The 55,823-nt window shown below is 65.2% G+C and carries 55 protein-coding genes and 1 tRNA gene (2 of these 56 cut by a window edge); 20 read left to right on the forward strand and 36 right to left on the reverse strand.

Annotation, left to right across the window (positions count from 1 at the left end; translation table 11 throughout):
* A protein-coding gene (locus EBMC1_RS17695; RefSeq protein WP_003039590.1) for a protein kinase domain-containing protein crosses the window boundary here: on the reverse strand, nucleotides 1-898 show its beginning. It extends 1,823 nt beyond the left edge of the window; the window shows 898 of its 2,721 coding nt (coding positions 1-898); its start codon is at nucleotides 896-898; the stop codon falls past the left edge of the window.
* Nucleotides 899-1,073: 175 nt separating this feature from the next.
* Here EBMC1_RS17695 and EBMC1_RS17700 point away from each other — a divergent pair, with 175 nt between their 5' ends.
* Genes EBMC1_RS17700 through EBMC1_RS01650 form a run of 5 tightly spaced genes read left to right on the forward strand, consistent with a single transcriptional unit; the run spans nucleotide 1,074 to nucleotide 4,752 of the window.
* A complete protein-coding gene (locus EBMC1_RS17700; RefSeq protein WP_003039592.1) occupies nucleotides 1,074-1,826 on the forward strand; it encodes a hypothetical protein in 753 nt (250 codons plus the stop codon).
* Nucleotides 1,827-1,830: 4 nt separating this feature from the next.
* Entirely contained in the window at nucleotides 1,831-2,748 is a 918-nt protein-coding gene (locus EBMC1_RS01635; RefSeq protein WP_003039593.1) for a hypothetical protein, read from the forward strand.
* Nucleotides 2,748-3,479 (forward strand): hypothetical protein, encoded by a 732-nt coding sequence (locus EBMC1_RS01640; protein WP_003039595.1) that lies wholly within the window; start codon nucleotides 2,748-2,750, stop codon nucleotides 3,477-3,479. Before EBMC1_RS01635 ends, EBMC1_RS01640 begins: the two co-directional genes overlap by 1 nt.
* Nucleotides 3,476-3,988 (forward strand): hypothetical protein, encoded by a 513-nt coding sequence (locus EBMC1_RS01645; protein WP_003039597.1) that lies wholly within the window; start codon nucleotides 3,476-3,478, stop codon nucleotides 3,986-3,988. The genes EBMC1_RS01640 and EBMC1_RS01645 overlap by 4 nt, the downstream gene beginning before the upstream one ends.
* 5 nt (nucleotides 3,989-3,993) lie before the next feature.
* Nucleotides 3,994-4,752 carry a hypothetical protein gene (locus EBMC1_RS01650; RefSeq protein ID WP_003039598.1) on the forward strand — a complete coding sequence of 253 codons (759 nt, stop codon included), beginning with the start codon at nucleotides 3,994-3,996 and terminating at the stop codon, nucleotides 4,750-4,752.
* A 70-nt stretch (nucleotides 4,753-4,822) separates the two neighbouring features.
* On the opposite strand, the gene EBMC1_RS01655 is transcribed toward EBMC1_RS01650, so the two are convergent.
* Nucleotides 4,823-6,535 carry a YadA-like family protein gene (locus EBMC1_RS01655; RefSeq protein ID WP_040589124.1) on the reverse strand — a complete coding sequence of 571 codons (1,713 nt, stop codon included), beginning with the start codon at nucleotides 6,533-6,535 and terminating at the stop codon, nucleotides 4,823-4,825.
* Between EBMC1_RS01655 and EBMC1_RS01660 the strand changes: the two genes are divergently transcribed.
* Both EBMC1_RS01660 and EBMC1_RS01665 read left to right on the forward strand, forming a co-directional pair.
* A complete protein-coding gene (locus EBMC1_RS01660; RefSeq protein WP_003039602.1) occupies nucleotides 6,534-6,755 on the forward strand; it encodes a hypothetical protein in 222 nt (73 codons plus the stop codon). The genes EBMC1_RS01655 and EBMC1_RS01660 overlap by 2 nt on opposite strands.
* A gap of 25 nt (nucleotides 6,756-6,780) precedes the next feature.
* Nucleotides 6,781-7,347: an ECF-type sigma factor gene (locus tag EBMC1_RS01665; protein WP_003039603.1), complete on the forward strand. Its 567-nt coding sequence runs from the start codon at nucleotides 6,781-6,783 to the stop codon at nucleotides 7,345-7,347.
* Here the strand turns inward: EBMC1_RS01665 and EBMC1_RS01670 are convergent.
* From EBMC1_RS01670 to EBMC1_RS01685, 4 genes are all read right to left on the reverse strand, one after another.
* A complete protein-coding gene (locus EBMC1_RS01670; protein ID WP_003039605.1) occupies nucleotides 7,344-9,776 on the reverse strand; it encodes a serine/threonine-protein kinase in 2,433 nt (810 codons plus the stop codon). The two genes, EBMC1_RS01665 and EBMC1_RS01670, sit on opposite strands and share 4 nt — an antisense overlap.
* A gap of 63 nt (nucleotides 9,777-9,839) precedes the next feature.
* Complete coding sequence (locus EBMC1_RS01675) at nucleotides 9,840-10,406, reverse strand: hypothetical protein (RefSeq protein ID WP_003039607.1); 567 nt, start codon at nucleotides 10,404-10,406, stop codon at nucleotides 9,840-9,842.
* A 28-nt stretch (nucleotides 10,407-10,434) separates the two neighbouring features.
* Nucleotides 10,435-11,289 carry a hypothetical protein gene (locus tag EBMC1_RS01680; RefSeq protein WP_003039608.1) on the reverse strand — a complete coding sequence of 285 codons (855 nt, stop codon included), beginning with the start codon at nucleotides 11,287-11,289 and terminating at the stop codon, nucleotides 10,435-10,437.
* Nucleotides 11,286-12,323 (reverse strand): hypothetical protein, encoded by a 1,038-nt coding sequence (locus EBMC1_RS01685; protein ID WP_040589126.1) that lies wholly within the window; start codon nucleotides 12,321-12,323, stop codon nucleotides 11,286-11,288. The genes EBMC1_RS01680 and EBMC1_RS01685 overlap by 4 nt, the downstream gene beginning before the upstream one ends.
* A 570-nt stretch (nucleotides 12,324-12,893) precedes the next feature.
* Between EBMC1_RS01685 and EBMC1_RS01690 the strand changes: the two genes are divergently transcribed.
* Nucleotides 12,894-13,493: a mechanosensitive ion channel domain-containing protein gene (locus EBMC1_RS01690; RefSeq protein WP_003039612.1), complete on the forward strand. Its 600-nt coding sequence runs from the start codon at nucleotides 12,894-12,896 to the stop codon at nucleotides 13,491-13,493.
* 165 nt (nucleotides 13,494-13,658) lie between these two features.
* Entirely contained in the window at nucleotides 13,659-17,009 is a 3,351-nt protein-coding gene (locus EBMC1_RS01695; protein WP_003039614.1) for a hybrid sensor histidine kinase/response regulator, read from the forward strand.
* Here the strand turns inward: EBMC1_RS01695 and EBMC1_RS01700 are convergent.
* Nucleotides 16,983-17,612 (reverse strand): response regulator transcription factor, encoded by a 630-nt coding sequence (locus EBMC1_RS01700; RefSeq protein WP_003039617.1) that lies wholly within the window; start codon nucleotides 17,610-17,612, stop codon nucleotides 16,983-16,985. The genes EBMC1_RS01695 and EBMC1_RS01700 overlap by 27 nt on opposite strands.
* Nucleotides 17,609-19,558: an acetate--CoA ligase gene (gene acs, locus EBMC1_RS01705; protein ID WP_003039619.1), complete on the reverse strand. Its 1,950-nt coding sequence runs from the start codon at nucleotides 19,556-19,558 to the stop codon at nucleotides 17,609-17,611. The genes EBMC1_RS01700 and acs overlap by 4 nt, the downstream gene beginning before the upstream one ends.
* Nucleotides 19,559-19,734: 176 nt before the next feature.
* On the opposite strand from acs, the gene EBMC1_RS01710 reads away from it, so the two are divergent.
* From EBMC1_RS01710 to EBMC1_RS01730, 5 genes are all read left to right on the forward strand, one after another.
* Nucleotides 19,735-21,144, forward strand: coding sequence for a DcaP family trimeric outer membrane transporter (locus EBMC1_RS01710; RefSeq protein ID WP_051066293.1), 1,410 nt, complete (start codon nucleotides 19,735-19,737; stop codon nucleotides 21,142-21,144).
* Nucleotides 21,145-21,170: 26 nt separating this feature from the next.
* Nucleotides 21,171-22,838, forward strand: coding sequence for an MFS transporter (locus EBMC1_RS01715; RefSeq protein WP_003039624.1), 1,668 nt, complete (start codon nucleotides 21,171-21,173; stop codon nucleotides 22,836-22,838).
* Nucleotides 22,839-22,992: 154 nt separating this feature from the next.
* Nucleotides 22,993-23,502 carry a GNAT family N-acetyltransferase gene (locus EBMC1_RS01720; protein ID WP_003039626.1) on the forward strand — a complete coding sequence of 170 codons (510 nt, stop codon included), beginning with the start codon at nucleotides 22,993-22,995 and terminating at the stop codon, nucleotides 23,500-23,502.
* Nucleotides 23,503-23,512: 10 nt separating this feature from the next.
* Complete coding sequence (locus EBMC1_RS01725) at nucleotides 23,513-25,396, forward strand: AMP-binding protein (protein ID WP_003039629.1); 1,884 nt, start codon at nucleotides 23,513-23,515, stop codon at nucleotides 25,394-25,396.
* A gap of 165 nt (nucleotides 25,397-25,561) precedes the next feature.
* Nucleotides 25,562-25,637 (forward strand) — tRNA-Thr (locus EBMC1_RS01730).
* A gap of 200 nt (nucleotides 25,638-25,837) precedes the next feature.
* Here EBMC1_RS01730 and EBMC1_RS01735 read toward each other — a convergent pair.
* The 5 genes from EBMC1_RS01735 to EBMC1_RS01755 form a co-directional block, all read right to left on the reverse strand.
* The gene (locus EBMC1_RS01735) at nucleotides 25,838-26,668 is read right to left on the reverse strand and encodes a 23S rRNA (adenine(2030)-N(6))-methyltransferase RlmJ (protein ID WP_003039632.1); all 831 of its coding nucleotides are present in this window, start codon (nucleotides 26,666-26,668) and stop codon (nucleotides 25,838-25,840) included.
* Between the two features lie 357 nt (nucleotides 26,669-27,025).
* Nucleotides 27,026-27,223, reverse strand: coding sequence for a hypothetical protein (locus EBMC1_RS01740; protein WP_003039635.1), 198 nt, complete (start codon nucleotides 27,221-27,223; stop codon nucleotides 27,026-27,028).
* Nucleotides 27,220-27,795 (reverse strand): Fic/DOC family protein, encoded by a 576-nt coding sequence (locus tag EBMC1_RS01745; RefSeq protein ID WP_003039637.1) that lies wholly within the window; start codon nucleotides 27,793-27,795, stop codon nucleotides 27,220-27,222. Before EBMC1_RS01745 ends, EBMC1_RS01740 begins: the two co-directional genes overlap by 4 nt.
* Nucleotides 27,795-28,004: a hypothetical protein gene (locus EBMC1_RS01750; protein WP_003039640.1), complete on the reverse strand. Its 210-nt coding sequence runs from the start codon at nucleotides 28,002-28,004 to the stop codon at nucleotides 27,795-27,797. Before EBMC1_RS01750 ends, EBMC1_RS01745 begins: the two co-directional genes overlap by 1 nt.
* Before the next feature lie 38 nt (nucleotides 28,005-28,042).
* Complete coding sequence (locus tag EBMC1_RS01755) at nucleotides 28,043-28,249, reverse strand: hypothetical protein (RefSeq protein ID WP_003039642.1); 207 nt, start codon at nucleotides 28,247-28,249, stop codon at nucleotides 28,043-28,045.
* A gap of 81 nt (nucleotides 28,250-28,330) precedes the next feature.
* On the opposite strand from EBMC1_RS01755, the gene EBMC1_RS01760 reads away from it, so the two are divergent.
* Genes EBMC1_RS01760 through EBMC1_RS01775 form a run of 5 tightly spaced genes read left to right on the forward strand, consistent with a single transcriptional unit; the run spans nucleotide 28,331 to nucleotide 31,617 of the window.
* Nucleotides 28,331-28,609, forward strand: coding sequence for a multiubiquitin domain-containing protein (locus EBMC1_RS01760; protein ID WP_003039645.1), 279 nt, complete (start codon nucleotides 28,331-28,333; stop codon nucleotides 28,607-28,609).
* Between the two features lie 11 nt (nucleotides 28,610-28,620).
* The gene (locus tag EBMC1_RS01765) at nucleotides 28,621-29,010 is read left to right on the forward strand and encodes an E2/UBC family protein (protein ID WP_081611119.1); all 390 of its coding nucleotides are present in this window, start codon (nucleotides 28,621-28,623) and stop codon (nucleotides 29,008-29,010) included.
* The gene (locus EBMC1_RS01770; RefSeq protein WP_081611120.1) at nucleotides 29,007-30,392 is read left to right on the forward strand and encodes a ThiF family adenylyltransferase; all 1,386 of its coding nucleotides are present in this window, start codon (nucleotides 29,007-29,009) and stop codon (nucleotides 30,390-30,392) included. The genes EBMC1_RS01765 and EBMC1_RS01770 overlap by 4 nt, the downstream gene beginning before the upstream one ends.
* A complete protein-coding gene (locus EBMC1_RS18270; RefSeq protein WP_156000885.1) occupies nucleotides 30,389-30,724 on the forward strand; it encodes a DUF6527 family protein in 336 nt (111 codons plus the stop codon). The genes EBMC1_RS01770 and EBMC1_RS18270 overlap by 4 nt, the downstream gene beginning before the upstream one ends.
* Nucleotides 30,721-31,617, forward strand: a complete 897-nt coding sequence (locus tag EBMC1_RS01775) for an SDH family Clp fold serine proteinase (protein WP_003039654.1) — start codon at nucleotides 30,721-30,723, stop codon at nucleotides 31,615-31,617. The genes EBMC1_RS18270 and EBMC1_RS01775 overlap by 4 nt, the downstream gene beginning before the upstream one ends.
* 134 nt (nucleotides 31,618-31,751) lie before the next feature.
* Here the strand turns inward: EBMC1_RS01775 and EBMC1_RS01780 are convergent, their stop codons facing one another.
* The 13 genes from EBMC1_RS01780 to EBMC1_RS01840 all read right to left on the reverse strand — a co-directional run bounded on the left by EBMC1_RS01780 (nucleotide 31,752) and on the right by EBMC1_RS01840 (nucleotide 43,777).
* A complete protein-coding gene (locus EBMC1_RS01780; protein WP_081611121.1) occupies nucleotides 31,752-31,985 on the reverse strand; it encodes a helix-turn-helix domain-containing protein in 234 nt (77 codons plus the stop codon).
* Complete coding sequence (locus EBMC1_RS01785; protein WP_003039657.1) at nucleotides 31,982-32,197, reverse strand: DUF2274 domain-containing protein; 216 nt, start codon at nucleotides 32,195-32,197, stop codon at nucleotides 31,982-31,984. Before EBMC1_RS01785 ends, EBMC1_RS01780 begins: the two co-directional genes overlap by 4 nt.
* Before the next feature lies 1 nt (nucleotide 32,198).
* Complete coding sequence (locus EBMC1_RS01790) at nucleotides 32,199-33,395, reverse strand: TrbI/VirB10 family protein (protein WP_003039660.1); 1,197 nt, start codon at nucleotides 33,393-33,395, stop codon at nucleotides 32,199-32,201.
* Nucleotides 33,392-34,336 carry a P-type conjugative transfer protein TrbG gene (gene trbG, locus EBMC1_RS01795; RefSeq protein WP_003039663.1) on the reverse strand — a complete coding sequence of 315 codons (945 nt, stop codon included), beginning with the start codon at nucleotides 34,334-34,336 and terminating at the stop codon, nucleotides 33,392-33,394. The genes EBMC1_RS01790 and trbG overlap by 4 nt, the downstream gene beginning before the upstream one ends.
* The gene (gene trbF, locus EBMC1_RS01800) at nucleotides 34,333-35,151 is read right to left on the reverse strand and encodes a conjugal transfer protein TrbF (protein ID WP_003039666.1); all 819 of its coding nucleotides are present in this window, start codon (nucleotides 35,149-35,151) and stop codon (nucleotides 34,333-34,335) included. Before trbF ends, trbG begins: the two co-directional genes overlap by 4 nt.
* Nucleotides 35,151-36,455, reverse strand: coding sequence for a P-type conjugative transfer protein TrbL (trbL, locus tag EBMC1_RS01805; protein WP_003039669.1), 1,305 nt, complete (start codon nucleotides 36,453-36,455; stop codon nucleotides 35,151-35,153). Before trbL ends, trbF begins: the two co-directional genes overlap by 1 nt.
* Before the next feature lie 120 nt (nucleotides 36,456-36,575).
* Nucleotides 36,576-37,334 (reverse strand): P-type conjugative transfer protein TrbJ, encoded by a 759-nt coding sequence (gene trbJ / locus EBMC1_RS01810; RefSeq protein WP_003039671.1) that lies wholly within the window; start codon nucleotides 37,332-37,334, stop codon nucleotides 36,576-36,578.
* A 19-nt stretch (nucleotides 37,335-37,353) separates the two neighbouring features.
* Nucleotides 37,354-39,774 (reverse strand): conjugal transfer protein TrbE, encoded by a 2,421-nt coding sequence (gene trbE, locus EBMC1_RS01815; protein WP_003039674.1) that lies wholly within the window; start codon nucleotides 39,772-39,774, stop codon nucleotides 37,354-37,356.
* Nucleotides 39,768-40,031 carry a VirB3 family type IV secretion system protein gene (locus EBMC1_RS01820; protein ID WP_003039677.1) on the reverse strand — a complete coding sequence of 88 codons (264 nt, stop codon included), beginning with the start codon at nucleotides 40,029-40,031 and terminating at the stop codon, nucleotides 39,768-39,770. Before EBMC1_RS01820 ends, trbE begins: the two co-directional genes overlap by 7 nt.
* Nucleotides 40,028-40,363, reverse strand: coding sequence for a TrbC/VirB2 family protein (locus tag EBMC1_RS01825; RefSeq protein WP_003039680.1), 336 nt, complete (start codon nucleotides 40,361-40,363; stop codon nucleotides 40,028-40,030). The genes EBMC1_RS01820 and EBMC1_RS01825 overlap by 4 nt, the downstream gene beginning before the upstream one ends.
* Nucleotides 40,360-41,352 carry a P-type conjugative transfer ATPase TrbB gene (trbB, locus tag EBMC1_RS01830; protein ID WP_003039683.1) on the reverse strand — a complete coding sequence of 331 codons (993 nt, stop codon included), beginning with the start codon at nucleotides 41,350-41,352 and terminating at the stop codon, nucleotides 40,360-40,362. Before trbB ends, EBMC1_RS01825 begins: the two co-directional genes overlap by 4 nt.
* A complete protein-coding gene (locus EBMC1_RS01835; RefSeq protein WP_003039687.1) occupies nucleotides 41,349-41,747 on the reverse strand; it encodes a hypothetical protein in 399 nt (132 codons plus the stop codon). Before EBMC1_RS01835 ends, trbB begins: the two co-directional genes overlap by 4 nt.
* A 2-nt stretch (nucleotides 41,748-41,749) precedes the next feature.
* Nucleotides 41,750-43,777 carry a conjugal transfer protein TraG gene (locus EBMC1_RS01840; protein WP_040589128.1) on the reverse strand — a complete coding sequence of 676 codons (2,028 nt, stop codon included), beginning with the start codon at nucleotides 43,775-43,777 and terminating at the stop codon, nucleotides 41,750-41,752.
* Between the two features lie 213 nt (nucleotides 43,778-43,990).
* On the opposite strand from EBMC1_RS01840, the gene EBMC1_RS01845 reads away from it, so the two are divergent.
* Nucleotides 43,991-45,574 (forward strand): hypothetical protein, encoded by a 1,584-nt coding sequence (locus EBMC1_RS01845; protein ID WP_003039693.1) that lies wholly within the window; start codon nucleotides 43,991-43,993, stop codon nucleotides 45,572-45,574.
* A gap of 102 nt (nucleotides 45,575-45,676) precedes the next feature.
* Here the strand turns inward: EBMC1_RS01845 and EBMC1_RS01850 are convergent, their stop codons facing one another.
* The 10 genes from EBMC1_RS01850 to rlxS form a co-directional block, all read right to left on the reverse strand.
* Entirely contained in the window at nucleotides 45,677-46,576 is a 900-nt protein-coding gene (locus EBMC1_RS01850; protein ID WP_003039696.1) for a putative phage abortive infection protein, read from the reverse strand.
* A complete protein-coding gene (locus tag EBMC1_RS01855) occupies nucleotides 46,573-47,442 on the reverse strand; it encodes an HNH endonuclease (protein WP_003039698.1) in 870 nt (289 codons plus the stop codon). Before EBMC1_RS01855 ends, EBMC1_RS01850 begins: the two co-directional genes overlap by 4 nt.
* On the reverse strand, nucleotides 47,432-49,045 hold the full coding sequence (locus tag EBMC1_RS01860; RefSeq protein WP_003039701.1) for an ATP-binding protein: 1,614 nt from the start codon (nucleotides 49,043-49,045) through the stop codon (nucleotides 47,432-47,434). Before EBMC1_RS01860 ends, EBMC1_RS01855 begins: the two co-directional genes overlap by 11 nt.
* A gap of 23 nt (nucleotides 49,046-49,068) precedes the next feature.
* Entirely contained in the window at nucleotides 49,069-49,488 is a 420-nt protein-coding gene (locus tag EBMC1_RS01865; protein ID WP_003039704.1) for an EcoRII N-terminal effector-binding domain-containing protein, read from the reverse strand.
* A gap of 1 nt (nucleotide 49,489) precedes the next feature.
* Nucleotides 49,490-51,373, reverse strand: a complete 1,884-nt coding sequence (locus EBMC1_RS01870) for a DEAD/DEAH box helicase (RefSeq protein ID WP_003039705.1) — start codon at nucleotides 51,371-51,373, stop codon at nucleotides 49,490-49,492.
* Nucleotides 51,370-51,702 carry a type II restriction endonuclease gene (locus tag EBMC1_RS18905; protein WP_269208154.1) on the reverse strand — a complete coding sequence of 111 codons (333 nt, stop codon included), beginning with the start codon at nucleotides 51,700-51,702 and terminating at the stop codon, nucleotides 51,370-51,372. The genes EBMC1_RS01870 and EBMC1_RS18905 overlap by 4 nt, the downstream gene beginning before the upstream one ends.
* Nucleotides 51,633-52,664, reverse strand: coding sequence for a type II restriction endonuclease (locus tag EBMC1_RS18735; protein WP_269208152.1), 1,032 nt, complete (start codon nucleotides 52,662-52,664; stop codon nucleotides 51,633-51,635). The genes EBMC1_RS18905 and EBMC1_RS18735 overlap by 70 nt, the downstream gene beginning before the upstream one ends.
* Complete coding sequence (locus tag EBMC1_RS01880) at nucleotides 52,651-53,115, reverse strand: very short patch repair endonuclease (RefSeq protein ID WP_003039708.1); 465 nt, start codon at nucleotides 53,113-53,115, stop codon at nucleotides 52,651-52,653. Before EBMC1_RS01880 ends, EBMC1_RS18735 begins: the two co-directional genes overlap by 14 nt.
* A complete protein-coding gene (dcm, locus tag EBMC1_RS01885) occupies nucleotides 53,108-54,343 on the reverse strand; it encodes a DNA (cytosine-5-)-methyltransferase (RefSeq protein WP_003039712.1) in 1,236 nt (411 codons plus the stop codon). Before dcm ends, EBMC1_RS01880 begins: the two co-directional genes overlap by 8 nt.
* A 128-nt stretch (nucleotides 54,344-54,471) precedes the next feature.
* Nucleotides 54,472-55,823 carry the 3' portion of a relaxase/mobilization nuclease RlxS gene (gene rlxS / locus EBMC1_RS01890; RefSeq protein ID WP_003039714.1) on the reverse strand. 613 nt of this gene lie beyond the right edge of the window, so the window shows 1,352 of its 1,965 coding nt (coding positions 614-1,965); its start codon lies off the right edge, out of view; it ends in the stop codon at nucleotides 54,472-54,474.

Genomic DNA, 55,823 nt, shown 5'->3' on the forward strand with positions numbered 1-55,823 from the left:
TAATCTGAAAGCTGGCGAGCACACTATCGTCGAGAAGGCGGCCGCTGCCGAAATCGGCCAACCGGATCGTTGCGCCGCCGTCCTCGGTCGCGATCAGGATATTCGCGGGCTTCAAATCCTTATGGAGGACGCCCAGATCGTGCATCCGCGCAACCGCGCGCGCGATCATCGCCGCGACCGCAATACGCGTCTCGACCGCAATCTCCGCCAGCCCGCCCCGCTCGGCCGCCCACGCCGTCAGGTCGCGGCCGCCATAGCTATATTCGAGGAAGAAGGGCGACGCGTCGAAATTCCATTCGAGCAGCGCGGGAAGCGGGGCCGATTTGCCGAGTCCGGCAAAGAGCAGGCGGGTCAGCGCCGCTTCGCGTTTCAGGCTGCGCAGCCGGTCGGGCGCGTCGGCGAATTTGAAGACGCGCGTCTCGCCGGTCTTGTCATGGCGCGCCAGCCAGACGTCTTCGGCGCCGCTGTCGCCGAGCGCTTCGACCAGCCGCCATTGCCGGCGGCCGGGGACCGCGTCGCCGGCCGCAAAAGCAAAGCGCGGCGCCAGCGGGGACTCGACGCTTTCGATCGCAACCGTCGCGGCGAGCTTGTATCCTACCCGCGGCACCGTCTCGACAATCTGCTCGTGCGTTTCGCCGAGCGCTTTGCGCAATTTCGATATGGCCGTGGTCAGCGACCCCTCGACCACGGTGACGCCCGGCCACACAGCATCGAAGATTTCATCCTTCGTCACGACCTCGCCCGCGCGCAGAAGCAGCTCGTGCAGCACTTCGAGCGGCTTGCCCTCAAGCGTTACGGCACGGCCATCGACGCGCAGCGTCCAGCTGGCTTCGTCGAACTCCGCCCCCGCGAACTTCCAGAGCCTGCGCCTCCGTCGGGAAGAGCTTGATTGCGTCATGGCGACCCCCTGTCCGGCCGACTTTAGAAATTCTTTAGAGCGGCTTCAAGACTTTGAGGATGCACCGGAATAGCCGTTCCATCACGCGAGGCATCCTTCGCAGGTGCTTCCGCTTTTCAAGCGTCCGGCGCGTGGTCCCACGGGATCGTCCGCCGACCTTTTTCGGGGGCGGTATATGAAGGGAAAGATACTCGGGTTCGATGAGGCGACCGGCAAGGGCGCGATATCGGCGGACGATGGCACGCGCCACAAATTCGATCGCGCCGATTGGCGCGGCGGCGACAAGCCACCGACGCCCGGGCTCGTCGTCGACTTCGAAAGCGAAAACGGTGGCGCGCGCGAAATCTATCCCGTCGGCGGTTCCGCGATGGCCGCGCTGGGCACGATCGGGGCCGACCTGGGCGCACTGACCGAGTCCGAACAAGGCGCGCGGATCGCCGCGTTAATGACCCGCTCGCTTGCGGTTCCGCTGGCGCTTCTCGTTCTCCTTGCCTGTTTCCTCTCCGCGCTCACCTCACCGGTCCAGAGCGCGACGCTGATCGGCCTTGGCAATGCGATGGACGATCTGGGCCGCGTTGCCGCGGCGCAGGAAATGCTCGGCGGCGGCAAATCGGGCTTCGACACCGTCCAGACGCTGCTCATCCTGCGCTTCGCCGCGCCGATCGCCGCGCTGTGGCTGATCTGGGCCGCATGGTCGGGCAAGTCCGAACGGCTGCCCATGCTGGTCACCGGCGCCGCATCGATCGTCGCGGCCCTGATGGTCGTCATGCTTCGTTCGGCGATCCTCTCGATGGTCCCCGATTTCGTCCGCGACCGGATGGCCGACGGGATCAGCCTCGGCATCGGCACATGGCTGCTGCTGCTCGCCGGCGCGGCCCTGATTGCTGCCGGACTCGGAAAATTGCGCAACCCGCTCGCAAAGGACTGACACGATGCCCCATGCCACGAAATTTCTGGTTGCCGCCGCCACTTTGTCGCTCGCTGGCTGCGGCGGCGGCGATCCCAAGCCGTCTGAAACGCGTGACCTGGCCGCGGGCGAAGGCCCTTCGGGTGCGATGACCTATTATGGCAAGAAGATCGAGGTCGATTGCGGTGGCACCATGATACCCCCGCGTCCCGAAGGAAGCGCGGTCGACGATCTGCGCGGACTCCGGCTCGGCATCCCGCTCGATACCGCAGTCCGCTTCGCCCAATGCCCGGACGGCAAGGAGGCGGACAGCATCCTCCTCGAAGGTGACGGTCCGCAACTGTCGCGCGATCAGGCCGGCCTCAAGATCCGCAGCTTCGTGCGCGTCGCCACGGGCCAGCACAAGGCGCGGTGGAGCTCGACCGACGTGCTGAACTATGACCCGCGCAACCGGCTGGAACAGGTCGATGCCGAATGGAGCCTCTATGCCGACGGTATGCCGGGGCAGGAGAAGCTCTATGCATTGTGGCTGACCCAGCCCTTCCAAAAGGGCGGCGAGCCGACGATCGCTTCGCAGCAGGCGGCGCTTGAACAGAAATATGGCAAACCGTCGCTCACTGGCGATCGCGGCGAGATGTTCTGGTTACGCGGCCCCGATGGCAAGCCGCTGCCCGAATTCGACCGCGAAAAGCTGCGCGAATGCAGCGCCGGCATATCGATCTACGGGACGCAGATGAACTGGCGCCCCGACTGCGGCCTGACCATCGTCGCGATGGTCGAGCCGGCCTATGGCAATCCGCAACTGGCGCAGGCCGTGCGCGTCGCGATGATCGATGCCGCCGCCTATTACGATTATGAGGTCAACCGCTTCCCGCAAGAGCGCGATGCCTATCGCGCGTCGCAAGCCGCCGATGCCGGCGCCAACCAAGGAGGCAAATTCTGATGCGCAGGATATTTCTGACATCGACCGCAGCGCTTTGCGTCGCGCTTACCGCAAGCGGATGTGGCGACAAGCAGGCCGCGGGCGGCACGGATGCAGGCACCGCGACTTCGGCTTCCAGCCAGCCGGTGACCGCTGCTGCCCAGCCCGCCCAACCTGCCGCCGCACCGCCGGCAAAATGCGACAGCTACACCGACGACCTCACCGATCGCGACTGGGCGATCATCTATTATGCGATGATCGGCCTTGCCCCACCGCGCGAAAAATGGGCGGACGAGGCATTGTCCGGCCTCGACCGGGGCCTCGGCGCCGAGGAAGCATGGAAGCGCGCGAACGCGCAGGTCGATACGCAGTGGAATGCGATCAAGGACGTCCGCTGCGTCACCCTGCGCACCCGCGCCGATCCGAAAGACTATGACCCCGGCCTCGGCGGCATCCCGCTAGGTGCCTTCGCGCCCGACGCCTTCTATCCCTTCCGCGACGGCGCGATGCAGATCGCGCTCAAGTTCCGCAACGCGGACAAGGCGCGCGTATGGAAAATGTCCGCCGACAAGGCTGCGGCGCTCAAGGCCGACAGCTGGCTCGGCAATCTCGGCCTCGTCATCCGGGCCCGCCTCGTCGCTTCGCGACCCAGCGGCAACGGCGGCACGATCGAGGCCGAGGTTGTCGGGTTCGATCTGGAGCCTTCCGAATATAGCCGGATCGCTCGCGAAACCGTGACGGTGCAGCCATGAGCCGCGGCCTTTGCATCGCCTTCGGCACGCTGCTGCTTATGGTTGCGGAACCGGCATCGGCGCAGCAATCGGGCGTTGCGGCGACGCTCGAAAGCGGCGGCCAGACGAGCGGCTGTGTCGAATGGAGTCACCAGACGATCGCCAAGCCGGGGCACAAGAGCCCCGACCAGAAACTCGTCTACTTCCGGTTCGTCAACAAATGCGGACGCGAAGTCAGCGTCGTGCTGGTCAGCCAGACCGATGGTTATGCGGGGCGCGTCAGCGATCACGGCAGTATCACGCTGGCGCCGGGGCAGTCCTATGGCGACGCAAAGACGATCCGTAACTATCTGTTTTTCGATCCGCCGAGCGATCATTTCCTCAACTTCTGGGTGTTCCAGTCGGACGGCCGCTACAACGCCGCTCTCATGCCGAACATGAGCCGCTGCATCCCCGGCTTCCAGCCCGTGCGCAACAGCAAGCGCCAATATCCCGCCTGCCCTCCCCATTTCCGCTATTCGCAGGGATGATCCTAATGCGCCCTCTTGCCGTCCTGACCCTCGCCGGCCTTTGCGCCATGCCGACCGCGGCCGCGCCGGCGACCGCGCAAACTGCATCGCCCGCCGCGACGCAGCGCGCCGACATCGAAACGCTGCAGCGCCTGTATAATGAACGCTTTGTCGCGACACCCTTTGCGGGATTATATCAGATCGATCGCCCCATCCCCTATTCGCCGCGCGAAACCGCGCCGATACTGGTGACGCGCGATGGCGAATACAGCTTCAACAACGGCAAGCTCGGCGCGCAGCACGGCGACACGGGGGCGCCGCTTTCGGGGTCCGAATGGGGCGCACTGGTGCTGCGCTGGCGCGACCAGATCCGCTATTCGGATCTGATCCAGCAGGGCGGAAACGGCCCGCTCCGCATGCTGCTGCTATCCGCCTATGACTGTCCCTTTTCGAAGAAGCTGGAGGCCGCCCTTGCCGCCGCCGGGACGCGCTATGCCATCATACCCAGCACGATCGGAACCGCGAACAAACCCTTCCTGCCCGACATCTGGTGCAGCCCCGATCGTGCCGCGACGTGGCGGCGCGCCATCAGCACCGGCGCCCTCCCGCCGCGGGCATCGCGAAGCTGTCGCTACGACCGTCGCTATTTCGAGACGTTGAGCGGCATGTTCGGGGGATCCAAGCCGACGGCGCTGTTCGCCGACGGCACGATCGTCGCGTCGCCCAACCCCGCCTTCGTGAAGCAAAAGCTGGCAACGCTGTCCCGCCAGGGCATCGCCTTTTAGGGTCGGGGCCCAGCGCAGACGAGGCGGCAGGAGGGCGCGCTTCGGACCGCCCCCTCCCGCCCGTGCCAAGCTAGAATTCGCCGGCGATACCGACGCGCGCCGCCGTATTGCGGCTCCCCGCATAGGACACGCCTGCCGTGAAGGCGAAGGGGTTGTCGGTACCGAACCGGTGCGCGATCGACGCGCCCACCGCCTGTTCGCCGCGGAAGGTGGCGAGGTTGAAGGTGTAGCTTGTCTTGCCCGGTTCCGACGGCATCGGCGCGGGGACAAGCGCAACCGCGGCGGCCGTTCCGCGCTGTGCGTCGCGGCGGTCGCGATCGGTGATCGCATAAAGATCGCTGATCTGCGCACTGTGCGTCGCGGCCAGCGACTGGAGCGCGGGAAGCGCGGTTCCGGCCATGCTTTCCAGCGACATCAGCCGATTGTCCTGCACATTGTTCACCGTCTGAATCGCCGCAATCTGGCTGTCCTGCACCATATTCTGCGACACGGCGGCATCGGCGGTGGTCTGTGCCGCCGCAGCGGCGGTCGCGACCGTCTGGACCTGACCGACATTTGCCGCATCGGTCGCCGCGGTGCCCGCGGCGACGTTCACGATACGCCGCTGAAAGCCCGCCGAGCCGACCGACACGGTGTTGGCTTCATCGGCGACCGAACTGGAGCCGATCGCAACCGAGTCTGCACCCGAGGCTTTCGCGTTCACGCCCAGTGCCGTCGCACCGAGGGCGGTGGTCTGACTGTTCACGCCCAAGGCGACCGAATAGCCGCCATTGGCGAAAGCCCCGGACCCCGTCGCCGTGTCACCCTCCTTGATTGCGCGCGCGCCATAGCCCGTGGCAGTCGAGAAATCGCCCCCGGCAGCCGCGCCCTGGCCGAAGGCGGCGCTTGCAAGGCCGCTGGCAAGGCTGTCGCGACCGACCGTCGTCGCATTTTGCCCGCCTGCCGCGGCGTTGGCACCGATCGCCACCGATGCCGGCGACGCGATCGTGTCACGACCGATGGCGATGCTGCCATCGGACAGCGCATTCGCATTGTTGCCGATGGCGATGGCCGACAAGCCAAAGGCGTTGGAGGCGTTGCCCAAGGCGACAGCGCCGTCGCCGATCGCCTGATTGTCGGCGCCGATCGCCACGGCGCCGGTCCCGGTCGCGACATTCGGATCGCCGATCGCGACGGCGCCGTTGCCGGTGGCAGTCTGTCCCTGTCCCAGCGCGACGGCGCCATTGCCGCTTGCGGTGCTGCCGTCGCTTTGCAGGCTGCTATCGCCGCTGGTGCCGCTGCGCACCGCAGAGTTGGCGATCGCGGTCAGCGCCGCGGCACCCATTGCGGTGTTCAATTGCCCCACATTGACGGCGTCGGACACCAGCGTCCCTGCCGCGACATTGGTGATCTGGCGCTGGAGGCCGGCGTTGCCGACCGATACGGTCGCGCCGCGGTCCGCGACCGATCCCCAGCCCAGCGCAACTGATTGGTCCGCGGTCGCGCTGCTGCCCGTGCCGATGGCGGTCGAGCGCGTTTCTTCGGCAGCGGCGATGAAGCCGACCGCCATCGCTTCGTTGGCCGTCGCCTTGGCCCCGCTTCCATAAGCGGTGGCGCCCGGCGCCGAAGCTTCGGCACCCAGCCCGCACTCGATCGTATTTTCGGGGTCGTCGGGCGTGCCGAGAATGCCGTCGGCCCCTGCGTTCTGAACGCACGGGACGGTCGCCTGTGCATAGGCGTTCGGCGCAGCGCCGACAGCAGCAAGGATCGCAAGGGGCGCGGTCGCGCCAATGAGGGTGATCATGCGTTTCATATCGATCTTTCCTTATGGATCGGCGCAATACCGATCGGTTTCCGGGCGACCCCTCGCGACGACCTTTGGTGGCGCCTTGTTTGCGGTCACCTCGTCGACGCCGCCGAACGCGGCGCCGCGGGTGCAGCATTTGGAAAGACGGGAAGGGTCGCCCGATCCGGACAGGCTTCGCCTCCGAAAAAGCGGAAATTATCTCGCCGACCGCAAATAAATCAGGCATCTAGGGTGCGTGCCACATGGCGCGTCATGCGGGGAGATGGGCGATCAACGAGGAACCGGGTCGTGCGGGCAGCATCGACGGCGACGCCGACGCGCTCATCGCCACGCTGTATGACGAACTCAAGATCATCGCGCGCCGCGAACATTATCGCGCGGGCGGCGGACAGACACTGCAAACGACGGCGCTGGTTTCGGAAGCCTATCTGAAACTGAGCAAACGCAACGACTGGGAAAGCGAACGCCACTTCCTCGGCTGCGCGGCGACCGCCATCCGCCACATCCTGATCGACGCCGCGCGCGCCCGCATGACGGCGAAGCGTGGCGCGGGCGACTATGCCTTTACCGAAAGCCTCGATTCGCTCGCCGCGGCGGCGCCCGAGGACGAGGATGTCGTGCGGCTGGGTGAGGCGTTGCAACGGCTGGCGCGCCTCGACCCCAATCTCGCGCAACTGATCGACTGCCGCTTCTTCGCCGGGATGACCGAAGAGGAGACCGCAAAGGTCCTGGGCGTCAGCGACCGGACGGTGCGCCGCTGGTGGCTCCAGGCGCGGGCCTGGGTGCACAAGGAAATGGACGCGGGCTAGGCTGCCAGACGCCGGCGCAATGCCGCGAAGGATTTGAGGTAGGATTCGCCCGGCGCACCGAGCGTCCGGAATATCTGTTCCGATGCGTCGGCCTCGCGCCGCGCCTCGGCGATCCGTCCCTGTTTCAGACGGATGATCGCCCGCGTCCGCGCCGCAATGCCCTGCGGCAGGCCGACCGGCCCCATGGCGGCGATCCGCGGCGCGGCTTCGCCAATCAGCGCTTCGGCCCGTTCGGTGTCGCCCGCCTCGGCCAGAGCTTCGGCAAGCCCCAGCGTGATGACGAGCGTCGGCACCGCATCGGGGCCAAGATTATCGATCGCCATCGGCCGCGCTTCGCCAAGAACATCGCGCGCTGCGGCAAATTTCCCCAGCGCCAGTTCGGCGCGCCCCAGTTGTAGCAGATCGACCGCCAACGCCGCCGATTTGCCGAACACCGCGCGGCGCCGGTCCGCGACGCCGCGGAACAGGCGCTCGGCCTCGGCCAGCCGGTCGAGCTTCATCAGCCGCACACCCTTCAATTGTTCGATCGCCAGCCCCTGTGTACTGCCCTGTTGCCCCGTCCGCGCCAGCGCCGCGTCGGCGGCGGCAAAGACCGCGGGCATCGCATCGAGCCGGTTCGCCTCGACCATATAGACAAGCAGGTTGTTGTAGCGGGTCAGCAGTTCGCGATGATCCTCGGCATAGACGCGGTCGGCGTCGGGCAGGCTCGATTGCAGCAGCCGGATGGCGGTGTCGTAATCGCCCTTGCGCCGGGCGAGCTGCGCCCGGCCGCTCATGCTTTCGAGCCGTTCCTTGCGGAAACGCGCCGGGTCGGCAGCAAAGACGGCATCGGCCGAATCGAGCAACGGCGCCATGTCGTCGGTCCGCCCCATTGCCGCGGCGGTCGAGGCGAGGCGAAGCTTGATCTCTGCGGTCGCAACCGGATCGCCCGCGCCGATCCCGCGCGCAAGCGCCTGACTGAGCAGCGCGTCGGCGCCCGCCGCGTCCTCCAGATTGACGTAAAGATCGGCGAGCGTCGTAATCAGCGTTGCCGATTTGGCGCTCCTGTCGACCGATGCGACGAGTTGCGCCGCCGTCTGATCGAGCATCTGCTTGACCGTCGCCTCTTCGCCGACCGCGCTGCTGGCGGTGTCGCGGAACATGACGGTCAGCATGCGGTTGATCGATTCCGATCGCCGCGCTTCCGCCAAGGCGACGTCGCGCTCGATCGCCGTCTGGCGCGCCTGCCACGCCGCCGCACCGCCGCCCGCCACGATGGCGAGGAGCGCGGCGGCTGCCGCTGCCGTCGCGACGCGGTGCCGGCGCAGGTAGCGCCCGATCGTATAGCCTGCCGAACCCGAGCGCGCGGCAACGGGGCGCAGGGCCATATGACTGCGGACATCGTCGACCAGATCCCCGACGCCGCGATAGCGATCCTGCGGCGCGCGGCGCATCGCCTTGAGCACGATCGCGTCAAGATCGCCCGCGACCTCGCGCCGCCCAAAGGTATAGCCCGGCGGCACGAGCGCGCTGGGCAGGGGCGGGTCGTCGTTCAGGATACGCCGGATCACCGACGGCAGCGCCGATCCCGGCTCGCGCCACGGGCTGCGACCGGTAAGCAGTTCGAACAACAAGACGCCCAGCGCATAGACGTCGGTGGCAACGGTCGGGGCGGCATTGCCGAGTTGTTCGGGCGCCGCATAATCGGGGGTCATCAGCGCGATCGTGGTTAGTGCCTCGCCCTCGCCTTCGACCTCCACAAAGCGCGCGATGCCGAAATCGAGCAGCCGCACACGGCCGTCGCCATCGACCAATATGTTCGACGGCTTGAGGTCGCGGTGGACGATCAGGTGGCCGTGCGCATAGGCCACCGCTTCGCAGACATCGCAGAACAGGCGCAATCGCGTCGCAAGATCGGCGTCATGGGTCCGGCACCACGCGTCGATCGGCTCGCCGGTCACATATTCCATCGCCATATAGGGCCGCCCGTCGGGGGTGACCCCGCCGTCGATCAGCCGCGCAATCCCCGGATGCTCGAGCCCGGCGAGCAGGCGGCGTTCGCGGTCGAACAACTCGCTGTGCGCAACCGATTCGGGACGTAGCAGCTTGATCGCCACCTGCTGGTCGAACATCCTGTCGCTGCGATGCGCGGCGTAGACCTCGCCCATCCCGCCGCGCCCGATCAGGCGGTCGATGGTGAAACCGCCGATGACGGCGCCTTCGGCAAGCGAGCTGTACGCGCGGCGCGGGGCGGTTTCGAACGACGACGGCGCCGCACCGTCCAATATCCCCGAATGGCGCGACGCGGCGAGCAACGACCGAAGCTGGCCGGCGATGAAGTCATCCTCCGCCGCCAGCCGACCGTCCTGCGCCGCCGGGTCGAGATCGATCAGTTCGGCGAACAGGGCCTGGATATGGCTCCATTCGGACCGGCTCGGCTGCCGCACCATATCGCCCCTCCCCTGGCGCATCATCGCGCCTCGGTGCGAACCAGCACCGCCGCGCGGTGGTCGTCAAGCACCAAGTTTGCGTGCGAGCGCCACGGCCTGTTCCCTGGACGCTTCGCTGGCCGGTACCGTGATGATCGCGAATTTATCCTCGCCGATGAAGACATTGAGCGATTTGGTCATCCCAGCCCAAAAGGCCGCCTTGCCGAGCCCGTCGATCGTCTCGACATGACCGCCGAAACCCTTGAGCGTCTGCTCCAGGCCATTGCGGGTCAGGTTGATCGATCCTTCGCTATTGTCGCCGATGGGCGACCAGCGCAGCATCAGGGTGGCCGAACCGCCATCGGCAAGCTGATAGCTGCATTCGGAGGTGACCGCGGTCGCGCCGTCGCTTTGGCTGACATTGCCGAGCCGGGTTTCGGTGACCGCCTGTCCAAGGATCGCCGACATCGCCGCCTTGTCGACTACGGCGCAGGCGTCGGCAGCATTCCAGTCGCGCGGCGGGGCCGTCCCGCTCTTCGCCGCGGCCGACGAAGCCATACCCGCACCACCGCCCTTGTCCGCCGCTTCGCCGCCACATCCTGCAAGCGTCAGCGACGCCGCGACGGCAGCCAGCATGATCGTTCTGCTCATCCCCAAATCCTTTCGTTCGCAAATGATGTCAGCGGCACGCGCCGGGGCGGTTCGCCCGCCGGTCCGCGCTCATATAGGTCGCATAGCCAAGGCGGTCCGACTCGGTGAGGCCGCGCGCAAAGCCGATCAGCTTGCCACCGTCGGGGGTCAGCCCGAAATAACCGCGCAGCCGCCGCGGCGCGCCGTCGGGGCCTGTCTCCACCATGTCGAGCGTCAACACCCGGCCGTCGATCCGGCCCGTGACGCGCCCCGCCTGATATTCGTAACAGCCGGTTACCGTATCGCCGTTCTGCGTCAGGTTGAGCGTGCCCCAGCCGCTCCATCCTTCATAGCGTCCGGTGACATCGGGCAGCGCCGCGGTGGCGGTGAGCTGGCGACCATAGCCGTGAAAGCCGGTGAAGCCGGTATAATCGTCCCCATAATTGCTCGCGATCGTCAGCCGCACCCAGCGGCCGACGGGGCGATGTTCGGGGTCGAAGCCGAAGCTCTGGCCATCCTTCTTCATCTTCAGATCAGCGGCCAGAATCGGCACGAAGCCGCTGCGCGCCGATGTGTCGGACAGTTCGACGCGGATCGCGCGCGGCGACTTTTCGTCGCGATTGAGGAAGGCGGTGTCAAAGGCGATGCGCGACAATTCGGTTCGCTCCGCCAGTTCGAGTACGAACACGGCCGGACGCCCCGCCTCGCCCGTCCAGTCGGTCGTCGCCGATCCATCGATCAGGTTGAGCGGGCTGCTGTCCATCGCCGTAAATTCGGCGTCGTCCGGAACCTGCACCAGCCGCGCCCCTTGCGAAAAGGCGAACAGGTCAGTCGCTGGACCTGTTTGCGCGGCAACGGGCGCGGCGAGCGCAATCGCGACAATTATTGTTCCAAGATATTTCATTTCTTCTGCTTCCTTTTCTTTGCGGTTTCGACGACCGCGCGCAGCAGCGGCGAAACGCCGCCGGCGACGGGCGCCTCGATGCCCACGGCGCCGGTCAGCGGGTCGACCCGGTCGCCGATCCGGCGCAGGCCTTCCTCCGCATCGACCGCTTCCGCGTCGCGTTTCTCACCCAGCAAATCGCCCCCCGCCGCAGCCGCGCCCAGATCGCCGAAGCGCCGCCGCGCCGCCGCCTGACCCACCGGGTCGCTGCCTGCCGACCAGCCTTCTTCTTCGGGGCGATCGGGGGCGCCCGCCTTGGCCGCGCCATCCGAATTGCCTTCAGGTGGCGCGTCGCGATTGCTCCGATCCGATCCGCCATTCTCGTTGGCATTGCTGTCGTTGCGGGCCGAGCGATCTTCGCCATCGGCTCCCGACTTGTCCTTCTGGCTGTTCGGGGCGTCGCGTCCGGAGTTGTTTGCCGGCGCCTCATTCCGGTTTCGATCGACCGACCTGTCCGATCCCGATCCCGCCGAGTTTCCGCGCGCAGGCAGGTTTCTTGCCGATCCGCCGGCGCTGTCGCGGCCGCCGCCTGCATTTCCGTTTTCGGCGGGACCACCGTTCGAGCGCCGGTTGCCGTTGCCATTGGCATTGTCGGACCGACCGCCGCTAGCGCCGCCGAACGAGTTGAGCGCGCCCTCGATCCCGGTGCTGCCCGAATTGCTACCGCCCTGCGCCGAGTTGCCACCGCTGCCGCCGTTGCTGTTGCCGCCCAGCCCCGCCACCGAATTGAGCAAACCGGCACTGGCCCCCAAATTGCCGTCGCCGGCAGAATTGAGGCCAACGCTGCCGGTGGGCCCGCCATTGCCATTATCGGGCATGACGACCGCACGATCATAGCCACGCTCGACATCGGCGGCCGACGCCGCGCCGGTGCCGCCAAGACGGGATTGGGGGGCGCCCGCGGCCCCGCTGCGCTGTCCGCCGGCGCCCCGCAAAGCCCGACCCGACCCGTTGCCCAAGGCCGCAGCGTCCCGGTCGCTGTCGCCTGCGTCCAAGTCCGCGGAAAACTCTGGCGTCTGCCCGATCCCCGCGCGCGCAGCACGATTGGAGCCTTGCAATATCGTAGTCGGCTGTGCCGCGACGGTGGGGACGCCACTTGCCCGGCGCGGCGCCGCCACCGGCCCGTTCGGAGAGCTCGCCTGCGCCGATTCATCTTCTGGTGGCTCGCTCGCTGCGGCGAATTGTGCGCGGCATTCGGGCGCCGAACCAAGCGCGGCAACCAATGCCAATGCGGTCCAATAACCCGGCCTTACCCAGTTCTGCATCGTCTTCCTCCCATCCCGTCCTCTTGTCGGACCGGCGGCACAAGGCATGCGCAGCGATCCGACAATCCGTTAGACGAGACGGCGATGCAAAAGCGGACACAGGCTGGCGAGATCGATGCCCGGCCCGCGCGCCCTTCCGCTGCCACGGGACGTTTCATCATCGGAAGCCCACGGGTTAGGCCCTTGCCGACGCGGCGATAAGGCGTAGGATTTGTCCGGTGGGTCAGGCTTGTCGACCTGCGGGGAGGATAGAATGACGACAGACAGCGGCATGGCCGCAATTCGCCGTGGCGCGCGAGCATGGGCGGGCTCGTGACGGCCGCGATCGGACCGCTTCTGCGCCTGTTCGACCCGGCCACGCTGTCGGGCGCACTGATCCTCGGCGTGATTTTCCTCTTTGCAGGGCTGATCGGCTCGGGGCTGGTGCGCCGCCTGCTCCGGGATGCGCTGGTTCACGACAAGTCCGAGCGTATCGACGAGATCACGCTGCAATTCCTCAGCCGGCTCGCAATCCTCGCGATATGGCTGATCCTCGCGACGCTTTTTGCGCATATCATCCCCGCCCTCAATCGCCTGAGTTCGGCGCTGCTCGCGGGTGTCGGGCTGATGTCGGTGATTATCGGCTTCGCCGCGCAACAGACGCTGGGCAATCTCGTCGCCGGGGTCAGCCTTGTCCTCTACAAGCCGTTCCGGCGCGGCGACCGGTTGCAAGTCGCGGCACCGACGAAGGATGAGTGCGACATCGGGACGGTCGAAGATATCTCGCTCGGCTTCACTCTGCTGAAGACCGACGACGGCCGCGAAATCATCATCGCCAACAGCACCATGGCGCAGCAGACGATGATCAAGCTGCCGCCGCGTCCCGCAACCGATGCGGCGACGCGCAGACACCAGCCTTAGGGCACGACATCGGGTGCCCCGAAAAGCGCCGCGTCCGCAATTGGCGAACCTTTCGACCGGTGCAGCGCCTCATCGGGATCGCCGCGCGACCTCGCCGACAATGGCGCTTGCTACGCCCACGCCCCGCTATACGATCCCGCGGATTGCCCGAGGCAGGAGCCGACGATGAGTTTGCAGTCCGCGGCGCTGCTGGCGCTGGCCATGATCCTGCTGTTGTTCGTCATTGCGGCGCTCGTCGAGACGCGCGGTGCGGCGCTCGCGCGGCGTCCCGCCCTGCGCCACCGTGCCTATACGCTGGCGCTCGGCGTCTATTGCACGAGTTGGACCTTCTATGGTGCGGTCGGCAGCGCGGTTCGCGACGGGTGGAGCTATTTGCCCATCTATGCGGCGCCGATGCTGCTGCTGCTCGCCGCGCCGCGCTTTCTGCGTCGTCTGTCGGAGGCGGTCCACGAGGAGCAAGCAACGACCGTATCGGACTTCATCGCTGCGCGCTTCGGCCACGATGTCGTCGTCGCGCGGCTGGTGACGGTGATCGCGCTGCTCGGCACCATTCCCTATATCGCGTTGCAGCTTCGCTCGATCGGCGCCGCGCTCAGCATCGTGTCGGGCGCCAATGTCGCGGCGCAGGCGATGCTGGTTGCGGCACCGCTGCTGGCGCTGTTCGCGATCCTGTTCGGCGCGCGGCGGTTCGAACTCGCGTGCCGCAGCGAAGGGCTGCTCTACGCGATCGGCCTTGAATCGGCGATCAAGCTGCTTGCGCTCGTTGCGGTCGCGGGCGTGGCGGTGGCCGTACTCGCCGCCACCCCGCCGCAACGCGTGATCGAGGGCTTTTCGGCGCTGCAATCGCGATTCGAGCCGCAAGGGCTGACGCTCAATGTCGCGATCATCTTCCTGATCGCGATGCCCGCCATCCTGTCCTTGCCGCGGCAATTCTACATGGGACTGGTCGAAGCGCGCCAGCCCGACGATCTCGTGCGCGCGCGCTTCGGCCTTGCCGCCTATCTCGGTACGATGGCGATCGTCGTCCTGCCGATCGCACTTGCGGGGTTGACCGTGCTCGGCCCGGCGATCGCCCCTGACGTCTATGTGCTCGAACTGCCCGCGGCCGAGGGCTTCGGCTTCGTCCTCGCTGCGGCGCTGCTCGGCGGGGTCAGCGCGGCGGCGTCGATGGCGATCGTCGATTCGACCGCGCTGGCGACGATGGTATCGAACGACCTCGTCTTCCCGACCCCGATGCGCGGGCCGGCGACGACCGAATCGGGGGCGATCGGGCGGCGGATGCTGACGATCCGGCGGCTGTCGATCCTCGCGATCCTGACAATGGGGCTCGTTTGGGCGCTGCTCGTTTCGGCGCAGGATTCGCTCGCCTCCATCGGCCTCATCGCCTTTGCCGCCATGGCGCAGTTCACCCCGCATCTCATCCTCGCGGCAACCGGCAAGGGGCGCGATTCACTCGCGGCACGCGCCAGCCTTTCGGTGGGCTTGGCGCTCTGGCTCTACACGCTCGCGCTGCCGCCGGTCGTCCCGACCGCGTGGCTCGACGCGCTGGCGGGAACCGCCATCGATCCGCTGCGCCTGCTCGGGATCGGCGGCGCCGCGCCGCTCTCGCACGGCGTCATCTGGAGCGTCGGCGCCAATCTGATCGTCTATGCCGCGATTGCCGCGCGCAAAGTGCAGACGCCGCCGCTGCCGCGCTTCGTCCGCGCGCAGCGACCGATCACCAACCTCGCCGATCTTGCGCAGCTCACCGGAAGCTTCGTCGGTGAGGAACAGGCGGGCAAGGCCTTTCCGGGCGCCGACCGCAGCCATCCGGTGGACCGGCAGGCGGCACGGCGCGCCCGCGAACTGATCGCGCAGGTCGTGGGTGCCTCTTCGGCACGCGCGCTCGTCGCCTCGGCGCTCGCGGGCGGCCAGCTCAGCTTCCACGAAGTCACGCGGCTGCTCGACGAAGGGGGGCAGAGCCTGCGCTTTTCGCGCCGGCTGCTCGCCGCGACCTTCGAAAATGTCGGCGCCGGAATCAGCGTCGTCGATGCCGACCTCAACCTCGTCGCGTGGAACAGCCGCTATCTTGAACTGTTCAACTATCCTCCCGGCCTCGTTCGCGTCGGCGTACCCGTCGCCGATCTCATCCGGCACAACGCCGAACAGGGCGATTTCGGACCGGGCGATGTCGCGCATCATGTCGAAAAGCGGCTCGAACATCTGCGCCGCGGGCAGGAGCACAGCGTCGAACGGCACCGCAACGACGGCCGCGTCATCAAGATCGTCGGCGGATCGATGCCCGGCGGCGGCTATGTCATGTCCTTCACCGACATCAGCGAAGAAGCCCGGATGCGCGAGGAATTGCGCCGCACGCTAGAGGAGCTCGAACAGCGGGTCACCGATCGCACGCGCGAGCTCAGCGATGCCAACCGCCGCCTCGCGCGGACCGATCAGGACAAGACGCGCTTTCTCGCCGCGGCGAGCCATGATCTTCTGCAGCCGCTCCATGCCGCGCGGCTGTTTACCGCCGCGCTCGGGCGCGATGCGAGCGCGGCGCAGCACGACCTGATCGGCCGCGTCGAAAGCGCGCTGGTGGCGGCGGAAGACCTGCTGCGCTCGCTGCTCGATATCAGCCGGCTCGACGCGGGCGGGGTGACGCCCGAACCCGCCGCCATCGCGCTTGCGCCGTTTCTGGGCGATCTTGCCGAAACCTTCCGTCCGATGGCGGAAGCCAAGGGCCTCCGACTGCGCATCGGCGCGATGCCGGGTACCGTCGAAAGCGATGCCGGGCTGCTCCGGTCGGTGATGCAGAATTTTATCGGCAATGCGGTGCGCTACACCGCACGCGGCGGCGTCCTTGTCGGGGTGCGGCGGCGCGGCGACGATTGGCGGATCGACGTCATCGACACGGGCGTCGGTATCGCCGAGGCGCAGATCGAAGACATATTTTCCGAATTCGTGCGGCTCGGCGAGGTCGAGGTCGAAGGCCTGGGGCTCGGCCTTGCCCTCGTGCGCCGCATCGTGCGGCTGCTCGGCGGGCGGATCGAGGTGCGATCGGCGCCCGGACGCGGCAGCCGTTTCAGCCTCTATCTGCCGGCCGCCGAGACCGGAGAAGTGCCGACCGCGTCCCCGAAGATTGCGGCGACGGAAGACCGGGCGCCGCAGTCGCTGCGTATTCTGGCGATCGACAATGACGAGCGCATCGTCGAGGCGAGCCTCGCCCTGCTCGCGCGCATGGGGCATGATGCGGTCGGCGCGCGCGGGCCCGGCGATGCTCTCGCAGCCCCGGGACGTTTCGATGCAGCACTCGTCGATTATCAGCTGGATGACGGCGCCAACGGGCTCGACCTGATCGCGCAGTTGCGGATGCAGCACCCCGGTCTGCCAGCGCTTCTGGTGACGGCGGAGAATGGCGCCGCCATGCGCGCCCGCGCGGCCGAACTGGGGGTGACGATCCTTGCCAAACCCGTCGCGGCGGGCGCGATCGAGGACTTTCTGACGGCGCTGTCAGTGCGCGAGATCGAGCCCGAGTGACCGCGCGACGAGTGCCGCCTGGGTGCGGTTGCGAACGTCGAGCTTGCGCATGATTGCAGTCATATGCGCCTTCACCGTCGCCTCGCTGATTCCCAGATTATGCGCGATCTGTTTGTTGAGCTGGCCGTCGAGTACGGCGAGCAAAACCTTGAGCTGGGTCGGCGTCAGGCTGGCGATGGTTTCGCGGATTTCTTGGGTCGCCGGGTCCGGCGCTGGAGAACGCGGCGCCGGCCGGCGGCCGATCGCTGCCGCAACCGCCGCCTCGATCGCGCCAAGGTCGCTGCCCTTGTGCAAAAATCCGATCGCGCCGAACGCCCGCGCCTCATCGGCGGCCGCAGCGCCTTCGGCGCTCGATACGACGAGGATCGGCACGTCGGGACATTCTGCGTGAAGCAGCGCAATCCCCGAATAGCCGGTGGCGCCGGGCATTTTGAGATCGAGCAAGATCAGCCGGAGATCGGGCGCGGCGGTGGCCGCGGCGACCGCCGTGGCGAGCGTTCCGGCCTCCACAATCGACGCCTCGGGCAATATTTTCTCGACCGCCAGGCGCAGCGCCTGGCGGAAAAGCGGATGGTCGTCCGCGACGAGGACGGTGCCTGTCACGCCTCCGCCAGCAAAGGCCGGTGCGCGAGCAGATGATCGACCACCGCCGGGTCGGCGAGGGTCGATGTGTCGCCCAGATTGCTCACGTCATTCTCCCCGATCTTGCGCAGGATACGCCGCATGATCTTGCCAGACCGCGTCTTCGGCAGCGATGGCGCGAACTGGATGACGTCGGGCGTTGCGATCGGACCGATTTCGTGGCGCACCCATTGGACCAGCTCCTTGCGCAGCGCCTCGTCGGGTTCGACCTCGGCGTTCGTGGTGACGAAAGCATAGATGCCCTGCCCCTTGATGTCATGTGGCATGCCGACGACCGCTGCTTCGGCGACCTTGGGGTGCGCGACGAGCGCGCTTTCGATCTCGGCAGTGCCCATACGGTGGCCCGACACGTTGATGACATCGTCGATACGGCCGGTGATCCAGTAATAGCCGTCGGCATCGCGGCGGCAGCCGTCGCCGGTGAAATAGCGGCCCTTGAAGGTCGTGAAATAGGTCTGGAAAAAGCGTGCATGGTCGCCCCAGACGGTGCGCATCTGCCCCGGCCAACTGTCGGTGATGACAAGGCAGCCGTCACCGGCCCCTTCGATAACGACGCCGTCATTGTCGACCAGCGCCGGCTGAACGCCAAAAAAGGGCCGTGTCGCCGAACCGGGCTTGAGCGCGGTGGCGCCGGGGAGCGGGCTGATCATCACGCCGCCGGTTTCGGTTTGCCACCAGGTATCGACGATCGGACAGCGTCCTTCGCCGACGACCTTGTGATACCATTCCCAAGCCTCGGGATTGATCGGCTCGCCGACGCTGCCGAGCAGGCGCAGCGTCTTGCGGCTGGTCTTCGTCACCCAATCGTCGCCTTCGCGCATCAGCGCGCGCAGCGCGGTCGGTGCGCCATAGAAGATTTCGACCCCGAACTTGTCGACGATTTGCCAGAAACGCGACGGATCGGGGAAATTGGGCACCCCTTCGAACATCACCGTCGTGGCGCCGTTCATCAACGGACCATAGACGACATAGCTATGCCCGGTGACCCAGCCGATGTCGGCGGCGCACCAATATATCTGCCCCGGCCGGTAATCGAAGACATAGCGGTGCGTGACCGCCGCCCACACCGCATAGCCGCCGGTGGTGTGCAGCACGCCCTTGGGCTTTCCCGTCGATCCCGAGGTGTAGAGGATGAACAGCGGATCTTCGGCGTTCATTTCCTCGGCCGGACAATCGTCGCTCTGCGCGGCGACCGCCATGTGCCAGTCGATGTCGCGGCCCTCCACCATCGAAACATCGGCGCCGGTACGCCGCAACATGACAACGCGCTCGACGCCAGGGCAATGGGCCAGCGCTTCGTCGACATTGGCCTTGAGCGGCACATGCTTGCCGCCGCGCAACCCTTCGTCGGCGGTCAGCACGATGCGGCTGTCGCAGTCGGTGATGCGCCCGGCGAGCGCATCGGGCGAAAAGCCGGCGAAGACGATCGAATGGATCGCGCCGATCCGCGTGCAGGCGAGCATTGCCACCGCAGCCTCGGGCACCATCGGCAGATAGATGGTCACGCGTTCGCCGCGCTGCACCCCCTGCGCTTTGAGCAAATTAGCGAAGCGGCAGACGTCGGCGTGCAGCTCGCGATAGCTGATCGCGCGGTGCGCATCGGCCGGATCGTCGGGTTCCCACAGGATCGCGATCGCGTCGCCGCGCTCGGCGAGATGGCGATCGAGCGCATTGGCCGAAAGATTGAGCGTCCCGTCGGAGAACCAGGCGATGCCGAAATCGCTTTCGTCAAAGCTCGTCTCCTTGACGCGGGTAAAGGGGCGCATCCAGTCGATGCACTTCGCCTGATCGCGCCAGAAGGCATCGGGCTGCTCGACCGATTGCCGATACATCGCATGATAGCTGGCGTCATTGACCAGCGCATCGGCCGCCCAGGCGGACGGCACCGGATAAATCGTCTCTCCCATCGCTTGCTCCTTTTGGTCCGCGTGGACTTTTGCCGGTCTGCCTAGCGCAAACATCGCTCGCCGCGCTGTTAGACAAAGGTCGTAGGTCTACGACCATCGTCCGGGTGGCGCCGCGATGGCGTGCGCCGCACTCTGCCCCGATCCCGAGGTGAACATCGGGAACAGGGAGACGTCGGATGAAAAGGCGAATTACAACACCCCTCCATCTTTTGCTGGCCGCCACCGCGCTCGTCGCGCCGGGGACGGCCTTTGCCCAATCGACGCCGCGCGAAGCCGAGCTTGAGGCCCGGCTGGCGAAGCTCGAGGCCGAAATGCAGAGCCTGCGCGCCGATCTTGCGAGCGCGCGCAGCGATCAGGCAGCGACCGCCGCCGTCGCGCAAGAAGCCGCCGCGAAGAGCGACGCCGCGACTACGAAGGTCGCTGCGCTGCAGCCGCAGGCAGCGCAAGCGGCGCCCGCCGACGGTTTCCGTTCGGGCGCAACGACGATCAAGATCGGCGGCTTCATCAAGCTTACCGCCACGAACAGCCGGTTCAGCGAAGGCGAAGTGGCGACCAACTCGCTCGGCCGTGATTTCTATCTGCCGCAATCGATCCCGGTCGGATCCGGTCCGGCTGCTCGCGTGCAGGATTTCAGCGCCAAACAATCGCGGCTGTGGCTCAACCTGTCGACCGATGTCGCGGGCCATGCCGTGAAGGGCTATGTCGAAACCGACTTTCAGACGTCGCCGGGTACGCAAGGGTCGCAGCGCACCACCAACGGCTATAATCTGGCGCTGCGCCGCGCCTATATCCAGGTCGACAAATTCACCTTCGGGCAGGACTGGTCGACCTTCCAATATGTCGGCGCGCTGCCCGAAAGCACCGATTTCGTCGGCGCGACCGAAGGCACGGTGTTCGTCCGCCAGCCGCTTGTCCGCTACTCGGCGCCGCTCGGCGGCGGGGTGACGCTCCATGCATCGATTGAAAATGCGGAGTCGGGAACCGCCACCCTCGGCGCCCCGGCGCTGGTCGAAAACGGCGACGACAGCATCCCCGACTTCGCGGCGCGGATCGCCTATGCAGGCAAGCTTGGCGAATTGTCGCTCGCGGGCCTCGCGCGCGAAGTGCGCGTCGCCAATGCCGGTGTCTCGGCAAAGAATTTCGGCTGGGGCGTCAGCGCCGCGGGCAAAATCTATCTTGCCGCCGACAAGGGCAGCGATATCCGCTTCATGGCGACCTATGGCAGCAATGCCGGCCGCTATGTCGGCCTCAACTTCGCGCCCGATTCGGTGTTCGACCCGGCGACCGGCACCCTTGCCGACGTTCGCGAGTTCGCCGCGCTCGCGGCTGTTCGCCTCGCCGTGGCGCCGCAGCTGCGGGTCAACCTGATGGGTAGCTACCAGAATGTCGACTATGCGGGTTCGATCCCGCTCGCGACCCTGTCGGGGTTCAACGACAAGGCGTGGAGCGCGGCCGCCAACCTTTTCTGGTCGCCGGTCAAGAGCATCGACCTTGGCATCGAATATCGCCACGGTGAGCGCGAAATCGTGAGCGGCGCCAAGGGCCAGCTCGACCGCTTTGAATTTGCCGCAAAATATAGTTTCTAAACCGAACAGGGACAGGGAGAGGTTTCATGGCAACGGCTTATGACCATTTGCCCAAGCATCACGAGGCGACGCAGAGCGAAAAGCTCGTCATCACCGCCTCGTCGCTGGGCACCGTTTTCGAATGGTATGATTTTTATCTCTACGGCCTTCTGGCCACGATCATATCGGCGCAATTCTTTTCGGGCGTCAACGAAACGACCGGCTTTATCTTCGCGCTGGCGGCCTTTGCCGCGGGCTTTGCGGTGCGTCCCTTCGGGGCGCTGGTGTTCGGGCGGATCGGCGATCTCGTCGGCCGCAAGAACACCTTTCTGGTGACGATGGGCTTGATGGGCCTTTCGACGTTCGTCGTCGGCCTTCTTCCCTCCTATGCCACGATCGGCGTTGCAGCGCCCATCATGCTCATCGTCATGCGGCTGGTGCAGGGCCTTGCGCTCGGCGGCGAATATGGCGGTGCGGCGACCTATGTCGCCGAACATGCGCCCAACAACCGGCGCGGGCTGTACACCAGCTTCATCCAGACGACCGCGACGCTCGGCCTGTTCGCGGCGCTGCTCGTCGTCATCGGCACGCGCACGCTGATCGGCGAAGAGGCGTTCAAGGACTGGGGCTGGCGCGTGCCCTTCCTCGTTTCGATCATCCTGCTCGCGGTGTCGATGTGGATCCGCATGCAGCTTTCCGAAAGCCCGGTCTTTCAGAAGATGAAAGATGAAGGCACGACCTCGAAGGCGCCGCTGACCGAAGCGTTCGGCCAATGGAAGAATGCCAAATGGGTTCTCGTCGCGCTGCTCGGCGCGGTCGCCGGCCAGGCGGTGGTCTGGTACACCGGCCAGTTCTACGCGATGTTCTTCCTTGAAAAGATGCTGCTCGTCGATGGTGCGACGACCAATATCCTGATCGCAATCGCGTTGGCGATCGGCACGCCCTTCTTCATCTTCTTCGGCTGGCTGTCGGACAAGATCGGGCGCAAGCCGATTATCCTGGTGGGTTGCGCGCTGGCCGTCGTGACCTATTTCCCCGCCTTCCACGCGCTGTCCGAAGCCGCGAACCCGGCGCTTGCCCGGGCCGAGGCTTCGGCGCCGGTGACGGTGGTGACGAACGACGCCGACTGTTCGTTGCAGTTCGACCCCGTCGGCAAGAACAAGTTCGACGCCAAGAGCTGCGACATCGCCAAGGCGTTCCTTGCCAAAAACGCGATCGGCTATGCAAACGTCGCCGCGCCGGCAGGCAGCGTCGCGGTCGTCCGCATCGGTGCCGAAAGCTTTACCGCTCCCGATCCCGCCAAGGTAACGGGCGACGAACGCAAGGCCGCGATTACCGCTTTCCAGGGGCAGATCAAGGAGGCGCTGACCAAGGCGGGTTATCCGGCGAAGGCCGATCCGGATGCGATCAACAAGCCGATGGTCATCGCCATCCTGACCTATCTCGTCCTGCTCGTGACGATGGTCTACGGCCCGATCGCCGCCATGCTGGTCGAATTGTTCCCGAGCCGCATTCGCTACACCTCGATGTCGCTGCCCTATCATATCGGCAACGGCTGGTTCGGCGGCTTTCTGCCGACGACAGCCTTCGCGATGGTCGCGGCAACGGGGGATATCTACTACGGCCTCTGGTATCCGATCGTCATCGCCGCGCTGACGGTGATCGTGGGGCTATTGTTCCTGCCCGAAACCTTCCGCCGCAATATCGACGCATAGGCGGGCCTTTCGGCACGGACCGGGGAGGATGGCGGGTCGCGCATCCTCCCCGGATTTTTTCGCCCCCGATTTTTCGGGGCTTTGCGCTGGATCAAGGCATAATCGGACGCCGGGGCGCAAGAGGCACAGGCTCTTGAACGAAAGGCTCTCTCCCATGGACACGACGCTTCTGCTTCCCACCCGTTCCGGCATCGACGTGCTGGTGCGTCCCGCCACCGAGGCCGATGAGGCGGCGCTCGTCGATTTCTTCGACCGCGTCAGCGACGAGGACCGGCGCTTCCGCTTCTTTTCGGCCGGCGCCCACGTCAACCACCGCCAGCTCGAACCGCTGATCCACGCCGACCATTATCGCAGCGAAAGCTTCCTCGGCTTCGACGCCGCAAGCGGCAAGTTGATCGGATCGGCGCTGCTCGCCTGCGATGCGGCGATGGACACTGCCGAAATCGCGGTGTCGGTGTGCAGCGACTATCGCGGCAAGGGGGTCGGCTGGGCGCTGCTCGATTTCGTCAGCCGCGAGGCCGAACGGCGCGGCGTCCGGCGCGCGATCGCGATCGAGGCGCGCGAAAATCACGCCGCCATCGAACTCGAGCGCGAAAAGGGCTTCGCGCCCGAAGCGTTCGACGGCGATCCGACGCTGGTGGTTCTCGCCAAGACATTTCGATAAAGGACGACAGATGAGCGACGCCTACCGGCAGGCCTGGACCGACAGCATCACCGACCGCGACGCCTTTTGGGACGCCGCCGCGCGGGCGATCGACTGGGTGACGCCGCCGCAGCGCATCCATGATGCCGATGCGGGCTGGTTTGCCGGGGGCACGCTCAACACCGCCACCAATTGCCTCGACCGCCATGTCGCGGCGGGGCGCGGCGATGCGCCGGCGCTCGTCTATGACAGTCCGGTCACCGGGCAGGTGCGCCGGTTCACCTATGCGCAATTGCTCGAAGAAAGCGGCCGCGTCGCGGCGATGCTCAAGCGGCTGGGCGTCGGCAAGGGCGGCCGCGTTGTAATCTACATGCCGATGATCCCCGAAACAGTGTTTGCGATGCTTGCCTGCGCCCGCATCGGCGCGATCCACTCGGTCGTTTTCGGCGGTTTTGCGGCGCTCGAACTTGCCAAGCGCATCGACGATGCCGCGCCGCGCCTGATCCTGACGGCCTCGTGCGGAATCGAGGGGGGCCGGCTGATCGCCTACAAGCCGATGGTCGATGAAGCCCTCGCGCTTGCCAGCCACCGGGTCGAGCATGTCGTGCTGGTCCAGCGCGATGCGCTTGCCGCCGACCTCCAGCCGCCGCGCGATATCGACTGGATGACGCTGCGCAGCGAATGTGCCGGAGATCCGATACCCGAACCCGAAGTCATGGCGGCGAACGATCCGCTCTATATCCTCTACACCTCGGGGACGACGGGCACGCCCAAGGGGGTGGTGCGCGAACATGGCGGACATGCCGTCGCGCTCGCCTGGTCGATGGCGAATATCTACGGCATCGGCGCGGGCGATTGTTTCTGGGCGGCATCCGACGTCGGCTGGGTCGTGGGCCACAGCTATATCGTTTATGCCCCGCTGCTGGTCGGCGCGACGACGATCCTGTTCGAAGGCAAGCCCGTCGGTACCCCCGACCCCGGCACCTTCTGGCGCACGATCGTCCGCCACGGGGTCAAGACCTTCTTCACCGCACCGACAGCGATCCGCGCAATCCGCAAGGAAGACCCCGACGCCGCCTTTCTGGCCGACATCGGGACGGGCGATCTTGAAGCGATTTTCCTCGCCGGCGAGCGCGCCGATCCCGACACCATCGCCTGGCTGGAAGAAAAGACCGGCCTGCCGGTGATCGACCATTGGTGGCAGACCGAGCTCGGCTGGCCCGCAATCGCCAGTTGCTTTGCGCTCGGCGACCTGCGGCGCAAGCGCGGGAGCGCGGGCTTTCCCGTACCCGGCTATGAATTCGTCGTGCTCGGCGAGGACGGCCAGCCGGTCCCCGACGGGCAGAGCGGCTCGATCACGATCAAGGCCCCCCTTGCCCCCGGCGCCTTTCGCACCTTGTGGAACAATCCGGTCGGCTTCGCGCGCAACTTCGAAAGCTTCCCCGGCTATTATGAGACGGGGGACGCGGGCCATTTCGATGCCGAAGGTTTCCTCCACATCATGGGCCGCACCGACGATATCATCAATGTCGCGGGCCACCGCCTGTCGACGGGTCAGATGGAACAGATCGTCGCGCAGCAGGACGGCATCGCCGAATGCGCGGTCATCGGCGCCGACGATGCGATCAAGGGGATGATCCCCGTCGCCTTCGTCGTCCCGCGCGCCGGCGCCGCCGATCCCGACACGCTGGTACGCATGGTCATCGCCGCGGTGCGCGCCGAACTCGGCGCGGTCGCAGCGCTCAAGACCGCCTATGTCGTGCCGCAGCTTCCCAAGACGCGGTCGGGAAAGATCCTGCGCAACCTGCTGCGCAGCATCGTCAACGGCCAGCATGTCGAATGCCCGCCGACGATCGAGGATCCGGGGGTACCCGCGATCGTCCGCGCAGCCGTCGCGGCGCGGTCAGCGCCCTGACATTGGTCGAAGCCAGTAGCGTTCCGCGCCGATGCGGCGGCCGGACAGAAATGGCCGCTATCGTCGTCACACATCGCCCCCGCAGGCGCACGAAATCGCCGGAAACAGTTTCTTCGCAAGGACGCTTGTCTTCGCCCCGGCACGCTGATAGAGGCGCCCATCGTTGCCGCTTTAGCTCAGTTGGTAGAGCACATCATTCGTAATGATGGGGTCAGGTGTTCGAGTCACCTAAGCGGCACCACTCTCCTCCCGAGGCAAACCCGACACATGCGGCCTAAAGGCCCTTTGCTTGTGTGCTTGATTGGGTCCTGTCTGGGACGCCTTTAGCAGCGTCGCGTCACAGTTTGCCGCCTACCCCTTGAATTTGGCAACAAAGTCCGGGACACGCTGGAAAACGGGGCTCGCTGTGCCCTCTTCAGCGAAATCTGCGATGGGGATGTTTTAATCCCCCAACCAATCCGCAGCGATCTCCCCCTTGTGTCCTTCCGGCGCCAGCGCGGCGCGAAGGGCTTCGAGCAGCGGGGGCAGCGCCTGCGTGAAGGCGTATGGCGGATTGATGATAAAAAGGCCCGCGCCGTTGTAGATGCCCGGCTGATCGGCATCGTACAGCCAATGTTCGACCCACAGGAATTTCGGGATGCCCAGCCGCCTGAGCTGCTGCTTCCATCGCACATGCGCCGTGCGGTCTTTCAGCGGATACCAGATCACCGTCACGCCATGCGCCCATTTGCGGTGCGCGGCAGCGAGAGTGGCGGCGATCCGGGCGCGTTCATCCGTTTGCTCATAGGGCGGATCGACCACCACCACACCGCGAGACGTTCGGGTCGGCAGCATCGCCAGCCACAACTCATAGGCGTCACGCTCATGAACGGCCGCGGATGTGCCACGCATCGCGCTGCGCAGGGCCATGGCGTCTTCGGCATGTTTTTCGTTGAGGATCAGAAAATCCTGGGGCCGCAATAGCTGCTCCAGAATGCGCGGCGAGCCCGGGTAGAGGTGCGGCTCGCCCCCGGCATTCACTGCCCGTACGGCGGCGCGGTAGTCGTCGAGCAAGGGGTTCGCGTCGGCAAAGGCCCGCAGCACGCCCTGCACAGCCTCTCCGGTGCGTTGCGCCTGATCGCCCCTGAGGTCGTACAGCCCGCAACCGGAATGGGTGTCGATCAGGGTCAGCGCGCCGGGCTTTTGCTGCAACGCCCGCACAAGGGCGATCAGCAGGCTATGCTTCACGACATCGGCGCTGTTGCCCGCATGGAAGGAATGGCGATAGTTCATCAGAATTCAGCGCCCTGGCGATCTGCCTTTCCATGAAGTGCCGGGCGGAACAGCCGGCCGCGAGACAAGTGATGCAATATTCCGGAGCCCATATAGCGTCGGGCGGAAAGCATGAAAGTGCTTCCGAGCAAGACCTTAAACCCGCGCTGGCGCAAATGGCCCCTGCCGCCGTGACTTTGACGACCCGACACGCGGGAAACAGCAATTGGGGCCAGCCTAGCCAGCATACTCGCGCATGGCGCTTTTCATCGCCGCACAGGGGGCAGGCTCGTACAGGAAAGCCGGATTTTGCAGCTACTTCCAGCCAAGCCAAGAGTCTGGAAGAAAATGGTGCCCAGAAGAGGACTCGAAAAGGGTTCAGGAGCCCCAGAAATCTCCCGTTTTCGAGAACTGGTATAGGCCGATACCTTCACCGATACCCTCGCACTTTTTTGCTGAGAAGGTTCGAGTCCCAAAGGTGCAAATCGCGGACTTCGCGCCGCCGATTCGCAGCGCCATGTTTTGAGCGGTCAGGTTACGCAGTCGGTCTGAAAGGATGATGTCCGACAGGCTCATCGGAGCAAGATTCTGAACTCCGCAACCAGCGGTTCAAGATCGCCATCATAGCTTGCAACCATCGCGGGCAGAAATGTGTCTCGTTTGACGCGCGAGAAATCCAACGGATATTCAGCCCGCTCGCCGAGCATCGCCGCGAATGAGAGCTGGGAGCGCCCATTGCCTTCACGGAACGGATGGATCGCGTTTAGCTCGCCAAGAAACCGCGCCATCTCGGCGACAAAGACCTCTGCATTCGCTGCTGCCATGGCGGACGGAAGCGTGGCGAAAAGCCGCTTCATCTCCCCATCGATATATTCCGGAAAGCAGAAGGGATTACCACCTTTTGCCGTCCGAACGGTGCGGTATTTGCCGGCCCAGCTGTAGACGTCCTGGAATAGATGGTGATGAACCCGACGGTAATGGTTGGGATCATAGCGCCCAAGCGGCAGCGGCTCGCGAGCCCGCAGCGTTGTCATTTCAAGTTCGAACGCCTCGAGTAGTGCCGGATCGCGCAGCCCGAGCTTATTCTTGAGAGTGGGACTGCCCTTGTAAGCGTAAGGGTCGTCGAAGGCGTCGTAGCCGACCGACATCACTTGCGCGTATTGGCGTCCTGGTAGGCTCGTATTACCTCGGAGCGCTGATCGTCTGCGGAGAGCTTACGCTTCTTCAAGTCGGAGAGACGCTTGCGGCTTGCCGCACTCAGTCCGATGCCCTCGACCGCCGTGATCGCGGCGAAGGTTCGCTGGCCAAGCACAACGCCGGAGTCGCTCGCCTTCAATCCCCTGTTGATCTTTTTCATATGTCTCCAACCGTTCCGGATATGCGCCGACCCACGCTCTAGCGGTCGAGCAGTTTACGCGCCTGCGAAATCCGGTCCTTGAGTCCAGCCTGAAAACTCGGATCACGCCGCAAAGTCTCGATGTGCGTCGAGATCGCAGCCCGGATGATGTCGGAGACTGGACGGTTTTCCACGCTCGCAACCGTTTCCAACGCGAGCGCCTGCTCCTCGGAAAGGCGAACCGTCATTGCCTTAGCCTGTTTCATGGCGCTGTTTTGCACCAAAACTTGCCGCTTGTCAATCCTATTGGTGGTGTGGTATCACGGTATCAAATTATGGAGGTGGCAATGAGTCCCGACAACGACGACAAGCAGCATGAACATCCCGGTCGGCCGGAAAAGTTCGAAATCAAGATCGACCGGACGAACTACAAGGTGTCTGAGCCGGTGCTGACCGGCGCGGATTTGCGGCGCTTGCCCGAGCCCGACATCGGTCCAGAGCGCGACCTTTTCGAAGTGGTTCCGGGAGGCTCCGACCTAAAGATCGAAGCCGACACGAAGGTCGAGATGCGCAATGGTCTGCGCTTCTTCACCGCGCCAGCGCAGATCAACCCGGGCGCTCACTGAGGGGGAAGACAATGTTGCCGCCAGACGACCATGACTACTTGCAAGCAAGGGCGCCGAGCCACATGGTGTCGCTCGACGGCGGCATGATCAACGTCGTTATCCCTTCCTTTCCGCTGCCGGCCGGGTTCACACTTGGCGCGTCCGATCTGCTGCTGCGGCTGTCAGCGGGCTATCCGGACGTGCCGCCCGACATGTGGTGGTTCGAGCCCGCAGTCAGGCGCGTAGATGGGCAAACCATCGCGGCGACTGAATCTCAAGAGGCTCATCTCGGTCGCACTTGGCAGCGCTGGTCTCGCCATCTTCAGCCCGGCCAGTGGCGGTCGGGCATCGACTCGATCGAGAGCTATCTTGCGCTGGTGCGCAAGGAACTCGATGCCGCCGCGATGGCGCGTGCTGCATGACTACGACGCTTGTAATCCCTGGCCCTATCGCGGATGAAATCACGGCCGCGACGCACAATCCGCTTGAAAGTGCGGGTGTTCTTCTCGCTCGCCGGGTCGAGACCGGTAAGGATGTCCGTCTCCTGAGCCGGGCGCTGCATTGGGTGCCTTCGTCGGCGTATACGGAGCGGAGCCAATATCACATGCTGATCGGCTCCGAAGGTTATGTCGGAGCGCTTGGAGCAGCCGAAACCGACAGAGCCATTCCTATTTGGTTTCACACCCACCCTGGTGACGGAGCTGTGCCGATCCCGAGCAAATATGACCGGCAGGTCGATCGTGACATTTCCGACCTTTTTCAACTGCGCAGCGGTTCGGCCTTCTACGCGACGCTGATCGCATCGCCGCAGAGCGACGGCTTTATCTTCACCGGCGAGATTACGCCGGAAGGCGGTCAGGCGGTACCGATCGATCGCGTGTGGTCAGTCGGCGAACGCTGGCGGCTTCTACAGAACTTTACCCGCGACACGACGGCGCCCGCCACCATCTTCGACCGGAATGTGCGCGCGTTCGGGCCGGACATCCAGCATGTGCTTGGCGATCTGCGCGTCGCCATAGTCGGCGCCGGCGGCACCGGTTCAGCTGTTGCCGAGCAACTTGTCCGGCTCGGCGTGCGGCACCTCCTGCTAGTCGACAGCGACATTCTCTCCGCGAGCAACGTCACCCGCGTCTTCGGCTCGACACCGCGGGAGGTCGGCCAACCGAAAGTTGACGTGTTGCGGGCGCATCTGATGCGGATTGCTCCCGATCTCATCTGCTCGACAATCCAGGGCATGGTGACGGTGCAATCGGTCGCCCAAGCGTTGCGGTCGTCCGATATCGTCTTCGGATGCACGGACGATAATGCAGGACGATTGGTCTTGTCGCGATTGGCGACATTCCTGCTGACGCCGGTGATCGATGTAGGTGTGCTCCTAAGCAGCGACAGCGCCGGCGTCTTGATCGGCATTGATGGCCGGGTCACGACGCTCACGCCAGGCGCGGCATGTCTCGTCTGCCGCAATCGGGTCGACATGGCACGGGCCGCTGCGGAAATGCGGACGCCGGAGGAGCGGCAGCGGCTGGCCGACGAGGGCTATGCACCGGCGCTCGGCCAGGTAGAGCCTGCGGTCGTGGCGTTCACGACCGCTGTCGCGGCAGCGGCGGTCAATGAACTCCTCGACCGACTGATCGGCTATGGACCTCCGGAGCGCCCGAACGAGACCCTACTCAGGCTCCATGAACGCGAGATCTCGACCAACAGCGCAGCACCACGCCCCCGACATTATTGCGATATGGCGCAGGGCAAATGGGGAGCAGGCGACGAAGAGCCGTTTCTCGGCCAGTTATGGGGTGCGGAATGAAGATATCCTGGTGGCAATGGCTCCCATTCTGGCGTTGGCGTGTAATCGGTGCGACAGAGTCTGCCGATGAAGTTCCTGACCGTCTGCCGCGCAATGCGGTGACGCTTGTTGGTGATGCTGATCGGATAAAATGGATCGTCTTTGATTGTCCGTGCCGCACCGGGCATCGGATCATGCTCAATGCCGACCAAGCGCGGCACCCGAACTGGACGTTGAATCAGCTACCGCGACTAACCATCTCGCCAAGTATCGACTCGCGGGGCACCCAACGTCGATGCCATTACTTCATTCGTAACGGCCGGATTCTCTGGGCCAAGGACAGCGACCGATGAACGACGTTGAAGATGCGGGTGACGACCCGCAACCGATCACGCCGCAGCCGCCGAGGGCGATCGAGAAGACGCCCATGTTCACAGCGATGAATGCGGCACGCTATCAACGCCAAACTCTAATTCGCGACATCGAGGCCGACCAGCCCAAATTGCTCTGCTACGTCGCTGGCAACAAGGCGCCTGTGGACCGTATCGACACGCTGGGTTTCGTCGACATGCTCCACAACATCACACCCGGCGATCCCATCGATCTACTGCTCCACACGCCCGGCGGCGATGTCGATGCCGCCGAAAAGCTCATCACGCTGGTCAGAAGCGCTGCCGGCGAAGACGGGCAGCTGCGGGTGATCGTTCCGGACTATGCCAAGAGCGCGGGCACGCTCATGGCGCTGGGTGCCAACGCCATTGTAATGAGCGACTCCTCCGAGCTCGGACCGATCGATCCACAGGTTTCGTCCAAGGACGGTAATGGTTCCGACATGGTTTATTCCGTCCTGACCTATTTGAAAGCCTATGACGCGGCGCGGCGCGCGCTCGGGGAAGCGCCTGACGACCTTGCCAATCGCATCACCTTCGAGAAGTTTGACCCGACGATCGTGCGGAAGTTCCGGTCGGTCAGCGATCGAGCGCGGTCCTTCGCGGAAAACCTGCTCAAGCGCCGCGGAAAAAATTTCTCGAAGATTGCCAGCGAACTGATGGATATCGATAAATATCAGTCGCACGGCCAGATGATCGGTTGGGAAGCGGCAACCGAAATCGGGCTGACCGTCCAATATATGTCATCGACTGATTATATATGGCGAAAATACTGGGCGCTATACTGTCATTTGCGTCTCGCGATCGAAAGTGAACAGCGGATTTTCGAATCCAATTATGTATCACTTCTGCTATGACAGGCGCCAATCCCAACGCGCCTTCGCCTCAGATGACTGATGTGGCCTTTTAGGCACTTGTGCCCATCGGATTATGCGACTGAAATACGCCAATGGTATATTTTGGCGTGATAATTCGACGATCCGGGCGAAAATCACCCGACTAGTCGTCGCAGACAACGATACGGAATGAACGTCGATCGACCGATCTTGACGGCTTCGATCTCACCAGACTTCATTAGCTCGTAAAGCGTCGTGCGCGGGATACCGGTGAGTTTGACGGCAGCCGAAACGCGGACGCTGATCGGTTCCGTAGGCAGGGTCCGCAATTCCTCCAGAGCGGCTGCCTTTTCGCGATCGCGCTCTTCGGGTGTCTTGCGGCGCGTCATGCTTTGCCTCGGCCGCGAACGAATGCCCGATCACTTTCGAGAAAGGCAGCGAGCATCGCCGGGATCAGTTCGGTCACCGGTTCTTCCCGCCCATAGGCCTGCGCATAGATTGCGGCATATTCCACCAGCGACTGATGAAGGTCAGGCAAGACCGATATGCTGAGCTTTACCGGGTTTCGATCAGGAAGCTGCGGCAGCTTTAATTCCGCCATGTCAGCTCTCCTTTCCTGCGAGCGCCAGCACAAGATCCTTGTGGACGACCAGCCGAACCGGCGCGCCGGGCCTGATCGTGATTGTCGGCTGAATTCCGAGATTGCGCTGGGTGATCTGGTCGCCAGCACGCGCAACATTGTCCTGCGTCGACATCCGTATCGCCTGTACGAGATCGCTCTGCCCGGACAACGCCAGCTCCGAACTCACGCCGAGCAGAGTCGAGAGCGCCACGCCCTTCAGAAGCTGCCAGGTGTGGAAGTCGACCTTGTCGGCGAGGCCGGCATAGCCCGAGGGATCTGTCGCCGGCACGTTGTCGATGCGTAGCGAGCTTCCGTCCGGCATGATGATACGCTGCCAGACAATCAGCGCCCGCTTCTGGCCGAAGGCGACGACGCTGTCATAGGAGCCCACTAGCCGAGCGCCCTGCGGAACGAGCAGCAATCGGCCAGTGGCGCTGTCATAGGTGTTCTCGATCACCTGTGCCGTGACCAGTCCCGGCAGGTCGGACCGCAGGCCCGTGATCAGACTGGCCGAGATCACGCTGCCCGCCGACAGCGTATAGGGCGACGGCAGCGGCGTGAGCGCATGTGGGTTCACGTCGCCTTTCGGATCCAGCGCCACCACGAACGCGGTCTTGCGCCCCTGGGCATTGGGATCGCTTGTCGGGTCGAGTGCAACCTTACCAGGCTCGCTCGCGGGCGTTGCGGCTGGCGCGGCGATGGACGCTTCGCCAGTCGGCTGGGTCTGACGGTTCTGCACCAGCACCCCGGACTCGCGGGCCGCTTTCAGCTCGGCGAGCCGGCGTTCCCGCTCGGCCGCTTCCGCCTGCTGAAACTGCTGGTCATTCGGATTGACCGCCGTCGCAAGCTGCTGCTGCCGTTCGAGGATCGGCTTGCCAAGGTCGCCCGGGAGCGGCGGGCCGAGACGGGGCACGTCGCCGTATGTGGCCGGCGCACCGCTCAAGCCATCGCTCGTCGGCCGCACATTCGGCTGGGAGAGTTCCTGCTGGGCATCCCCGCGTTGGAACAACCGCGGCTTCAATGCCATCCAGGTCACGGCAATGAGGCTGACCGAGCCGATTGCCGCGATCGCGATGATCACGCCGCGCTTGAAGCGGATCGCGCGGGGCGGCCGCGCCCGGATCGCCAGCGTCTCCGGGTCGAGCTTGACGCTCGGCTGCGCAATGGCCTCGGTCACGACGCCCTCCGCCGCGAATTGGTCTCGCCGGAGCGGGTGATCCGCACGACGTCCTGACGCTTCAATCCAAGTCGCAGCTCGGCGGCCTCGAACAGCCGATCGACGACATAATAGCGCCCTTGCACTCGGTAGTTGACCAGCTGCGCGGTCCCCGTGCCATCGACGAGGAAGAGCGGTGGCGCCTCGCCGGTGCCCAGACCGGCCGGGAACTCGATAAAGGTCTGACGACCATCATCGAAGGCGCGGAGTGGCCGCCACACCGGCTGATCGCCGGAGATGACATAGTCGAAATGGAGCTGGTCGACAGACACGCCGGTTGCGACTGGCTGAGCGGCGCGGGTTCGATCCTCCGCCGCCTTCAGCGCGATGAGCTGGTCCTGCGGATAGGTCCATGACAGGGCAACCATCGCCGAGCGTTCGGCGCTCGAAAGCGCCAGATGGTAGGTCCGCCGGTCGGTAGTGATGATTATGTTCGTGGCGAGCCCGGCGGCAAATGGCTTCACCAGGACGTGCGTCCGTTTGCCTTCGCCGCTGCCGCTGGTCGTGTCGCCGATCACCCAACGAACGGTATCGCCGGCGGCGACCGCGCCCAGCGCTTCTCCCGGCTGCAGCGCAATGTCGGTCACTTGCCCGGGTGCCGTGAGAACGCGGAATACCGCGCCATCGCTGAACGGGTAGACCTGGACCGCGTTGACATATCCGGCCGCGACGGGCTCCAGCGTCGCCGCGCGGTTGGCGGCGCGAACGCGCAGTTCCGCCGGCGAAGGTGGCATCCGCCGGTGCGGTTTCGTCCGCGGCCTCGCCGCCGGGATAGGCTGGGCGACGACCGGTGCGGCCACCTCCGTTGAGGACACGGGCGGCTGAGACGGCAGGAGGGGCGCGGTCTGCGCCGCCGCGATGCTGGCGCTGGCGAGCAGGCCGGTGACGACAAGGGCTTTCATTGGCGGGTCTCCGTTTGCGGTTGCTGGGGCTGAGCGAGGTTCGGATCGAGCGGCGATCCGAACGGAAGGTTTGGAGCCGGGGCGATGGCCGGCCGCGCGGAGGGCGATGGCGCTGCGGGCGCCGTCACCCCCGGTTCCAGTTCCCGGCTCCAGTCGACGGCATCGACATAGAGCCCGAGCGGGTTGCGGCGCAGCGCATCGGCGCTCGCCGGAGCCTTGAGGACGACGGTCAGGATACCGGTCCAGTGCGCGGTCCCGGCCTGCGCTCCGCGCTCGTAGCTGGTCTCGATCCATTTCACCTGGAAGGACCGATCGGACGCGCGGACGACGCTCGTGACCTGCACGGAAACGGTTCGCTCGCCGACCCGACCGAACGGATCGGCCGCGCGGGCGTAGTCGCCAAGAAAGACCGCGCCACGCTTTGTGGTGAAGTCGTAGGCTGACAACCAGTCTTGCCGCATCAGCACCGGATCGAGCGAGACCGACCGCACGCTGGTGATGAAGCGACCGAGGAACCAGGCGATCTGCGGATCGGTCGGATGAAAGCCCGCCTCGGCTGCGGCCACGGCGCGGGGCTCGCCCAGCTTGTCGACCTCGACGACGTAGGGCACGACGCGGCTCTGCAGGGATTGCCAGAGCAGCCCACCCGACAGTGCGGTAGTGAGCCCGAGGCATCCGAACGCTATCAGCCGCCAGTTGCGGGCCTGGACGCGCGCGGATCCGATCCGATCGTCCCAGAGTTGCCCGGCGCGCTGGAAGGGCGTCTCGGGAATGGGCGATCGCCCATAGCGTTGCACGGCACGTTTGAAGAGCATCAGTCGTCCCTTTCCTTGATATCGGGGGTGGCGCCGGCGCCGCCCCGGTCGCCTTGGCCAACAGCGTGGATTGCGGCCTGGCGGTGGTATCGGGCCGACGCCTGGTTCTTCATGGCCCGCGCCCAGCCGGGCATGCTCGATACGTCGTCGCCGGCGCTCGCGGCGGCGGGAGTGGTGCTGCCGACCATCGCGTTGAATGCGCCCTGTCGGCCGCTTTCTGCGGCTTCGCCGAGGCCGAGCGCGGCGGACATCCTGGAACGCGCCGCATTCGACGCGGCAGTTGCCATGCCGCGCATTCCAGCACCGACGCTCGACGATCCGCTTGCTTCCTGTCCGAGCTTGTACGCCGTGCCGGCGGCCGACCCCATGCTGGTGCCGGCTCGAACCGCACTGAGACCTGCCGCCGCGAGACCGCGCGCAGCGCCGACGGCGCCGGCGCCGCCCAGGACGATGATGCCGCCGGCACCCAGCGCCGTACCGAAGGCCGAACCGGCACCGAGCTGCGGCGCGCCGGAGACAAGACCCGAGGCAATGCCGGGGCCGAAAATGCCGAGACCGAACAGCGCCAGGCTGGCGAGCACGAGGCTGAGCGCCTGACCGATGTCGGGCTCCTGCCCCTGCAAGGCCGTGGTGAACTGCGAGAAATAGTTGGAGCCGATGCCGACGATGACCGCCAGGACCATGACCTTGATGCCGGAACTCACGACGTGCCCCAGCACGCGCTCGGCGAGGAAGCTTGTCCGATTCCAGAGGGCAAACGGCACGAGGATGAAGCCGGCCAGCGAGCTCAATTTGAACTCGATGATCGTCACGAACATCTGCACTGCAAGGATGAAGAAGGCGAGGATGACGAGCACCCACGCGATGAGCAGGACCATGATGGTCAGGAAATTATCGAAGAAGCTGGTGAAGCCCATCATCTGCGAGGCTTGTTCGAGCAGCGGCCAGGCGGCGGAGAAACCGGTCCCGGCGAGGCGCCCGGGCTTGAGCAGATCGGCCGCGGCCATGCCGCCGCCGCCGGCGGTGAGGCCGGCCTGTGCGAACGAGCGGAAGATGATGTCGGCCAGCGTCGAGAAGCTGTTCAGGATGAACGCGAACGCGCCGATGTACAGGATCTTGCGGATCAATCGGCCGAGGACGTTGTCCTCACCGCCGAGCGCCCAGAACAGGCCCGCCAGTGTGATGTCGAGCGCGATCAGCGTCCGGCTGAGGAAGCTGACGTCGCCGCCCAGCAGACCGAACCCGCTGTCGATATAGGTGATGAAGGCCTGCATGAACTGGTCGATGACGTTGAGGTCGTTCACGGTGGCTGGTGTCCTGACAAGGTGAAGAAGATGCCGCGGGGCGCGCCTGGGGGAGCTTCGACGCGCCCCGCGGCGACATCGGCGGAGGGGCGAGGCCCGCCGATGCCAGACCGGCTCCGCCTATTGGGGGGTGTAGGCGTTGCCGGAGCCGAGGAATTTTTTGGTCGCGCCCTGCGCGTCGGACTGCGCTTGGGTCCGAACGGCACGCTCGATCACATCGGCACGGTATTGGGCCGCCATCAGCGTCTGGAGCTGGAACTGCTGCTTGGCGACGAGGGCGAGCAGCTGGTTCGTGGCCTGCTGCGCCTGAAGCGCACCCTGTGCGCCCTGGCTCCGTTGGACGATGCCGTTCAGCGTCGCAGCGTCGGCGGCGACATTCTCCACCACCTGCGCCTGCACGGTCATGGTGTGCTTGTAGGCATCCATCGACGCATCGAGCCGGGCGCGCGCGTCGACGACGTGCTGGTTGTTGGTGAGCGCCTGGTTGAAGCTCGTCGGGAACATCGACCGGAACTGCTGATCGAGCCCTGCGACGCGGAACTGGATCGCCTGTGCCTGGCCCATCAGCTGGTCGATCTGCTGGATCGTCTGGGTGATCGCCTGAAACTCGGGGAACGTGATCGTCGTCAGGTTTTTGGCCTGGTTGATCAGGCTCTGCGCCTGGTTCTGCAGCATCTGGATCTGGTTGTTGATCTGCTGCAGCGTGCGCGCGGCCGTCAGGATGTTCTGGCTGTAATTGCCCGGGTCGAACACGGTGAGTTGCGCCCGCGCCGGCGTGGTGGTCGTGACCACGCCCATCACGAGCGAGCCAGCGGCACCGACCGCAAGCGCGCTGGCCATCAGGTATTTCTTGAAAGGCAGTTTCGTCGTCATCGTCATTCTCCTCGGGGCTGGAGGGTCAGGGAGCGGGAAAGTCGGCGAGCAGATCGGCGGCCCAGCCGAGGTCGGCGTCGCGCAGGAAGCGGGCGGCGAAACCTTCGGGGTCGTCTTCGGCGAGGATGGTCTCGATCCGGCGCTGGCTGGCCGGATCTGAGGCACCGCAAAGCGCGAGCGCGATCGGCCCGAGCCCCAGCTCGAACAGGCGGTTTCCGCGCGCGGATTGCAGATAATAGTGACGCTTTGGCGTGGCCCGGCTGATAAGCTCGATTTGGCGATCGTTGAGGCCAAAGCGGGCGTAGGCTTCGCGGCTCTGCGGCTCGATCGCACGGTCATTGGGAAGCAGGATGCGCTGCGGGCAGCTTTCGATGACAGCGGGCGCGATGCTGCTGCCTGCCACATCTGCGAGGCTTTGCGTCGCGAACAGCACCGCGACGTTCTTCTTGCGCAGTGTCTTAAGCCACTCCCGGATGCGCGCCGCGAAGAGCGGATGGTCGAGAAAGATCCAGGCTTCGTCGAGGATCAGCAATGTCGGCCGGCCGTCGAAGCGTTCCTCGAGCCGATGGAACAGATAGGTCAGGACCGGCGCGACGACGCTTGACTGGCCGAGCAGCGCCTCGGTCTCGAAGCACTGGACGTCGGCGAAGGCGAGACCGCTTTCGCTTGCATCGAGCAACCGGCCGTGCGGTCCGTCCAGCGTATATGGCTGGATCGCGGTGCGGAGCGCGTTCGACTGGAGCAGCAGCGCCAGTCCGGTCATCGTGCGTTCCTGCGGGGGTGCCGACGCCAGGCTGCCGAGCGCCGACCAGACCGCATCCTTGACCTCGGGAGTGACGGTCACGCGCTCAGCATCGAGGAGCGCCGCGATCCATTCGGCTGCCCAGCTCCGTTCGACGGCATCGTCGATCCGCAGCAACGGCTGGAACGCTAGGGTATCTCCGTCCGAAGCACCGAGCGCGTGGTGCGCGCCCCCCATCGCCAGCACTGCGGCGCGGGCTGAAAGGCCCTTGTCGAAAATGTAGACCTGCGCGTCGGCGTAGCGACGGAACTGCAACGCGATCAGCGCCAGCATGACCGACTTGCCAGCGCCGGTCGGACCGACCAGCATCATGTGACCGACGTCGCCGACATGGGTGGAAAGCCGGAAGGGCGTCGATCCCGCGGTCTGCGCGACCAGCAGCGGCGGCCCTTCGAGATGGGCATTGCCGATTGGCCCTGCCCATACCGAAGACAGCGGCATCAGATGCGCCAGGTTCAGCGTGTGGATGATCGGCTGACGGACATTGGCATAGACATGGCCGGGAAGTGACGAGAGCCAGGCCTCGACGGCGTTGACACCCTCGCGGATCGTCGTGAAGCCGAGGCCGCCGATGATCCGCTCGACCTGCCGGATCTTGGCTTCGACGCCTGCGCGGTCCTCGTCGCTGACGGTGATGGTCGTGGTCAGATAGCCGAAGGCGACATGGTCACCGCCGAGCGCCTGAAGCGCGATGTCAGCGTCTGCCACTTTGTTGTCGGCGTCACTGTCGAGCAGCTGGACCGGCTGGTTGTATAGCACTTCGCGCAGAAGCGCGGTGATCGACTTGCGCTTGTTGAACCACTGGCGGCGGAGCTTGGTCAGGAGCCTGGTCGCATCGGTCTTGTCGAGGGCGATGAAGCGGGTGACCCAGCGATAGGCGAAATCGGCCTCATTGAGTGCGTCGAGAATTCCGGGCCGGCTGACGTTTGGAAAGCCGACGACCGTGAGCGTGCGCAGATGCCGAGACCCAAGCATGGGTTCGAGACCGCCGACCAGCGGTGTGTCGGCGAGCAGTGCATCGAGATACATAGGCGTCTCCGGCACCGCGACCGGATGGTGCCGGCTGGAAACCGCACCATGGAGGTAGGTCAGCGTCTCGGTCGACGAGAGCGCCCGCACCTCGGGCATGAACGCGGCGAACAGGTCGAGCGCGCGATCCGTCTCCGCGATGAAGCTCGCCAGCGCGCCGCGCCAATCGCGCCCCCCGACGGCGTCGGGCCGATCGACGAGGGATCGACCCGCGGCATCGGCGCCGTCGGCAGCGGGCAGCCAGACGAGCGTGAGATGGTAGCGGCTCTCGAAATGGGCACATTCCGCCTCGAAGCGCGCCCGCCGTTCCTCGTCGACGAGCCAGGACGCCGGATCGGGGAAGCTCCCTGCCGGATAGCCGAGCGCCTCGCGGCGCTCGGCATCGAAGAACAGCGCCCACCCTGTGCCGAACCGCTTCAGGACATTGTTCGCTCGCGCGCAGGCCGATACGAGCTCGGCTTCAGTTGCGCTCTCAAGGTCGGGTCCGCGGAACGCGAGCGTCCGCTGGAAGCTGCCGTCCTTGTTGAGGATGACGCCTTTGTCGACCAGAGCCGCCCAGGGCAGATGATCGGCGAGCCGATCGGCGCGCACGCGATATTCACGCAGGCTCAGCATGCGAGATAGCCCTTCTGTCTGAGATGGCGGACGAGGACCGGCACGAACGACGGATCGTGCCGGGTCGCGAAGACGGCGATGCTGTGCCCGACGGCCCAGACGACGATCCCGGCGATCCACTGCTGCAGACCCAGGCCGATCGCTGCGGCCAGCGTCCCGTTGACGATCGCGAGACCGCGGGGGGCACCGCCGAGGAGGATCGGCGCTCCGAGGCTCCCGTGGATGGGAACCTCGAAGCCTTCGATATGCTCGCTCACGCGATCAGCGCTCCGCCGCCGAAGCTGAAGAAGCTGAGGAAGAAGCTTGACGCCGCGAACGCGATCGAGAGGCCGAAGATGATCTGGATCAGCCGTCGGAAGCCGCCGGCGGTCTCGCCGAATGCGAGCGTCAGGCCGGTGACGATGATGATGATCACTGCGACGATCTTGGCGACCGGCCCCTGCACGGAATCGAGCACCTGCTGGAGCGGCTGCTCCCACGGCATGCCGGTGCCTGCGGCGTGCGCCTTGCTGGCGAGCGCCAGCCCGAGGCCGATCACGGCTCCCGCGATAAACGTGGTGCGACGGTCGGGAATCAGACAAGCAGTCATGGTCGTGCTCCTTGGGGCTTGGGGGGTGGAGAGGTGTCGGCGAGCGCGTAGCCGCCTTGCGCGTCGAGGCCGGTCACCCGCGCGATCGTCTCGATCCGACGCGAGGTCCCGCGGCCGGTGATGAAGACGATCATGTCGATGGCCTCGGCGATCAGCTGGCGCGGCACGGTGACCACCGCCTCCTGCACCAGCTGCTCGATGCGGTAGAGCGCGGCGATCGCACTGTTGGCGTGGACGGTGGCGATGCCGCCCGGATGTCCCGTGTTCCAGGCCTTGAGCATGTCGAGCGCTTCAGGGCCGCGGACCTCGCCGACGATGATGCGGTCGGGCCGGAGACGCATGGTCGAGCGAACCAGGTCGGTCATTGTGGTAACACCGGGGCGCGTGCGCAGCGCGACGGTGTCCGGCAGAGGGCACTGCAGTTCGCGGGTATCCTCGATCAGGATGACCCGCGCATCGACCCAGGACATCTCGGCGAGCAGGGCATTGGCCAGAGTGGTCTTGCCCGAACTCGTCCCGCCTGCGACCAGGATGTTGTAGCGCTGGGTGACCGCCGCTCTCAGCGTATCGGCCGCAACCTCCGACATGATCCCGTCGCTTACATAGTCGTCGAGCGTGTGGAGGCGCTCCGCGGGCTTGCGGATCGAGAAGCACGGCCCGGTCGAGACGGGCGGAAGCACGCCTTCGAACCGCTCGCCGGCGCGGCCCTCCAGATGGGGCGGCAGTTCCGCCGAGATGATCGGCCGATCTCCATGGATCTCGGCGCGGGCATGGCTCGCCACGAGGCGGATGATCCGCTCGACCTGATCCGGCTCGATCCTGACGCCCGTGTCGACGCGGCCTTCGCCGAGACGGTCGAGCCGGAGCGCGCCGTCGGGGTTGACCATGATTTCGATGACGTGGGCGTCTGCGAGCGCGAGCGCTATGTCCGGCCCCATAGCGGTGCGCAGCATCGCGCGGCGGCGGTCCCGGGCGAGCGAGCCGTTCATCGGTCCTGCTCCGTCCCGATCGTCCGCCGACCGGCGGCAACCTGCCGGCCGACCTGCGCGACGAATGCCTCGAACCGCTCCCGGCCGACTGCACGGCCGGCCTGATCGCCGTCGGCGAGCGGTGCCTGGATCGACAGCTCGAACCGAATGAACAGAGCCAACGTCTCCAGAATGACATGGCCGTCGCGCTCGATCCGGGAGAGCGCGGTCGACATGCGATCGAGCCGCAGGCCGAACCGGTCATCGAGTTCGGACGAGCCGCGGCGATTGAGCCAAGCCGTCAGGGCGTCGACGAGAATCGCAGACTTCGATGCACCCGGTTTCGCTGCAAGCGCTTCCAGCCTGTCGCTGAGCGGCTTGGGGAGGAACAGCTGATGGCGGACTTTCTCGACCATGGTCAGAAGTCCAGCTGAAGGTCGTCGGGACGCGACGATGCGGAATCGATCGCGTACACGGTGCGCGACGCGGCCAGCGAGCGAGCCTGATCCATTGTCCGCTGGTCGGTCGCGACGTCGCTGTCGTCGTCGCCAAGACCCAGCACGTCGGCCGTTGCCGGTTCGAGCGGCGCCGCCTGCTCGATTTCGTGGGCGGGGTGCCGAACCTGCTCGAGGCCGCCGCCGGTTTCCTCCCCGGTCTCATCCACGATCTCGCCGAGACGGGAGTCGATACCGCGGACATGATCGTGCCAGTCATTCGAGCGCGCCTCCGGAAGATCGGCATAGCGTCCGTTGCCAAGAGTTGGCGAAGGAAGGATGCGGGCCTTGAAGGTGCGATCCTCGTAATAGCGCAGCTTCTTCGCGCGCACGGGCGCGTGGCCAGCAACGAGCACCAGTTCGTCAACCGGCGGCAACTGCATCACCTCGCCGGGCGTCAGCAGCGCGCGAGCGGTCTCCTGCCGGCTGACCATGACATGAGCGAGCCAGGGCGCGAGCCGATGGCCGGCATAGTTGCGCATCGCGCGCTGCTCGGTAGCGGTGCCGAGCGCATCGGAAATACGCTTGGCGGTGCGTTCGTCGTTAGTCGCGAAGGCAACGCGGACGTGGCAGTTGTCGAGAATGGCGTTGTGCTCGCCATAGGCTTTCTCGATCTGATTGAGGCTCTGGGCGATCAGGAAGGCGCGAACCCCGTAGCCGGCGAGAAAGGCCAGGCTCGTCTCGAAGAAGTCGAGACGACCGAGTGCCGGGAACTCGTCGAGCATCATCAGAAGGCGATGACGACCCGGCTTGTTCTCGGCATGGAGATGCTCGGTGAGACGACGTCCGATCTGGTTGAGCACGAGCCGGATCAGCGGCTTGGTGCGGCTGATGTCGGATGGCGGCACGACAAGATAGAGCGAGACCGGGTGGCTGCCTTCGACCAGGTCAGCGATGCGCCAGTCCGATGCGGAGGTGACCGCGGCGACGGTCGGATCCCGGTAAAGCCCGAGGAACGACATTGCCGTGGAGAGGACGCCCGAGCGCTCGTTCTCGCTCTTGTTGAGCAGTTCGCGCGCTGCCGAGGCCACGACCGGATGGACTGCCGGCGCTTCAGCGGTGCCGAGATGATTGGTTGTCATCATGGCGCGCAGCGTCGCGACGAAGGGGCGCTGCGGATCGGAAAGGAAGGTCGCTACGCGAGCAAGCGTCTTGTCGGCATCGGCGTAGAGGATGTGCAGGATCGCGCCGACCAGCAGCGAATGGCTCGTCTTCTCCCAGTGGTTGCGTCGGTCGAGCGCCCCTTCGGGGTCGACGAGGATGTCCGCGATGTTCTGGACGTCGCGCACTTCGTCCGCGCCGCGGCGCACTTCGAGCAGCGGGTTGTACCGCGCGGAACGGACATCGGTCGGGTTGAAGAGCAGGCAGTGCGAGAAACGAGCGCGCCAACCAGCGGTCAGCTGCCAGTTCTCGCCCTTGATATCGTGGATGACGGTCGAGCCCGACCAGCCGAGCAGTGTCGGTACGACGAGGCCGACGCCCTTGCCCGAGCGGGTCGGCGCGAACGCCATGACATGCTCGGGGCCGTCGTGCCGGAGATAGCGCTCGCCTAGCCTGCCGAGAAATATGCCGGCGTCGCTGAAAAGGCCCGCAGCCTTGGTTTCGCGAACGGAAGCCCAATGCGCCGAACCGTATGTGGTGACGTTGCGCCGCTGCCGCGCACGCCAAAGCGAACCTGCCACCGCCGCACCACATCCGATGAAGCCGCTGGCGCCGGCAATCGCGCCCGCTCGGTCGAAGACATGCGGCGCGTAAGCGTCGAAGTGATACCACCAGATGAAGATCGCCCAGGGCCGATAGACGGGAATCCCGTCGATCATTGCCCAGGGCGATCCAAGCTCGGGCTGGTAGGCGAGTGCCGCTGCCGCCCATTGTGTCGCAGACCAGATGCCCGCGAGCACGATCGCGAAGACGACCAAAATCTGGCCAATCAGGAGTTTGGTAGGTGTCATGCGGGCCTCCGCCCGCACGAGATTCAAGCTTGCGAGCTTGGGCTTAAGTCTCTTTGGTTTGGAGGGAAAAAGTCAGAACCCATCTGGTGACATTGCGTACCTTTTCGGGGCCATTCACGCGCAATAGGAATTATTTGCGGGCAAAGGTTCGCGGCATGCGCGCTAGATGAGAGGCCGCAGAACCGAGATTCGCGAGAGATTAAGGACTCAAGGATGGATGAAGTCTCCGGAGTTGCACTCCCCGTAGTCGATCTCTCAGATTTCTGGGACGAGGACGCCGAAGGTGTGCTCCTTGGTGGCGTCGATTCCGTCGTAGTGTATATCCCGCTACCCAGCATCGGCTATTCGAACTCGCACATCGACATCTGCGAGGACTTGATCGAAGCGTCGTGGACGGCGGAGCAGCTGGCCACGGCAGCAGAGGCCGTGGATGTCGAGCATGACTATCCGCCTGGCACGCACAAGGTTCGGCTGAAGCTGACGTTCCGCCGACCTAGCCTCGATTTCCTCCCGAGGTTGCTCGAATGCGCGGTTCTCTTTCGTGATCTCGACGAGAGTGATCCGGAGCAAGAAGCTCATTTTCGCCGCACGCGGGACGCGGTTGTGGGCTATCAGGATCAGCTGGAGGAGCTGGCTCCATTGGCCCCTGACATAGTTGACTGGTATTACGCCAATCTGGTGGGCGGCGCATATGCCCAGATGCGCTACGACGCGCCCGACTATTACAAAGACGAGATCACCAGATTTCCGGAGCGCAGGACCGGGTTCTACAAAAGCGGGTTCAGCCACATGCTCGGGCGGTCGTGCTACGCGTCGCCGGACAGCTGGCTTGTCCCATCCGGTGTTCCACTCGATCGCTTTTTCGCGGCAACCGGGCAGAAATACGAGCCCGAGACATTTCTAAGCGGAGAAGTGCTGCTGGTCGCGGGAAATTCCTATGTGGTTGCAGACGGTCTCGTCGCGTATTTTCCGATGAACCAGTATTTCAAGTCGAGAGTCTGTGCGAGTCTCGTCCGCGAGAAGGAAGAGGACCCTTACGACACGGAGACCTATGATCCCGACAACTTCGACTGGACGGATGCATCATTCACTCACTCACCGTATCTGGAGCATCTCTGGCGCCGGGTTCACGATCAGCACGGGCATCGGCCCGGTGCGAGGGCGGGCATTCTGATCGACTCCTCGGGAACGCTCGTCACCGTATTCGACGGATTGTTCACCCACGTCCTCTACGACACAAAGACGCTGAATATAGTTGCGCTCAAGGAGCTGCACGAGGAGGTTGGGAAGATCGCTGGTCAATTGTCCAGCGCGATCGGACTGCCGGGAACCTCGCGGCTGTATTGGCAGGAACTCACCGATGAGAGTTTCGAGCAGCTGTGCTACGATGTGATCTATGCTCATCCGCGCTTCGACAGCGACACGATTCGCAAACTTGGCAAGTCGCGGTCGCGCGATGGCGGACGGGACATAGAAGCATTCGACCTGCCCGTGCGGTCTGCCGACCGACCGCGGAAATGGATTTTCCAGTGCAAGCTCGTAACGGACGGCTCATCGCTGACCGGACGAAAGCTGGTGGATGTCGGGGACATGCTGGAGCACTATTCTGCCGAAGGGTTCAGCGTGATGACGTCCGCACTCATCGACGCCACACTCTACGACAAGCTTGATGCGGTGTGCGGAAAGCGCGGAGTCGAGCAGCTTCACTTTTCAGCGATGGAGCTGGAGCGTGCCGTTTCCCGGAGCACGGCGATACGGGACCGTTATTTTCCTTCGGATCGTCGTTCCGCCTCCTAGACTTCCTTTGGGCGACGGCAAGGAGGCATGCGGCCCCAATGGCCATCAGTGGCGTCGGATCACCTCCGTGGGAAGGGCGAAGCCTTGTTTCCCGGTGCCGAATCAGGCGTCGGCCACATCTCCAGTCTCGGTCGTCGTCGTAACTTCCAGATCCTCTTCCGCCGGTCTCTCGAAGGCACTCGGGTCAATGAATGAAGCGTGTTCCTTTTCGAGGAGTCGGATCCTTGGAAGGTTGTCGAGCAGCGAGAATTCCTCGACGAGCTCGCGGAATTTCTCTCCCTGCGGTGTCAAGCAGTTGTAGAACAGCAGCAGCAACTCCTGGTCGGACAGCTGCGCGCGGATCAGTCTCAGATAACGGGCGCTACCGACACCGCTCTCCTTTACGAAGCGGATGACGTTGTAGAGATAGCGGAAGTAGTGGCCTAACTCGAGCTGGTGATCGCGCCAGAAGTCGTTGTATGCAGCGACAACCTTTGTCCGGTCCGCGTCACCTCCCGCCCCCGCCCTCGGCGGCTTTTCCTGCTTTTCGCGGTAGAGCTTGGTGAGGCGCGTGTAGAATACCCGGAAGCAGTCCCGCCCGGTCGTGACCATCCCATCCTTGGACTGCAGATCGATCGAGCTGACGATGGTGTTGTGCAGCGTGAGCATCTGGAAAAAAGTGGCCTCGAAGTTCTGTCGTTCAATGGCCTTGTTCTGAAACTCGAGTGCGTCTGCCGACCGTGCAAACTCCTCTCGCGATTCCCGGAGCTCGGTATGCTGGAGAATGATCGTGATCAGCAGCCCCATGAAAGTGAGGAACGTCAGCAACGGATTGAGGACTCCGCCGAAGAAGTCTCCGAACTCCCCTGGCGTCATCCTCATAATCATGACGAAATCGGCGACCAGAACGATCGCCGTCAGGCCAGCGGCGACACGGAACAGCACGTAGAGCGCTTCGCGCGGCTCCTCCCCGTCGATCAGCTTCAGGAACTGTCGATGCAGCGGGCCCTTCGGTTCGTTCATTCCGCTTCTCCGGCTGCAGGCAGGCGGGCCGCCAGCATCGCCGCGATCTCCTCCACCGAAAATGGTGGCTTCCGACGGTGGGCGACCGAGTGGCAGTTGGGACAGAGAGGCACCAGATCGGTCGCGGGATCGATGATGTAGTCGGGACCCAGCTCGGACACCGGAGTGACGTGATGCACCTCGATCAGGCCTGCTGCGTCGAACCCGTAGACCAGTTCCATGTCCAGTCTGCACGCTTTGCAGCAGTATCCGTGGATGGCCAAGGCCGCAGCTCGGTTGCGACGGTCCCGCTCGTAGCGGTTGACCTCGATCCGGATGCGGGCGCCTTCCGGCAGCCCTTCGACATCGGGGAGCGGCGCATCCTCGATCTGTTCCTCGAGTGGCAGCAGTGCCGTTACCGCGGCGGCAACCCGGCCCGTCCAGCCTTGGACGAGGCGCATATCGCCGGCGTCGTCGCCCGCATTGATGGGCAGCATGCCGCGACGCACTGCCAGCTTCACGCTGGTCCACTCGGTCGACCATATGGCATCGTCGGCCGGATCGGCGGGAGCACCGTTGATCTCGAGTTCGACGGCGGCGCCGTCATCGCGGCAGTCGGTCAGCACGGCGCCGAGCAGGGCCCGGCCGATGGTGTCGGCACGGCCCATTTCGGCGATCAGCTCCTGTGCAAAGGCACCGGGGTCGAAGGTGATGTCGAGCCTGCGCCATCCGATCGCCGTGCGGATGATGAATGTCTCCGCGGCAAGATGGCCGGCCGGATGAAGCTCGATCCACGTGCCGCCGTCGTCACGGCCGGCACGGCCCTCGAACGTCAGTCCTGTTTCCCTCGAGACCGCACGGGCGACCGCTTCGGCGTCAGGCGGCATCCTGCTCGAGCTCCGGCTCCGGCAGGCCCTCGACCAGCTTCTCGAGGATGCGCGAAACCTCGTAGCGGAGGTCCTTGAACAGGTCCTGCGTCTTGTCGCCGCGCATGGTCGAGAGCTCGCCGACCGACAGCGCCCAGAGCAGCGAATCCATGCCCTGCATGGTCACGCTGCGGTTGAAGTTTGGGACGTAGACCTTGCGGTAGTAGGGGTGCGACGTGTTCACCAGCACGGCGCGCTTCCGCTCGATGATGGCGGGCTCGTAGAGCAGGCCGTTCGGAATGCTGTCGACCGGCTTGACGAAGACCTCGCCGGGCTTGTCGGCCGAGCGTACCGGAATCTTGAGCTTGAACCGGCCGTGCGCGTTCTCGACCTCCGCCTCGTCGGCGGCCGGATTGGTCACGCTGACCTTGGCGCCGCCGGCGTCGGCCTCATGGTCCTTGATGTTAGCGTTCGACGTGTCGTGCGCGCCCTGTGCTTTCTTCTGGGTTTCGCGGCGCTGGCCTTCGCGATAGCGGCGGTCGGCCTCGCGGCGCGGTGCCGGCAGGAACTGGTCCTGCAGATAGGTGGCGAGCGCCTCGTCGAGTATGATCTGCGACTTCTTGATGTCCAGCTGGAACGCATCGTCCAGGCGGTGGTCGAACGAGAATTCCACGCGCAGAAGCGTGTAGTGGGGTTCCTTCTGGTAGAGGCCCAGCCAGTCCGATTCGTGGATCAGCCGGTTCTCGCGGTAGACGTAGATTCCCTGCCGATCGGAGGACAGTGCCGCTTCTTTCGCCTGCTCGGGAGTCGGAAACTCCTCACGGCGCGGAAGCGTGTAGGCGCGGAGACTGAACGTCGCCTCCTCGCCTTTTTCGTTTTCGGTCGGCACGTCCTCGGTGCCGACGAGCTCCGACAGCCCCAGCACGAACGGATCCCAGGCCCTCAGCACGATGCCGTTGACCGAGATGCCGACGGTCCGCGCCCTCCCGTCCTTGGGATCGAGAAACCGCTGGTACACCATCGACAGATGCTGGCGGAGGCTGGCAACCTTGCGTTCAAGCGCCTTCTGCGCAGGCTTTCCGGCCTTGTTGGCGAAGTCCGGCAGCAGGCGGTCGACCTTGCCCCAGACCACGACAGTGCCGGAATGCTCGGGAGCCACCGAGTCCAGATGCTCCTGCGCCTCCTCGTCGACGTCGCTGCTCAGCAGCAGCGCCCAGCTCTGCTGTTTCGCGACATGATCGAGATCCCATGTCGCCATCAGCGTCGGCGCATCGCCGGAGGGACGCGACACGAGCGTGAGCGCCCGACAGAAAGCTGTCGACGCCGTCTTGAGGCCGAGACCGTATTTGCCGAGGCTCGCCGGGTTGGGGCGCTTCCTTGCGCCATAGCGCATGGCGTTCTTCAGCCCCTCGAGATCCATCCCGTCGCCATCGTCGGCGATCGACAGGCGGATGTTGCCCCGCCAGTCTAGGGCGAGCGTCAGATCGACCTTCGTGGCGTTCGCCGCGATCGAGTTGTCGACGATGTCCGCTATCGCCGTGTCGAATTCGTACCCAGTGTCGCGCAGGCCCTCGATCATCCGTTCCGGATCGGGCGGGCAGTCAAACTGTTCTTCGAGATCCATTCGTCCCCCCAGAGGCAGTGTGGTCAGAGCGGCACGACGCGCCAGCCCGAACCGAGTTTCAGCGCGCCCGTCGCCGAACGCTGCGGCTGGTGCCGGCGCTGGTACGCGACGCTGTAGCGGCCATCCGCGCTGCGGCTGAGCCGGACGTCATCGCCCGGGACCAGTCCCGCCTCCCGGATGTACTTGGTCATCCGCGTGAGTCTGTATTCGTTCCGCGTTCCGCCGAACAGCCTGTTGTTGTAGTAAATGAACGCGAATTCCCAGAAGTGACCGCTCTCGTCGACGAAGTTGAGCAGACAGCGTGGATTCTGTTCGTCCGGGTCGAGGGACGGAAAAAAGGACAGGATTTCGCGGTCCTTCGGCACGAGAATGCCGGCCTGGTGGCCGCCGGTGTCGCCCGTGTCGTTCGCGCTCAGCGTCTTCGAAATGGTGCGTGCGGTCACGTCAGATCTCCAGTCTTGCGATGGGCGACCGGTCAAGCGCCGCCACGACATCGGCATAGTCTTCCTCGGCGCCTTCGACGCCGACGACGGCGGCCTCCTGCAGGCCGCGCTTGCGGGTTAGGCGTTCGTCGACGACTTCTTCGACGGTGTCGGCGACGAACAGCCGGTGAACCGTCACCGGCCGCTCCTGCCCGCGCCGGTACGCGCGCGCCGAGGCCTGGTCCTCGAGCGCCGGATTCCATTCGAGGTTGTAGTGGATGACATGATTGGCGGCAGTGATGTTGAGGCCGGCGCCGCCCGCACGCGGGTTGAGGATGAGCACCGCCGCGCCTTCGATTTCGCTGAACCGGTCGAGCAGCGGCTGGCGCTCAGGGATAGGCAGCCTGCCGTCGATCGCGCCGGTGAACGCGCCATGCCGCCGGCGCACATGGTTCTGGATGATGTCGGACATGCGATTGTAGGAGGTGAAGATGATCGCCTTTTCGCCAAGCGCGAAGATCTCGGCGAGGAGCTCGTCGAGGCGGGCGAACTTCGAGAAGTCCATCGGATCACCGCTGGCGGCACGCTCGAGAAGCATCGGATGCGCGCAGAACTGCCTCAGCAGGGTCAGCGACACCAACGTCGCCGCCTGCCCATATTCGGCAGCGATGCGCAGGCGGATCGCCTCGTAGGCGCGCGCCTCGGCCTCGTCGAGCTCGACGACCTGCGGGATGTCGATCCGGTCGGGGAGGTCCTGCGCGACGTCCGCGACCCGGCGGCGCAGCATGACGGGCGACACGAACGGCTCGAGCGAGGCCGCCCCGTCATGGTCGTCACCGAATTGCCGTTCGAACTCCACGCTCGTCCCGAGATAGCCGGGAATGACGAAGTCCATGATCGACCAGAGGTCCATCAGCCGGTTCTCGACGGGCGTGCCGGTGACGGCAATCCCCGAGCGGCGTCGCAGCCGCTTCACCGACCGCGTGCGGATGGCGTCGGGATTGCGGATGTTCTGCGCCTCGTCGATCACGACCGCCCCCCATTCGATCATCTGCAACAGCGACTGGTCGCGCACGACATTGTCGTAGGAAGTGACCACGACATCCCATTCGGCGAGATCGGCCGGCCGGCCGGTCCGTCGCGGCCCATGATGTTTGAGCACGCGCACCGCGGGCGCGAATTTCCGGAATTCGCGACACCAGTTCTCGAGCAGCGAGCCCGGCGCGACGACAAGCACCTGGCCCAGCGGCTCCGGGCCGGGGTCACTGACTACACTGATGACCTGCAGCGTCTTGCCGAGCCCCATCTCGTCGGCAAGGAAGCCGCCGATACGTTCGCCAAGGAGAAACCCCAGCCAGCGCCATCCATCGGCTTGGTAGGGATAAAGCACCGCGTTGACGCCGCCGGGCGCGCCTCCACGCAAGCCGGCGAGCAGCAGCGGCGGGATGGCGACGCCCGACGTCCGATCCTCGACCGCTCCGTCCCCCGCGGCCGCTTTCTTGAGGTCGAGCAGTTGGCGCGCCGAGTGCAGTGGTCCGATCGAGGTTCCGGCCGCGGAAGCGGCGACCTCGGCCCGCGATACGGGTTCGAGCGGATACCAGACACCATCGATCACGCAGTGGCCGTGGTCGAGGTCGGCGGGCTCGAGGTCGAAGCTCCGGCCGCGGACTTCACCCACGATTCGGGTGGCAGGCGCGCCGTCGACGAGATCGAGGACCAGTCGGACCACGATCGGATAGCGCGACGCCTTTAACGGCGTGGCGTCTCCGGTCATTCCCGGTTCGACATCCGGCCAGACCGGACGGCGCTCGACCAGCGAGCCGTAGGCGGAATCCGGATCGGGAATCTCGTCGATCGTGCCGTCGCCGAGGCCGAGCGTGCGGCCGGACAGGATCCACCGTCTCATGCACGCAGCTCCGGAGACAGCAGCCGCACCTCCGCCAGAAACGCCTCCAGGGTCAGCAGGCTCGATCGTACCGGCTTCGGAAAGCGCTGGTGAAGCGCCTGTGGGACGACAAGGACAATGCCAGCGCCGGTGATCTCGCGGAAATCCGATTCCGACACGCCTTCCTGCAGGGTTAGGATGTGCTTCACCGGAATGCGGTCGGCCTCGCGCAGCACTTGGCCCCAGCGCTCCTTGAGCGTCGTCTTGGCGGCGAGCATCCTTAGCCGTTCGGCGGGAAAGGCGGGATCGCGGTAGGCCGCCTGCGACGGGAACAGGAAATCGGGGCGCAGGCGCCGGTCGGTGGGCTGATCATGGTTGAAGTCTCGGCCCCCACGAACGCCTCTTCCAGCAGAATCGCGCGGACGTGCAACTCGAGCGACCGGCCGGCGCGCTTTTTGCGCCGCTGGAGGATGGTCTTCGACCGGTCGAGGAAGTCGTCGAGCGAAGTGAACGGGCCGCTGATCATGGGCAGCTCGAGTTCTCGCTCGACCGAGCGGAAGATCTCGAACTCGCATTTCCGCCGCCGCAGGAGCCGCTCGTCGGCGGGTTGATCCTGCAGCGCGCGCAGGTCGACCGCGCGCTGCACGATCTCGTCTGGCGTAGGGAACCGGCGCAGCCATGCTTCCGGAATCTGCTCTCGGGTCATGCTGCAGCTCGTGAGGAAGCGGCCGGGGGACGCGCCTCCATCGGAGACCGACCCCGGATGCCAGAGCACGCCGCGCCCGGGCTCGACTGGACCGACGATGTCCTCGATGATCTCTTCCTGCCCCGGACCTTCTGTGACCCATACGTGAAGTGCGCGAGCATCGTCGCCTGTGCCGGCGCCCACAAAGACGAACACGGCGAGCGCGCCGGTGCTGTCGGGGTCGATCAGGGCGGACCGGACACCACCCCATCGCGTGATGCGTGCCTCGTTCCGGGTGGGCCGCGCGGGATCGTCGATGGCGCGGGAGTTGTGACCGACATGGCCCGGCACACGGAGGCCGGTCCGCTTGTTGTTGTACCACACGACGCGCACCGTCCTGCAGTCGGGGTGTGAATCCACGCACGCCTCGATGAACGCCTCGGGGTTCGGGTCGGTCACGCCCGCAAGCGACGGCAGCACCCGGAACAGGAAGTCCTTCGGAATATAGGGGCCATACTGTTTGCCCTTCGTGGCCCGCGTGTCGTTGGCGGCGAGCCGCTTCACGTACCAGACATTGTCCGGCAACGCCTGTTCCCCCACCCAGTCCGGCAGATCAGTGACCGGCATCAAGTCCCCCGCGGATATTCCCCTCGCTGGCCGAAGAGCACAGCCAGTTGCCCGCGAGGTCAAGCACTTCCTCGGCGGGTCTGCGATCGCGTCCGCGAAGGCTGCACTCCCAGATGGTGAGCGTGCGCCACCCGCTGGCATGCAGCATGGCGAGCACCTCCGCGTCACGCTCTCGGTTCCGGGCGATCTTGGCGGACCAGAAGTCGGGGCGTGTCCCCGGAAGCCGGAACAATGGACAGTCATGCCCGTGCCAGAAGCAGCCGTTCACGAACACCGCTGCGCGCCGCGCAGGAAAGACTAGATCGGGCTTCCCGGGAAGGGCGGCGTGAAGCCGGTACCGGAATCCGCGGGCGTGGAGGCCGCGCCGTATGACCATCTCGGGCCGGGTGTCCTTTCCCCGAATGCGCGCCATGTGGACGCTGCGCGCTTCGGGGGTGAGGATGTCAGCCAAAGCGCATCCGCAGTGTCCGTTGCCGCGCCTCCCCGGTAAGCCACGGGGTGACGAGGTCGGCGACGCGCTCGACCACCGGAACGACGACGGCATTGCCGAACTGCTTGTAGGCCTGTGTGTCGGAGACGGGTATTTTGAAATCGCTGCCGTCCGGCTCGTCGAAGCCCATGAGCCGGGCGCATTCACGGGGTGTGAGCCGCCGCGGCGGTTTGCGGCCGGGCTGGCGGACGAGGATTTCCGATCCGTCCTTGTAGTAGCGGGCGGACAGGGTACGGGCGACGTCGGTCGGACCGACGAGGCCGAAGCCGAAGCCGTTGCCGCGCTCGCGGTGTTTCTCTGCATAGCCCTGCAGATAGGACCAGAGATGTTCAGTCAGAGTGTAGCGGGATGACACCTTCGCCAGCGGTCCTTCGGTAAAATGCGAGTCCGCCGTCTCGCTGCCGTCGCCGGGGTGCAATATCGAGCCGAGACGCGGGCCACGGTCGATCGCGGGAAGCTCGAGATCGTCGAAGCTGAAATCGGTGTCCTCGCGGAAGCCGACAATGAAGATGCGCTCGCGATGCTGGGGAACAAGCGAGCGGGCGTTGATGACCTTCGCCTTGACGCGGTACTTCAGCTCCTCCTGCAGCGTGTGATGGATGATCCGGAAGGTCCGGCCACCATCATGACTGACGAGGTTCTTCACATTCTCCAGCACGAATGCCCGCGGTCTGCGCTCCTCGATGATCCGGGCAACGTCAAAGAACAGCGTACCTTGCGCGTCGCAGCGGAACCCGTGCGGTCTCCCGAGCGCGTTTTTCTTCGATACGCCCGCGAGCGAGAAGGGCTGGCAAGGAAACCCCGCGAGCAGGAGGTCATGATCCGGAATGTCCGACGCCGAGACCTCCCGGATGTCGCCGGCGATTTCATGATCGTCGTCGGGATAGTTGGCCCGATAGGTTTTCTGGCTATAGGCATCCCATTCGCTGGTGAAGACGCACTCGCCGCCCGCTTTCTCGAAACCGCGACGCAGGCCTCCGATACCCGCAAACAGATCGACGAACGTGAAAGCCGCGCTGCGACGCTCGTTCTTCCGGACTTTTGTCCGCAACAGCTCGATGATGCCGGGCCGGGGCAGTGCGCGCCCCGACTCCCAACGATAGACCGTACTTTCCGCATAACCCGTCAGGGCGATCGCCTCGGCAATGGACAGACCCGCGCGCTCGCGAAGTTCTCTGAATTCGGTCATGCTGGCCTCCGACCCTGGGAATTATTCTGTCATATTGACGGAAACCAACCCCATCAACAAGAACAAAACATGATCTTCACGATAAAAGGCGCGTAGCGTCGCAGTGATGCCCGACAGACTAAGAAATTTCAGGATATCTCCGGTCCGCCCCGCGCTCGCCCAAACCGCCAACTCACCCCGTCCGATCGCATCAGGCCGCTGACCTTGCTGCCGAGCCGCCGTTCGAGCACCGGCCGCCACGGCACGAGCGTAAATTCCCGCGACTGTTCGACGAGCGCGAACCGGCCGCCGGCGAAATCGACGCGCCGGGTCAGCCGACCCTCGACGCCGCCGCCGGTCCGCGCTTCGACGAACGCCTTGCCCAACTCCACGGCAAGCTGTTCACCCGCACCGAGCAACTCCCGGCGCTGAAGCAGCAGGAGAGCGTTTGCGCGAAGGCGAAACGTTCCCCGGTCCGCATCGGCGAGTTGCTGCTCGACCAGCCACTGTCGGCGCGCGTCCAGCGCTGACCGCGCCTCACGTCCGAAGCCTGCATCGCGCATCGGCAGCGGTGACGCAGCGCCAATTTCCCGGTCGAGCCACGTCGCAGCGTCGGCCGTTCCCAGCCGGGCGAGCGGCAGTGACGATAGGGTCTCGATCGTCACAGGCTGGTCGCGAAGACCGCGCACTTCGTAAGCGGCCACCCGGTCAAGATGGTCTTTTGCGATCGACCAGGTCCCGTCGGCATCGCGCTCGACGCCGACGCCCGCGCGCCGCATCGCTTCCAGGCGGCGAACATGGGCCTCGGCGAAGCCCTGCGTGGCGCTGGCATCGTGGCGTAGGTGACCGTCAACCGAATAGCGGCCGCCATTGGCGGCGGCGACCTCGACCACCGTCCGGTCGGCGTCGCGAACGCCGACGCTCCGGGGTGCGGCCCGGACGATCGATCCCTCAGGCGTGGCCTCGACCTTATCTCCGCGCCCGATGTCGAGGTAATGGACGCGGCCATCGACACCGTCGACGATCAGATAGTGACGGTCGCGCTGCTCGTCCGAGAATCCCCGATGGATGACGCGCCCGACGATCGGCTGATCGAGCCGCTCGTGGATGCGCCGGTCTACCCCGGCGCGGTCGAGCTTCCGCGCGGTCAGCTCGCGCTGCATGGTCCTGATGATGTCCCCGCGCTCGCCCATCTGGCGCAGCGTGTCTTCGATGCCATCGTCGAGGCGCCACCGCCCGTGCCCGAGATCTTCCGCCAGACCCATCGCGCCAAGCTTGCGCAAGCGGCCCGCCGTGACGGACTGCTGAAACGGGTCGTTGCTGGCCGCAGTGACCACGCGCTCTGCGTCCATGCGACGGAGCAGACGACGGTCGATCGCGGTCAGCCGCTCCTGCTCGACATCGTGGCGCAGCCTTTCCTGGATTTCGCGGTCGGTCCGCGGCCCCAGGTCGAGCGTCGCCAGCTCGGCCGCGCGCTCGCGGAAACCATGCGCGATATATT

It is taken from the genome of Sphingopyxis sp. MC1, from assembly GCF_000371385.1.
Lineage (GTDB): Bacteria > Pseudomonadota > Alphaproteobacteria > Sphingomonadales > Sphingomonadaceae > Sphingopyxis > Sphingopyxis terrae.

Coding starts and splice junctions, on each gene's coding strand:
- EBMC1_RS01870 (WP_003039705.1), bottom strand. CDS start 51,373: ATGAGACGGTGGATCCTGTCCGGCCGCACGCTCGGCCTCGGCGACGGC.
- EBMC1_RS01660 (WP_003039602.1), top strand. CDS start 6,534: ATGCGTTTCATATCGATCTTTCCTTATGGATCGGCGCAATACCGATCG.
- EBMC1_RS01640 (WP_003039595.1), top strand. CDS start 2,748: ATGCGCAGGATATTTCTGACATCGACCGCAGCGCTTTGCGTCGCGCTT.
- EBMC1_RS01765 (WP_081611119.1), top strand. CDS start 28,621: ATGTTGCCGCCAGACGACCATGACTACTTGCAAGCAAGGGCGCCGAGC.
- EBMC1_RS01785 (WP_003039657.1), bottom strand. CDS start 32,197: ATGGCGGAATTAAAGCTGCCGCAGCTTCCTGATCGAAACCCGGTAAAG.
- EBMC1_RS17700 (WP_003039592.1), top strand. CDS start 1,074: ATGAAGGGAAAGATACTCGGGTTCGATGAGGCGACCGGCAAGGGCGCG.
- EBMC1_RS01655 (WP_040589124.1), bottom strand. CDS start 6,535: ATGATCACCCTCATTGGCGCGACCGCGCCCCTTGCGATCCTTGCTGCT.
- EBMC1_RS01715 (WP_003039624.1), top strand. CDS start 21,171: ATGGCAACGGCTTATGACCATTTGCCCAAGCATCACGAGGCGACGCAG.
- EBMC1_RS18735 (WP_269208152.1), bottom strand. CDS start 52,664: ATGCCGGTCACTGATCTGCCGGACTGGGTGGGGGAACAGGCGTTGCCG.
- EBMC1_RS01845 (WP_003039693.1), top strand. CDS start 43,991: ATGGATGAAGTCTCCGGAGTTGCACTCCCCGTAGTCGATCTCTCAGAT.
- EBMC1_RS01850 (WP_003039696.1), bottom strand. CDS start 46,576: ATGAACGAACCGAAGGGCCCGCTGCATCGACAGTTCCTGAAGCTGATC.
- EBMC1_RS01745 (WP_003039637.1), bottom strand. CDS start 27,795: ATGTCGGTCGGCTACGACGCCTTCGACGACCCTTACGCTTACAAGGGC.
- EBMC1_RS01675 (WP_003039607.1), bottom strand. CDS start 10,406: ATGAGCAGAACGATCATGCTGGCTGCCGTCGCGGCGTCGCTGACGCTT.
- EBMC1_RS01835 (WP_003039687.1), bottom strand. CDS start 41,747: ATGGTCGAGAAAGTCCGCCATCAGCTGTTCCTCCCCAAGCCGCTCAGC.
- EBMC1_RS01670 (WP_003039605.1), bottom strand. CDS start 9,776: ATGGTGCGGCAGCCGAGCCGGTCCGAATGGAGCCATATCCAGGCCCTG.
- EBMC1_RS01665 (WP_003039603.1), top strand. CDS start 6,781: ATGGCGCGTCATGCGGGGAGATGGGCGATCAACGAGGAACCGGGTCGT.
- trbG (WP_003039663.1), bottom strand. CDS start 34,336: ATGAAAGCCCTTGTCGTCACCGGCCTGCTCGCCAGCGCCAGCATCGCG.
- EBMC1_RS01635 (WP_003039593.1), top strand. CDS start 1,831: ATGCCCCATGCCACGAAATTTCTGGTTGCCGCCGCCACTTTGTCGCTC.
- EBMC1_RS01740 (WP_003039635.1), bottom strand. CDS start 27,223: ATGAGCCTGTCGGACATCATCCTTTCAGACCGACTGCGTAACCTGACC.
- acs (WP_003039619.1), bottom strand. CDS start 19,558: ATGGGAGAGACGATTTATCCGGTGCCGTCCGCCTGGGCGGCCGATGCG.
- EBMC1_RS01780 (WP_081611121.1), bottom strand. CDS start 31,985: ATGACGCGCCGCAAGACACCCGAAGAGCGCGATCGCGAAAAGGCAGCC.
- EBMC1_RS01855 (WP_003039698.1), bottom strand. CDS start 47,442: ATGCCGCCTGACGCCGAAGCGGTCGCCCGTGCGGTCTCGAGGGAAACA.
- EBMC1_RS01720 (WP_003039626.1), top strand. CDS start 22,993: ATGGACACGACGCTTCTGCTTCCCACCCGTTCCGGCATCGACGTGCTG.
- trbJ (WP_003039671.1), bottom strand. CDS start 37,334: ATGACGATGACGACGAAACTGCCTTTCAAGAAATACCTGATGGCCAGC.
- trbB (WP_003039683.1), bottom strand. CDS start 41,352: ATGAACGGCTCGCTCGCCCGGGACCGCCGCCGCGCGATGCTGCGCACC.
- EBMC1_RS01735 (WP_003039632.1), bottom strand. CDS start 26,668: ATGAACTATCGCCATTCCTTCCATGCGGGCAACAGCGCCGATGTCGTG.
- EBMC1_RS01775 (WP_003039654.1), top strand. CDS start 30,721: ATGAACGACGTTGAAGATGCGGGTGACGACCCGCAACCGATCACGCCG.
- EBMC1_RS01690 (WP_003039612.1), top strand. CDS start 12,894: ATGGGCGGGCTCGTGACGGCCGCGATCGGACCGCTTCTGCGCCTGTTC.
- EBMC1_RS01755 (WP_003039642.1), bottom strand. CDS start 28,249: ATGAAACAGGCTAAGGCAATGACGGTTCGCCTTTCCGAGGAGCAGGCG.
- EBMC1_RS01645 (WP_003039597.1), top strand. CDS start 3,476: ATGAGCCGCGGCCTTTGCATCGCCTTCGGCACGCTGCTGCTTATGGTT.
- EBMC1_RS01770 (WP_081611120.1), top strand. CDS start 29,007: ATGACTACGACGCTTGTAATCCCTGGCCCTATCGCGGATGAAATCACG.
- EBMC1_RS01860 (WP_003039701.1), bottom strand. CDS start 49,045: ATGGATCTCGAAGAACAGTTTGACTGCCCGCCCGATCCGGAACGGATG.
- EBMC1_RS01695 (WP_003039614.1), top strand. CDS start 13,659: ATGAGTTTGCAGTCCGCGGCGCTGCTGGCGCTGGCCATGATCCTGCTG.
- trbE (WP_003039674.1), bottom strand. CDS start 39,774: ATGCTGAGCCTGCGTGAATATCGCGTGCGCGCCGATCGGCTCGCCGAT.
- EBMC1_RS01650 (WP_003039598.1), top strand. CDS start 3,994: ATGCGCCCTCTTGCCGTCCTGACCCTCGCCGGCCTTTGCGCCATGCCG.
- EBMC1_RS01825 (WP_003039680.1), bottom strand. CDS start 40,363: ATGACTGCTTGTCTGATTCCCGACCGTCGCACCACGTTTATCGCGGGA.
- EBMC1_RS01760 (WP_003039645.1), top strand. CDS start 28,331: ATGAGTCCCGACAACGACGACAAGCAGCATGAACATCCCGGTCGGCCG.
- EBMC1_RS01710 (WP_051066293.1), top strand. CDS start 19,735: ATGAAAAGGCGAATTACAACACCCCTCCATCTTTTGCTGGCCGCCACC.
- trbF (WP_003039666.1), bottom strand. CDS start 35,151: ATGCTCTTCAAACGTGCCGTGCAACGCTATGGGCGATCGCCCATTCCC.
- EBMC1_RS01840 (WP_040589128.1), bottom strand. CDS start 43,777: ATGACACCTACCAAACTCCTGATTGGCCAGATTTTGGTCGTCTTCGCG.
- EBMC1_RS01680 (WP_003039608.1), bottom strand. CDS start 11,289: ATGAAATATCTTGGAACAATAATTGTCGCGATTGCGCTCGCCGCGCCC.
- dcm (WP_003039712.1), bottom strand. CDS start 54,343: ATGACCGAATTCAGAGAACTTCGCGAGCGCGCGGGTCTGTCCATTGCC.
- EBMC1_RS18270 (WP_156000885.1), top strand. CDS start 30,389: ATGAAGATATCCTGGTGGCAATGGCTCCCATTCTGGCGTTGGCGTGTA.
- EBMC1_RS01750 (WP_003039640.1), bottom strand. CDS start 28,004: ATGAAAAAGATCAACAGGGGATTGAAGGCGAGCGACTCCGGCGTTGTG.
- EBMC1_RS01725 (WP_003039629.1), top strand. CDS start 23,513: ATGAGCGACGCCTACCGGCAGGCCTGGACCGACAGCATCACCGACCGC.